Raw genomic sequence first — 47,398 nt, 5'->3', positions numbered from 1 at the left:
GCCTTCGACCCGCGGTCGAACAGCATCAACGCCCTGCGGCTCGGGCTGGCGGTCCTCGTCATCGTGTCGCACTCCTTCCCCCTCGGCGGCTCCGGGGGCGCGACCGGGCGTGGACGGCTGCGGGCGGGCGGATGTGCGAGGACGGCTCCGGGCTCGCGGCTCCGTGCTCTCGGCTCCGGGCTCTCAGCGCAGGACGTGGCCCTCGACGTCGACGGGAGCCCGGGCGGTGAGGCGCTTCAGCCGCATCGCGGGGCGCTCGACCAGCAGCCAGCTCGCCCACGCGAGGGGGACCGTCGCTGCGACCGAGAGCGCGATGTAGGCCCAGAGCGGCACGTCGGCTCCGGCTCCGACGATCGCCAGCGAGAGCAGCTGCTGCACGGGGAACGCGTAGATGTACATCCCGTAGGAGACGTCGTGGGTCGCGCCCACTCGACGCAGGGGGAGCCGGGCGCCGAGCGCGACCATCAGATAGGCGAGGGGGAGGCCGGCGAGCACGCGGTAGAGGCCGGTCGCGATCACGAGGACGAGCAGCACGGCCGCGACGGCGGTGAGTGCGCCCGTCAGGGGGAGGCGGTCGCGGTACAGGTGCACGAGCGCGCCGGCGAGGAAGTACCCGACGAGCGTCACCGTCTGGTTGAGGGGTGCCGGGAACGGGACGAGGTCCGTCGCGAGCACCGCCGCGACGAGGGTGAGGCCCGCGAATCCCGCGACCACGAGGGGGCGCACCCAGCGCGCGGGCGCCAGGGAGACGAGCAGGCCGATCACGACGTAGCTGACGAACTCGTAGAACAGGCTCCAGAGCGAGCCGTTCCACGCGCCCGGGTAGGGGATGGAGCCGAGCATCCCCGCGATGCCGTACTCCCGGATGTAGAGGGCCGCATTGGCGACCACGAAGCGCACCGCCCCGGCCGCGCTGTACTCGCCGGCTCCGAGGAGGAGCGACGCGAGCGGTGCGGCGACGAAGGCCACGACCAGGAGCGAGACGAGGAAGGCGGGATAGATGCGGAGGAAGCGCCGCCAGAGGAAGTCGACCAGCGATCGCGAGCGCAGCCGGCTCGCGGTGATCAGGAAGCCGGAGGTGGCGAAGAACCCGCCGACCGCCCAGGCGCCGAGGGTGGAGCCGCCGAGCCCGGGGTCGTCGCCGTAGCCGCCGAGGGGGAAGGAGTGCGACACGATGACGAGGACCGCCAGCCCGAGCCGCAGGGCGTTGATGCTGTTCGACCGCGGGTCGAAGGCGGAGCCGACGGTCGGGCGCGTGCGTGGCGCGCGGGCGGGCGCGGCGGTGCGCCGGACGTTCTCCTGGCGGGTCATGCGCACATCCTGCTGACCCCGGCCGCCGCCGTCGATCGGGCGTGGGACGCGCCGCGCTCCTCCCGGAGGGCCCGCGCGCCAGCAACGACGCGCGCTCCACCCCTGCGGACCCGCCGCGGAGCTGACGCGGACTGACGTGCGGCCTGCGGCTGACCCCTCTCCGCCCGGTCGTTCCTCCGTCGCCCTCTCCGCGAGACGCCGCTCCGGTACGCGACACGCCTTAGCGGGCGCACCGGAGCGGGATCTCGCGGCGGCCGGTCTGATCACGCCGGTCTGATCACGCCGGTCGGATCGCGCCGGTCAGAGCAGCCCGTCCGTGAGATGGTCCGGCGTGCCGAAGCGGTGGGCCGTGATCGACACGGCCTGCTCGCGGAGGAACGGCAGCAGCTCCAGCCGGCCCGCCTCGGTCGCCGCGCCCGCGTAGACCGCGAGGTCGGGGCGCCCGCCCGTCACGGCCGTCACCGTCGCGGCGGACGCGCCCAGCAGACGCACCCGTCCGGCGCCGTGCGCGCGCACCCGCGCAGCCGCCCGCCTTGGACGCGCCGCGTCAGCCGTCCCAGCCGCCGGGGAGGTCGCGGACCACCCGCCAGCGCGGGTCGAGCTGCGTCGCTGCCCCTCCGTTCCACGCGCGGCTGTGGAACCACGGCGCGATCACGTCGGCGCCGCCGTGCACGTGGTCGCCGAGATGCGCGCCCCAGTACGAGAAGGTCGAGTTCGTCAGCACCAGGCGGCGGGACGCGGCCAGCAGGGCGAGCTGCTGCGGCACCGGCGTCCCCGCCCCCGGGAAGCGCACCTCGACGCCCTCGAGGACGCGGGCCAGCTTCACCCGGCACCAGTCGAGGTCGTCCGACACGATCAGGACGCTGCGCACGGGCTCCCGCTCGCGGGCCAGGGCGAGCGCCGCGTCGACGTACTCGACCACGTCGAAGGAGTAGCGGCCGCGGAAGGCCGGGACGCTGTAGTAGTCGCCGCGCCGGATGTTCAGGGTGAGGTCCGCCTCCGGTCGCGCCGCCGCCACCAGAGCGGTGAAGGGGCCGCCGGGCGGGAGCAGCATCGTCGCGACGAAGTCCGCCAGCTCGTCCGCTGTGAACTCCACGCCGAGCTCCTGGTGGACGCTCCCGAGCTCGCGGGGGCTGAAGAACGACATCTCCGCCGGGGGCACCACGAGCTCCTCGAGGACCCGCGGGAAGACCTCCGCCCACTCCGCGGTCCTCCGCGTCGCGCGCACCGCGGTCGGCACCCCGCGGCTCCGGCGGGCGTGGGCCTGCAGCCAGAAGTAGGCGAGGTTCCCGACCCCGAACGACTCGCCGGGCAGCAGCACCGTCGTGCCCCGTCGGCGGAGGGGCGCCAGCAGCGCCGAGCGGACGTCGCCGCGCGTCACCACCGGGGGCCTCCCCCGCTCACGAGAGCTCTCCGAGCGCCACGAGCTGGGCGAAGCCGGGGTGCGCGGCCCGCACCTCCTCGAAGGTGCCGGCCCCCTCGATCCGGCCGCCGTCGAGGAAGAGCAGCCGGTCGGCGCCGCGCACGGTCGAGAGCCGGTGGGCGACCACGAGGACGGTCATGCTGCCGTGCAGCTCGGCGACGGCCCGCGAGATCTCGTGCTCCGTGCGGTTGTCGAGCGCCGACGTCGCCTCGTCGAGGACGAGGACGGAGGGGCGCCGGTACAGCGCCCGGGCGAGGCCGAGCCGCTGGCGCTGGCCGCCGGAGAGGCGGACGCCGCGCTCGCCCACGCGGGTGTCCAGACCCTGCGGCAGCCCGCTGACGAACTCCTCGAGCTGCGCCGTCCGCAGCACCTCGCGCACGCGCTCGTGGTCGACCTCGGCCGCCGGCACCCCGAAGGCGACGTTCGCGGCGACGGTCGCGTCCAGGAGGAACACGTCCTGCGGCACCACGCCGAGCCCCGCGTACCAGGCCGCCGGGTCCTCGTCGATCGGCCGCCCGCCGCAGAGGATCCGGCCGCTCGTGGGCGGGAGCAGGCCGAGGACCAGGTCGAGGAGGGTGCTCTTGCCGGCGCCGCTGGATCCGACGAAGGCGGTCGTGGCGTTCCGCTGGATCACCAGGGAGACGTCCCGCACCACGTCCACGTCGGAGTCGGCGTAGCGGTACGTGACGTGCTCGAGCGCGATGTCGCCGGAGTAGCGGCCGCCCGGCCCGGGCCTCTCGTCGTGCGCCCCCTCGGAGGCGAGCTCCTCGGCCGCCTCGGAGACGATCCGCAGGCCCGCCTGGCCGCTGCGCACGATCGCGAAGGTGGCCGAGACGCGGTTGAGGGTCGGCAGGGCGCGGAGGGAGGCGGCCGCGAAGACGCCCAGGACGGAGAGCGCCTCGGCGCCGGAGCCGGTGGCGACCAGGATCCCCGAGACGCCCACGACGGCGACGACGAAGCCGATCTCGAGCAGGTACTTCGGCAGCTCCGAGACGAGCGAGAGGGAGCGCAGAGCCTGGGCGCTGCGGCGCTTGGCCCCGCTGAAGCCGGCGACCAGGCTCGCCGCGCTCGAGGTGAGGCGCGCCTCGCGGAACCCGTCGAGCGAGGGGAGCAGGAACTGCCACGACTCCAGCGCCGCCTCCGCCATCTCCTCGCCGATCCGGCCCTGCCGCCGCCGCAGGAGGGCCTGGACGCCGCCGAGCAGCACCGCGAAGAAGACGGCCGCGAACAGGGTCGCGACCGGCGAGGCGACCAGCAGGATCGCCACGATCGCGACGAGCACCAGCAGATCGGAGGCGATGCCGATCACGCCGAGCAGCACGCCGGCCGCCTGCGCGCTGGCGTCGTTGATGGTCCGGTACACCTCGGCGAGGCGCCGGGAGCGGTGGACGGCGTAGGGCGCGAGGACGTACCGCCGCAGCAGCTCCGTCGCAGCGTCGGCCGAGATCCGCGTGGTGCGGCCGAGCAGCCACCACCGGAAGACGATCGTCCCGGCGCTCTTGAGCACGAAGACGACCGCGACGAAGCCGGCGATGATCGGGAGGAGGGTCTGGACGTCCGTCGAGCCGAGGACGCCGGAGAGGACGCCGAGCGCGCCCGTGGTGGTGTCGGTCCCGGTGAGCAGCGCCATGAGCGGCACCATCGCGGCGACGCCCAGGGTGTCGAGGACCGCGAGCGCGAGGGAGCCCGCGACGGCGGCGGTGATCCAGCCCGGAGAGGCGGCGCCGGCCAGCGAGAGGAGGGTGCGCAGCCCCGGTCGCAGGGACCCGCCGCTCACGCCGCCACCCCCTCGTACACGGCGGCGATCCCGCCGCACATGGCGGCGACGTCCCGCACGGCGCGAGGAGCCGCGGCCCTCGACGCCTGCCGCTCCAGCGCCGCGGCCACCGCCTCCGGGTCGTCGGCGTCGACCAGCGAGTCCCGCTCGACGATCTCGGGGTTCCCGCCCACCGCGGAGGCGACCACGCCGATCCCGCGGGCGGCCGCGTCGAGCAGCGTGTAGGAGCAGTTCTCCCAGACCGAGAGCTGGGCGACGACGTCCGCCGCGGCGAGCGCCGCCTCCGGATCGGCGAAGCCGGGGAACGACACGGCGTCGCCGAGGCCGAGCCGCTCGGCCCGGGCGCGCAGGGTGCCGTCGAGCGGCCCCTCGCCGGCGACGGTCAGCGTGGCGCCGGGGACGCGCCGGCGCAGCACCGCGAAGGCCTCGAGCAGCGCGTCGAGGCGCTTCTCCGGCGCCAGGCGCGCGAGCGAGAGGACCCGGAGCGACCCGGGCTCCCCCGGCTCGCGGTCGCGGGGCGCGGCGTCGACTCCGTTGAGCACGACCTGCACCGGCAGGCTCGGCCGCCACTTCTCGATCATGGTGCGGCGGGTGGCCTCCGAGACGGCGATCGCGCCGTCGAAGGACCGCAGCCGCGCGTGGTGCGCCGCCGCGGTCGTCCGCGCCCGCAGGGCGGTGCGGTGGTAGACGTCGGGCCCGGCGATGCCGTGCTCCGTCGTGACGCGGCGGACCCCGCGGGGCAGCGGGGTCGCCGCGGCCACGAGGTCGGCGTGGGCGAGGTGGGAGTGGACGATCGCCGGGCGGAGAGCCGCCGCGGTCGCGCGCAGGGTCGCCACGGAGGCGGCGGCACCGGCGGACACTCCGAAGCGCCCGGTCGTCACGGCCGAGCCCTGCTCCCGCAGCCGCTCGGCGAGCGCTCCCTCCGGGCAGAGCACGACGAGCCGGTGGCCGGGGATCCCGTGCCGGGCGGCGTCGAGGACGTGGCGGGCCACCCCGCCGAACTCGCCGACCGGCACCGCCCAGAGCGCGAGCGGGGTCACAGCCACTCCTCCAGCCGCTCGAGCGCGGTCCAGAAGCCCTCGCCGCTGTTGACGTGCCCCTGCCAGATCTCGGGGATGAACGGCACCCCGGGCGCCAGCTCGTCGAGCGACGCCGCGAAGTCCGGCCAGTCGATCTCGCCCTCGCCGATCTGCACCCCCTCGCCGTCGACACCCGTCGCATCGACGAGGTGCAGGTGCGCGCTGAGCGGAGCGAGCAGCGCCACCGCCTCCGAGAAGGCGAGCCCGAGGTGGTTCGCCGCGAGCTTGGTGTGCGAGGCGTCGAGGCAGAGCGGCGTGCCGGTCGCGGCCGCGAACTCGGCGGTGTCGCGCGGGTCCACGAAGAGGTTGTGGAACTGCTGCCCGCCCATGAGCCACGGGTAGGGCGGGAGGGTCTGCGCCAGCACGCGGACGCCGCTCGCGTCGATCCGCTCGAGGGCGTCGGCGACGCGCTCGTAGAGGGGAGCGCGCTGATCCGGAGCCACGTGCGCGTGCCGGGTGAAGCCGCCCATCGTGACGACCATCATCGGGTCCTCCTCCTGGCGGAACCAGCGCGCGAGGCTCCGGGTGGTCTCGACGGTGCGCTGCACCTCCGCGATCGAGCGCTCCCACACGTCGTCGTCGAAGGAGGCGAGGTCGACGAGGAAGTCGCCCGCGAACAGGTCCGGCAGGTGGGTGGTGAAGCCGGAGTCGAGGCGGCGGGTGAACACGTCGTCCGGCTCGATCTCCAGGTCGCGGTACGAGAAGTGGAACTCGAGGAAGTCGGCGTTCGACTCCGCGGCGAGCGCCGCGTGGTCGTGGTACCGCACCGGCAGGCCCCAGGGGCGGCGGAACCGGAACGGCCGGCCGGACGGCGTGCTCTCGCGCAGGTCGCCGGCGAAGAAGAACCCGCCCTCCTCGACGTCGCGGTGGAGCGCGCGGCCGAGCAGCTGCGGCAGCTCGTTGGGCTGGAGGCCCCGGCCGGGGCTGCGGACGACGACGTCGGCGGCGCGCACCACGTCCCCGATCGAGAGGTCGCGGGAGGCGACCAGCGACTTCGCGAGCGAGACGCGGTTCATCGACTCCCCCGTCGAGACCGATCGGGCCTCGCGCGTGCCGAGCGAGTCCTCGATGTCGCGGATCTCGCCGACCATGCGGCGGAACTCGTCCGGGAGCAGGGACACCGTGTGGTCGTTGCCCTCCATCCCCCGGTCGACCGTGAAGTGCTTCTCGACGATGCGGGCCCCGCGGGCGACGGCGGCGACGGGGACGTGCCAGCCCCGCTCGTGGCCGGAGTAGCCGACGACGCCGCCGCCGATCTCGGCGAGCCGGTCGAGGTAGGCGAGGTTGAGGTCGCGGTAGGGCGCCGGGTACGTCGACTGGGTGTGCAGCAGGGCGAAGGAGGTGCCGAGCGAGCGCAGCAGCGCGACCGACTCGAGGATCTCGGACTCGCGGGACATCCCGGTGCTGAGCAGCAGGGGCAGGCCCCGGGTGCCGGCGTCCTCGATCAGGCCGTGGTTGGTGAGGTCCGCCGAGGCGATCTTGAGGCCCGGGATCCCGTAGTCGACGAGCGCCTGCACGCTCGGGGCGTCCCACGGGGTGCAGAGGACGTCGATCCCGGCCTCGGCCGCGTGGTCGAAGACCCGGAGGAGCGGCTCGGCGGGCAGCGAGAAGCGGCGCAGGAGGTCGATCGTGTACTGGGCGCCGAGGTCCTCCCCCGCGGTGGCCCCGCCGGCGCGCCGGTAGAGGGAGTCGAGGTCGCGCAGCTGGAACTTCACCGCGTCGGCGCCCGCCTCGACCGCGAGGTCGACCAGCCGCCGCGCCAGATCGACCGAGCCGTTGTGGTTGTTGCCGATCTCCGCGATCAGGAAGGCCGGGTGGCCGTCGCCCACCTCGTGGCGGCCGATCCGCAGCGCCCGGTCGCCCTCGACCGCGATCGCGACGAGGTGCCCGCGATCGTCGACGAGCGGGAGGTGGCTGATCCCGTCGCGGCCGAGCCGGGCGACGATCGCGGTGGCCGGCTCGTCCGCTCCCGCCGTGCGGACGGCGGTGTTCGCGACGGCGAGGGCCGGGACGTCGAGGGAGGCCGTCGGGTTCGCGATGATCCAGCGGCGGAAGTCGCCGTCGGACACCGACCCGCGGAGGATCCCGTGCCCGTCGACGCAGAAGACGATCCGCTGCTTGTTCGCGTTGATCTTGGCCAGCGCGGTGAGCACCGGGTCCTCGGCGAAGACGATGAACGGGGCGAGGTGCCGGTCGATGATCATGCGCCGCCTCCCGCCGACAGGCCGAGGAGGGTCTGCTCGACCACCGCGAGATCCGCCTCGGTGTCGATGTCCCCGCCCTCCGCCTCGTCCATGACGAACAGGCCGACCCGGCCGCCGATCCGGTTGCGCTCGCGCTCGTAGACCTCGGTGCGGGTGAGGTAGAGGGACCCGGTCTCGCGGTAGAAGAAGTCGGCCTCGGCGAGGTCCTGGCGCCGCGGCCGGGCCGTGACGTCGTACTGCGGCACGGCGGCCCCCTCCTGCAGCCGCCAGAGGAACGGCGTCTGCGGGACGACGCCCACCAGCGAGTCGACCCCCGTCGAGGCGAACTGCTCGAGCGCGCGGGCGAGGGTGCCCGGGAGCCGGATCGGCGAGGTCGCCTGGAGGAGCATCACCGCGTCCGGGCGGCGCCCCAGCGCGGCCCGGTGCTCGATCGCGTGGAGCACGACGGGCTCGGTCGCCGTCTCGTCGCGCGCCAGCTCGGCGGGCCGGAGGAACGGCACGTCCGCTCCCGCCCCCTCCGCGATCGCGGCCAGCTCGGGGTCGTCGGTCGACACGAGCACGTCGAGACCGGCAGCGAGCGCCTGCTCGATGCTCCAGACCACCAGCGGGCGGCCCGCGACGGGGCGGGCGTTCTTGCGCGGGACGCCCTTCGAGCCCCCGCGCACGGGGATGACGCAGAGAACGGTCACGGGGTGCCTCCTTCGGCGATGGCGAGTGCCCGGCGGGCGACGGCGACGGCCGGCTCGACGGACGGGACGGGCGGAGCCGCGGTCGGCGTCTCCCCGCCCCAGCGCGCGAGCCGGTACCGGCTCCAGAACTCGAGCACCCAGGCGGGCGGGTCCTCGCAGACGACCCACGCGGGGATCCCGGCGGCCGCGGCCTCCAGGACCCCGGTCGAGAAGATCGAGGCGACCGGCCGGGCCTGCGCGGCGAGGTCGCCGCCGCGGAGCACCCGGATGCCGCGGCGCTCCCACCGCGCGTGCTGCCAGCGCGAGCGGCGGTCGACCTCGGCGGGGTGGGGGCGGTAGTCGGCGCCCGCCTCGCGGCAGAAGCGGGAGGCGGTGGCCGCGGCCGTCCGCCGGGGCAGCTCCGCGCCGTGCAGCTGGCCGAGGAACAGGGGCCGCTCCTCGAGCCGCTCGGGGCGCGGGCGGCGCGACGCGGTCCAGAGCAGCTGGCTGCCGACGACCTCGGTCTCCACGTCGCTGCGGCCGGAGGTCCAGAAGGCCGCGTCCTCCTCCGAGAACGCCAGCAGCGTCGCTCCGGGCGGGAGCGGCGGGGCGGAGGGGGTGAGCAGGCCGTGCTGCACGACCAGGAAGCGGGCGCCGAGGATTCCGGACCAGCGGTGGGCGGCCGCTCCCGCCGCGAGGAAGTGGCCGGTGGCGATCACGGCGCGGAGGCCCCGCATCTCGGCGGGCGGGTCCGCCTCCGGGTCGACCGGGTGCGCACTCCAGCGGCCCGGCAGCAGCCCGGACAGCGCGTCGCCGGCTCCGGAGGGAGCGAGGACCGCCGCCGGAGCCCCGCCGAGAGGAGCGAGCGAGGCCGCGGTCGAGGCGAGGGCGCTCGCCGTCGACGCCTCCACCGCGAGCAGGACCGCGGGCCGGTCGCCGCGCACGTGCAGCACCAGGCGGGTCGGCTCGGAGCCCCGCAGCGCCGCCCGGGCGGTGCGCAGCGGGTCGCGGCCGCGCTGCCAGCGGCGCCAGGCCTCCAGGTCGGTCGGGTGCGTCAGCGCCACAGTGCCCTCACCTCCCGCATCCGGTGCACGAAGGTGTGCTCGGCGCCGGTGCGTCGCGCGCCCGCCTCGCGGATGCGCCGCGCCCAGGAGGGGTCCGCGCCCGCCCGCCGCACGTGCTCGACGAGCTGGTCCCGCTCCTCGAAGACGAGCACCTCGCTGCCCACCTCGTAGAACTCCGCCACCTCGGGGCGGTCGATCAGGGTCAGCGCCCCGACGCCCGGCGCCTCGAAGGCGCGCATCGAGAGCCCGCCGTGGCCCGCGCCGTGCAGCGCCAGGGTCGCGGTCGAGCCGGCCATCACTCCGTAGTAGCCCGCCCGCGGGACGTCGCGGCGGGCGGGGACGCCGGCCGAGCGCCAGCGGCCGGTGCGCGCCACGTCCCAGGGGTGCCGCGACCACTGCCGCCCGTACGCCTCGACCGCGACCCCGCCGGCCGCGAGCTCCCGCAGCACGCGCTCGCGCTCGGGGTAGCGGGCGCCGACGAAGGTCACCGCGGCGGAGGGGCGGGGGCGGAAGGAGAGGAGGGAGTCGAAGGCGTCGGGCAGGTGCCCGGCCGGAACCCCCGCGCGGGCGAGCTCGGCGACGTCGGCGGCGGAGTAGCTGACGATCGACACCGCCTCCCCGGCGAGGGAGCGCAGGCGGTCGACGGGGTGCGCCATGTTGCGGAGCTCGTCGTAGAGCCAGAGCACCACGGGGACGCCGGCGCGGCCGACCTCCTCCCACCAGGCGTCACCGAGGGAGTCACCCTTCACCACGAGGACGGCCCGGGGCCGGACGGCCCGCAGCGCCGCGATCGCGCGGTCGGTCTCGGCGCGCATGGACGAGCGCCGGAGCCGGCCCCCGGGGAGCCGGTGGCCGAGGGCGTCGCGCACGTGGCCCAGCCCGGTCGCGGCGTCGTAGCGGTGGACGACCACGTCGTCGCCCAGGTGGGCCAGCGCCGATTCGAGCGCCTCCCAGTAGCCGTGGAAGACCGGGCTCACCACGAGCACGGGCCCGCTCACCGGGACGCCGCCTCGGCGGCGGCGACGAGCCGGAGCTCGCGCCGGAGGACGGCCAGCGGGCGCACGTCGCTGCCGGCGGCGGCGCGTACCGCGTTGGCGGCGAGGTTCACGGCGGAGGCGGCGCGCAGGGCCGCGGCGAGGGCGGCGGGGCATCCGCCCCACTTGCGGGCGTAGCGCAGGCGCGAGGCGACCAGCCAGACCAGCCGGCGCGCGGGGTCGGAGGAGCCGCCTCCCGTGTGCTCGGCGACGACGGAGCCGGCGAAGACCGAGGGCACGCCGCGCTCGCGCAGCCGGCGCTGGAGGTCGACCTCCTCGCAGTTCATGTGGAAGGACTCGTCGAACCCGCCGACCGCGCGGAACTCGGCCACGGGCAGCAGCATCACGGCGCCCACCACCCAGTCCACCGGCACCGTCGCGCCCGGGGCGCACCGCGGGTCGTGGCCGACGGCCGCGTGCAGCCGCGGGCGCCAGCGCGCGAGCGGAGTGAGCCACTCCACGACGTAGTGGCGCAGCCGCGGGAAGCGCCGGCCGACCCACTGCCGCTCCCCGCCCGCGTCGACGAGGTCCGGAGCGACGACCGCGGGCAGCCACGGCCGTCCCGCCTCGAGCAGGTCGCGGAGGAAGGAGGGTCCGACGACGAGGTCGCTGTTGAGCACCAGGAGCAGCGGGTGGCGCGCCCGGGCGGCGCCCGTGTTCACCGCGGCGCCGAAGCCGCCGTTCCGCTCGCGCCGCACGACCTCCACTCCGTCGATCCCGGCCGGGAACGGGACCGGGGAGGCGTCGTCGACGACGACGATCTCGAGGGCGGGGGGCGACTCCTGGCTGCGGAGCCGCTCGACGAGGGCGAGCGCGGGCGCGGGGTCGCCGTAGTGCGGGATCACAACGCTCACCCCCTCGGCGGTCACCTCGCGACCGTCTCGGCGGCGCGGTCCCGGCGGAGCGAGCGGCGGGTGCTCCGGACGGTGGCGGCCGGGGGCTCCGCGCCGACGGGCAGAGCGCCGAGAGCGGGGAGGATCACCCGGAGCAGGGCGTCGATGTCCTCGACGGCCGCCGCGGCGACGTCCGGTCCGCGCCCGAACGGGTCGGCGAAGTCGTCCTCGGCGCCGTAGGGGGCGGTGTCGTCGGCGAGCAGTCGCAGGAGCGGGACGCCGGGGGCGGCTCCCGCCAGCCGCGCCGCCCGGCGGACCGTGGTGGTGCGGCGCGCGGCGGCCGGGAAGTGGCGGGTGACCCACTCCCGCTGGCCCGCCTCGAACACCAGCACGGGATCGGTGCCGGCGAGCATCCGGCCGTCGGCCTGGCGCGCGCGGTGCCCGGCCGTGGAGAGTCCGCGGGCCCGCAGCGCATCGCTGAGCTCGGGGTCGATCCCGCGGCCGGCCTCCGCGTGCGTTCCCGCGCTCTCGACCCGCCAGTCGGAGCCGGCGCCGAGCAGGCGCGCCGCGATCAGCTCGGCCGAGGGCGACCGGGCCACGTTCGCATGGCAGAGCAGGAGCAGGCGCCCGCTCATCGAGCCGCCCGGCGGGACGTCTGCGGAGGCAGGGCCCGCGACTCCACCGGGGCGAGCTCGGACCGGCGCGGTGCCGCCGCCGCGCGCTTGCGCCCCGTCGCCGGCTGCGGCTCGGCGTAGTACGCGTTCTTGCGGTCGTAGTAGTAGTACCCGGTGTCGCCGTCGCGGGCGGTGACCATGTTGAGCACGGTGCCGAGCACGCGGGCGCGGACCTGCTGGACGATCCGCCGGGCGGCGACCACCTCGGGCCGGTGCGTCTGGTTCGAGGCGACGACGAAGACGACGCCGTCGACGACGGTCGCGACGATGGAGGCGTCGGTGACGGGCAGCACGGGCGGCGCGTCGATGACGACGAAGTAGTCCTTCGAGAGGCGCGCGACCAGGGCGCGCATCGCCTCGGAGCCGAGCATCTCGGACGGGTTCGGCGGGATGTGCCCGGCCGGGAGGGCGTAGAGGCCCGCGGTACCGGTGGGGCGGATCGCGTCGTCCACAGGGATCTGGTGGCTGAGGACCTCGCTGAGGCCGATGGCGCCGTCGATGTCCAGCATCCGCGCCACGGAGGGCCGGCGGAGGTCCGCGTCGACCAGGAGGGTGCGCTGCCCGGACTCCGCGGTGACGCGGGCCAGTCCGGCGGCGATCGTGGACTTGCCCTCGGCCTGGTTGGCGCTGGTGATCACGACGCTGCGCGTCTCCTCGTCGACGCTGGAGAAGCGCAGGCCCGTCCGGAGCGAGCGGAACGCCTCCGCGGTGAGCGCGTCGGTGCCGCGGCGGCCGCCGGTCCGGCCCGGGCGTCCGGCCTTGGGGATGCGCCCGAGGACGCCGACGCCGAAGAGCTCGGTGAGGTCGTCGACGGTCCGCACGCGGATGTCGAGGGCCCGGCGGAGGAAGGCGAGACCGAAGCCGAGCACCAGGCCGCCCAGGGCGCCGAGCAGGATGTTCCGCACCCAGTCGGGGCTCGTCGGGGCGGCGGGCGGCTCCGCGTTCTCGAGCGGGACGACGGTGATCTGCGGTGTGCGGTCGGCGGTGGACTGCGTCTCGATGTCGGTGATGACGGCCGCCAGCGCCGCGAGCGCCCCGTTGGCCAGGGCTGCGGCGTTCTGCGCGGTCCCGGCCGCGGCGGTGACCTCGATCAGGGTGCTGCCCGGAGCGACCCTCGCGGTGAGGCGGCCGCTCAGGGCATCTCCGCCGGGGTTCGCCTCCGGGTCGGCCTCGATCCGCTCGGAGACGGCGCTGCTCGAGATCAGCGGCAGGTAGGCGTTCGCCCGGGTCACCGCGGTCTGCGACCCGCTGATCGCATCGGCCGAGCTGCCGTCGCTCGCGGCGATCACGAATCCGGCCGAGCTCGACTCGTAGACCTTCGGAGTGAGGAACGAGAAGGCGGCCATCGCCAGAGCTCCGACGAGCACGGCGACCACGAGGGTCCGCCAGTTCCGCCGGATGAATGCGATGAGATCGACGACAGTCACTGCGCACCTTTCTGCGTGCCGCGCATGCGCCGCACGACGATGCTGAGGTGTCGGTCACGCTAGCAATGCGGAGCGCCTTTCCCTAGGCGGTCCCCGACCCCTCGGGAGGCCCTTTCTGCGAGGATGACGACATGTCCGCGCCAGGGGGAGAGATCGTCGTCGAGAGGCGTTCCCCGCTCGTTCACGAGGCCTTTCCGATAGCACATTCCGCTCGGATACTCGATGCCGTCCTGATGGGCCTCCTGGTCTACCGGCTCCCCACCCCCTTCCTCCCGGGGAGCGTCCCGCTGGCGCAGACGGCCCTGGCCGCCCTGGTCCTCGTCAGCCTCTTCCGGCGGCCCACCCGCCGTCTCGGACGGGCCGCGTGGTACCCGTGGCTGTGCCTCGCCCTGCTCGCCTTCGTCCTCGCGGGCTCGTCCTTCGACGGCCTCGACGCCCTGCGCCGGGCGGCGAACATCGCGCTCGTCATGCTCGCCGCGGGCTTCCTCGCGAGCGGGCGGATCGACGTGGTCTCGGGGCTCAAAGGACTCGCCGCGGCGCTGTCGCTGAACGCCGTGCTGTTCGTCGCGGGACTCGCCCCGGACAGCTACCAGGGCGCCCTGACCGGCTACCTGCAGGACAAGAACGTGGCCGGTCTCGTCTACGGAGCGGCGGCGCTGCTGGTCTCGGCGCTCAGCTCGCGGCTGTGGCTGCGGGTCGGCGTGCTCGCGCTCGGGGCCGCCGCGGTCGTCGCCACCGACTCCCGCACGTCGATGGCGGCCTACGCCTGCGCGCTCGTGTGGCTCGTCGCGGCGCCGTACCTGCGCCTGCTCTTCCGCGCGCTCCTCGGCGGCGGCCTCGTCCTGCTGTTCCTCTGGGCCGAGCGGAACCTGGCGACGGCCGGCGGCTACGGGGTGGAGCGGGCCGGCTCCGACGCCCTGCGCGCCCGCATCCTCGACGCCTCGGTCGACAAGGTGGCGCTCTCGCTGTGGACCGGCTCCGGGCTCGGAGAGGCGACCGCGCGGGTCGACGGGATCGACTGGTTCTTCCACAACTCCTACCTGGCGCTGATGGCCGAGGGCGGCGTCGTGCTGCTCGTCGGCGTCGTCGGCACCGTGCTCGTGGCCGGCTTCGCGACCACGGCCGCCGGGGCCGGGAGCCGCCCGGGGCACGCGGTCGGCGCGGCGAGCATCCTGGTGCTGCTGTGCGCGACGCAGCTGGGCGAGGTGTTCTTCGCCCCGATCTCGTTCGTCGTGATCGGCGCGGGTCTCGCTCTGCTCGCGGAGCAGTCCGCCCGCGCCCGCGCTCTGCCGCCGGAGTAGCGCCTCCCGCGTCCACCCGATCCGGCGCGGATCCACGGATCCGGGGCGCGGAGGTCCCGGTCGGCGGGCCCTTCCCGGTGGGGCGGAGGTCGCCCGGTGCGGCCCCGGCCGACCGCCGCTCAGGCGCGGCCGCGCTCGCGGACCGCGTCGCGGAGTACCGCGCGGACGCCCGCCCACATGCGCCGCGCGTTCAGCCCGGCCAGCACCCGCTCCCGGCCCGCGCGGGCGACCTCGGCCCGCTTCCCGTCGTCGCTCAGCACCGCCTCCAGCACCGCCGCGATCCCCGCCGGGTCGTGCAGGGGCAGCGCGAAGGACGTCTCGCCGTCGCGGATGTAGCCGGTCATCGCGGCGCTCGCGGTGACCGCCGTGCAGGTCCCGCAGCCGGAGGCCTCCAGCAGGACGCTCTGGCCCGTCGGGTAGGCGAGGTCGTGGCTGGTGACGACGACGAGCTCGGCGTCGCGCAGGTTGTCGCGGTGCCGATCGACCGGGACGGGGTCGTGCAGGACGACGTTGGCCGGCAGCGCCCGGGACGGCCGCCGCGCAGGAGTGGTCACGATGTCGAACCGCCGGTGCGGCAGGCGCTCGGCGGCGGCGACCAGCGAGTCGAAATCGCGCCCGCGGTCGACACCGACGGCGAGCACCTCGAACCGCTTCGGACGCGGCGGAACGGGCCGGTAGTAGTCGGAGTCGACCCCGAAGAGCACCGGTGCGATCCGCCGCTCGTCGACGCCGTGGCGGGCGAAGACCTCGCGCTGGTTCTCGCTGAGCACGACGAGCCGGTCCACGCCCTGGAGCAGCCGGACCACCTGTCGGCGCCGCTCCGGCGAGCCGGTGAGCAGCTCCTCCGCCCACCAGCAGGAGAGGACCACGAGCGGCGTGCGGCCGTACGGCCCGAGCCGCGCGCGCCGGAGCCGGGCGGGGAGGCCCGCCTCCGGCTCGAGCACGCAGAGCACCGCGTCGGCCGAGCGGACCGCCCGGAGTGCGCGCAGCTGCGTGTCCACGTTCAGCCCCGTGCGGTGCTCCACGACGTCGCGGAGCTTCACGTGCGCGGGCCGAGACGCGTGACCGGGGACGAGGAGCCGCGTCGAGTCGTCCCGGAGGAGGTCGGCCCGGTACGGCAGCCTCCCGCGGGCGAAGGGCTCGCCCGGAGCCAGGCGCAGGGTCGGGTGCTTGAGGAACAGTCCGAGCACTCTGAGGACTTCCGGTTCGCGGGTCATCGTCGTCCTTTCCCGAGGGAGGAGGAGAGGCTCCCCGCGGCATTCCTCGGAAAGCGGATCGGTCTCCTGGCGGGAGGATCAGGAATCATCGGAGAGGGCCATCCGCGCCAGAAGTCCGTCGATAGCCGACTTCCCGGAGGACGGGGAGTAGGAATCGTTCCAGCGGGCACGATCCCTCTCCCGCGACTCCGATAGTCCTCTCTTCTTCCGGGCTCTGATCAGCTCGGCCAGAGCCCGCGGATCCCCGGCTCGGAACGTGGCGTCGATCGACGGGCCGACGACCTCGGGGAGCGCACCGGCATCGCTCACCACCACGGGGACGCCGGCCGACATCGCCTCCGTCACGACCAGGCCGAACGACTCCGGCTGCACCGACGGCACCACCAGGAGGTCGATCCGCGAGAAGAGGTCGCCGGGCTCGATCCACCCCGGCCGGTCCACCAGAGCGGCGACCGGAGCGAGGGCCGCCTCCACCTCGCGACGCTCCCGCTCCGCCACGAACCGGGGCTCGCCCGCCAGCACCAGGCGATACGCGCCCGGTTCCCCGGCCTCCAGCAGCGCCAGCGCCTCGGTGAGGACCCGCACCCCCTTCGCGAGCGAGGGACGCCCGAGGAAGCCGAGGACGGTCGTCCCGTCCTCCCGCGGCCGCGCCTCCGGCAGGTCGACGCGGCGGCTCCAGTTCGGCAGCACGGTCGACCCGGGGACGACCCCCGCCAGGTAGCGGGAGGGGACGAGGGTCGCCAGCGCGCCGCGGCGGGCCACGGGCGCGAGCAGCCGCTGCAGGCCGGACGGGCGCTGGTGCAGATGCACGATCCGCCGCGGACGCCCTGCGGTCGCGACGGCCGGCACCAGCCCGTTGCACCACAGCACGCCCTCGCGGGAGGAGGCGTCCCAGCGCCGCAGCGCGCGCATCCAGGCGGGTCTGCCCGTGGCCTCGAGCTCGACGACCCGGTGGCCGGCGGCGAGGGCGGCGACGACGAGCGCACGCGGCTCCGAGGGGCCGACGACCACGACCGGGACCTCGAGCGCCTCGAGCGCCTCCGCGATGCTCAGCAGCATCACCTCGCCGCCGCCGATGTCGCCGTTGTTGGTCGCGAGCGCCACCGGAGGCCGCCCGGCGCCGCCCGCTCCCCCGTGGATCATCCGCCGCCCCGCCCGCCTCCGCGCGGCGCCCCCGCGGCCCGCGCGCCCATCCTCACCGAGACGAGCGCCCGGCTCCACCGAGCCCGGCCGGGCTCCGCGGGCCGCGGGAGCGCTGGAATACTGACCGGATGGAGCTCGTGGGCGTTCTCTGGGCCGACGAGGCCGTGCCGCTCGTGTCGGCGTTCGTCCACCGGCGGGCCGACGCGGCGGGCCTGCGCGCACTCGTGCTCAAGGGACCGACCGCCGCCGCCGACCGGCTCCGGCCGCCCCGCGCCTCCGGCGACGTCGACCTGCTGGTCGCCCCCGACGACCTGCCCCGGATCCTGGCCCTCCTGGCCGCCGACGGCTGGACCGAGCGGCCCTGGCCGGACGGACCGACGCTCGCGGCCAAGCACTCGCGCTCCTACCGGCACGCCGCGTGGCCGGTCGACATCGACGTGCACTGGCGGTGGCCGGGATTCCTCGTGCCGCCGCGCGACGCCTTCGAGGCGCTGTGGAGCCGGCACCGGATCGTGGAGCTGGCCGGCCGTCCGGTCGCGACCGCCAGCGTCGCCGACTCGGCGCTCGTGCTGGCGCTGCACGCGCTCCGCGACGCCTGGCAGATCACCGACCCGCGCCTCACGCGGCCCTCCGACTACGACCTGCTCGTCGAGGCGGTGGCCGCCCGCGCGGAGCTGCACGCTCCGCTCCGGGCGGCGGCGGAGGAGCTCGGCGCCGTCCAGACCGCGCAGCCCTTCCTCGACGCGCTCGGCATCCGCGCGCGCGCCGGGGAGGTGCCCGCGGCCGAGCTGCGGACGTGGCGGATCAACGCGAGCTCGCCCCACGCCTCCGCGGGGTGGGTGCAGGCCGTGCGCGCGGCCGGCTGGCGGCAGCGGCCGCTGCTCCTCGCCCGCGCCGTCTTCCCCGCTCCCCACGCACTGCGTGCCGCGGACCCCGCCATCGGCCCGCGCCGGATCGACGTGGCGGCCGGCTGGTGGCGGCGGCTGCGCCGCGGCGCCCGCACGGCTCCGCTCGCGTGGGACCACCTCCGACGGACGGACAGGACCTGACATGACCCGCCGGCTGATCCGCGCCCCCTTCGGGCTCGGCGTGCGCTTCACCTTCGACGACACCGTCCCCGACCGCTTCGTGGCGGAGGTGGAGGAGTCGTGGACCGACGTGGACGACGACGCCGATCGCCCGGGCTCCGAGTACCGGGTGTCGCTGACCGAGCCGGTCGGGGAGCCCGGAGTGATCGCGCAGCCGACCGAGGACGCCCTCGCCGAGCACATCGGCGCCGCGCTCACCCTCGCGGCGGCCGACGCCTGCGAGGGCCGGCTGCTCAGCGTGCACGCCGCCGCGGTCGCCCTGCCCGACGGCCGCGTCGTCGCGTTCGCCGGCCGGCCCGGTGCCGGGAAGTCGACGCTCGTGAGCCTCGCCGCGCGCCGGTACGGGTACGTGACCGACGAGACGCTCGCCGTCCGCCGCGACGGGCGGGTGCTGCCGTTCCGGAAGCCCGTCGCCCTCCTCGACGGCGGCGACTGGAAGCGGCACCGCTCCCCCGCCGCGATGGGCCTGCAGCCGCTGCCGGACGCTCCGCTGCGCCTGGCCGCCCTGCTCCTGATCGCCCGCGACCCGTCCGGCCCGGCGGAGCCCCGGCTCGAGCCGATCGCCTTCGACGAGGCGCTCTCGGTGCTGCTGCCCGAGCTGAGCCACTTCGCACGGCTGCCCGCGGCGCTGCACCACCTCGCCGGGCTGCTCGATTCCGTCGGCGGGGCGCGGGTGCTCCGCTACCGCGAGGCGGAGACGGTGCTGCCCCTCCTCGAGCGGATCGGGGAGCCGTCACCGGTCGTCGCCGATGCACCCGAGGCCGATCCGGCGGCGCCCGGCCCGGGCCTGCTCGCGCGCGCCGCCGGCGTCGAGTGGGTCGAGCGCGACGGAGTGGTCAGCTGCCTCCTCGACGAGCGGGTCGAGACGCTGACCGGGATCGGCCCGGTGCTGTGGCGCGTTCTCGGGACGCCCGCGACGGTCGACGCGCTGACCGGGGCCGTCGTCGCCGAGCACGGCGCCCCGCCCGCGGGCGCCCCCCGGGCGCACGTCGAGGCCGTGCTCGACGCGATGGTCGAGCACGGCCTCGTGGTCCGCGGCGCCTGACGGCGCCGAGCGCGCGGCTAGCCCGTGCGGACGTTCGGCCCGACGGAGCCGCGGGCGATGAACAGGTCGAGCAGGTTCACGAGCCCCACCGCGCGGATGTAGAGCGCCGCGACGTCGTAGCGGCCGACGGGGAGCGCCTCGAGGGCGGCGGGCCCGGTCGGGTTGGTCGAGCGGTTCTGCGCGTTGACGTCGATCTGGATGACGTCCCGCAGGGCGGTGAAGACCGGGGTGATCGCGGTGGTGACAACGGCTCCGACAAGAGCCGGCAGGGCCGCGAGCAACGGGTTCAGCACGTTCAGGACCAGGGTCAAGACGTTGGCGAGCACGTCAGGGCCGTTCAGCGGGATCCCGAGGATCCTGATGTTCTCGCGCAGCCTCTGCGTGAGAACAGTGACCAGAGTCGTCGTGAAAGCGGTCAGGGCTGCTGCCGGAACGCCGAGACCGCTGTCCACGAGGAGAGTCGAGTTCGGCGGCAGGTTGTTGAGGAAGGCGGAGTAGGAGCCGAACTGCGTGCTCCCGGGCTGCCCGGGAGCAGGACCGAGAAGCGAGGCGAGATCGATCGTCAGCGTCGCCGGAGTCGTCCCGAGGCTCGCCTGGATCGGCTGACCTCCGCCGGGCAGGTTTCCCGCCAGGATGGCGGCGACGTCGACCGTGACAACAGCGACCGTGGCAACACGAATGTCTTCGATCAGAGCAAGGGCGTTCCTCACCGCGGTGACGAGAGCTGTCAGCGCAGTCGACGTGAGCACCAGGTTCAGCCTGGTGATCTGGTAGTCGCGCTGCAGGTTGTCCGACCCGGGCACGCAGGCCGACTGAAGAGCAGCGCGTCCGGTGACGGCGCCGATCTGCAGGGTGAGCCCGGCAACGTTGGTCAGGAGGTCAGACAGATCCGGCCTGCCGACGGCGGCGAGGATCGCCTGCAGGTTGACGGTGCCGAAGTCGGGGTAGCTCCCCGAGGTCGGGGTCAGCGCCAGCTGGCCGGCATTGGTGATCGCACCGGAGGCTCCGCGGACGGTGCCGGTGGTGCTCGCCTCCGCGTACTGGTTGAGGGTGCCGACGCCGGCGGGAGCCGCCAGCGTGAGGAGGGAGGAGAGCGTGCCGGTCAGCCCGGTCGCGTTCACGGCGATGCCGTTCAGTACCGTGGCGTTGACGCCGCCCGTCACGACGACCGGGTCGGGCGGATTCGGTCCCGACGCCGGCGCAGTCGCCGTCACGCCCGAGACACCGGCGACATTGTCGAGGTTCACGCCGCCGAGGAAGCCGCTGAGGAGGCGTCCGCGGGCGACCGCCTGGAAGACCGTGCCCACCGGGAAGCAGCTGATCGAGACGGCGGAGGCGGACTGCGCCAGCATCACCGCGGGCACCGACCAGACCGCTCCGGCCACGACCGTCCGCCGTGCGAAGACGCCCGCGGAATTCGCGCTCTTCTTCTCACTCTTATCGCTGATATCGCTGGATGCGAGCGGATTAGACTCCGACATTGGCGGCCCTCCGGTGCTGTCGCTCGACGTACACCCCTTGGCGCGTCGGCGGCAAACATAGCGAGAGAGGCGTCGCCATAAGAGGCGCTGGCGGATTTCTACTCGCACTGGCGGTGATCAGCGGAGAGGACGCGGAGAAGATGGCAGAGGACCCCCGGCTCCTTCTCTGGCGGCGCCGCCCGGACACGGCCTCCGTCGATCTGAACGGGCGCGTCCTGGTGCTCCCGCTGGACGTCTCCCCGATGGGCAGCCCCTACGCGCTGCGCGAGAGCGTGGCCGCGACCTGGCGGGCGCTCGACGACGAGCCGCAGGACTTCTCCGGCCTGGCCGACCGGCTCGCCCGCCTCCACTCCACCGATCCCGGCGCCATCGCCGACGACCTGGCGCGCGTGCTGAGCGGGCTGGAGGAGCTGCTCCTGGTCGAGAGCAGCCCGCGCGGCGAGGAGCCACGATGAGCGTCGCGAGCGTCGTCGTCCCCAGCTACGCGGGTGCGGCCCGCCTGCCCCGCCTCCTCGCCGCCCTCGCGGCTCAGACCCACCGCGACCTCGACGTGGTCGTGGTCCTCGACGGCGTCGTCGATGCCAGCGAGCGCGCCCTCGACGCCTCCCCCGTGCCCGTGCGCCGCGTCGTGCTCCCCGAGAACCGGGGGCGCTCCGCCGCGCTCACCGCCGGCTTCGACGCCGCGCGGGGCGACGTGCTGATCCGCTGCGACGACGACCTCGAGCCCGGCCCGGGCTGGGCCGCCGCGCACGTCGGGGCCCACCGGGACGCGGTCGTCGGCGTCGTCGGCCTCTGCCCCGACGTCGACCCGGGCACCGCCTACTCGCGCGCCTACGGCCGACCCGCCGGCGAGCGCTTCCGCCGCGGCGCCTACGCGGCGGGTTCCGACGCCTCCTGGCGCTACTGGGGCGGCAACGTCTCGGTGACGCGGGCGACGTACGACCGGGTCGGCGGCTACAGCACCGACTACCGCGAGTACGGCTGGGAGGATGTCGACTGGGGCTACCGGCTGCACCGCCTGGGAGTGCCGGTGCGGATCGAGCCCGGCGCCGAGGCCCTGCACCACGGCGCCTCCGTCTCGGCGGCGGTCCGCAGCCGGCGCGCGTTCCTCTCGGGGGCGGCCCGCCGCACCTTCGAGCGGCTGCACCCCGAGCAGGTGCGGGAGGCGGTGCCCGCGGCCGGCGCGTGGGACGCGGCCGTGCGCCTCCTGGCCCGCGGCGGGAGCGAGCGGCGGACGGCACTGGTCGCGGGAGTCGCGGACGCCGCGCTCGGAGTGGTGCCCCGCCCGGTCGGCGAGAAGCTGGTCGCGCTCGCCGTCGAGTCCGCGGCGATCGCGGGCTACGACCGCGGCAGAGGGCGTCCCGCGCACGGGTGACGGCGGCGCGGATCGACGGACCCGCGGGCCCGGCAGCGGCGCCGACGCCGCGCGAGAGCCGATCTAGGCTCCCCCGCATGCGAGTCCTTCTGGTGGGCGGAGCGGGCTACATCGGGAGCCACACCGCCGTCGCGCTCCTCGAGAGCGGCCACGAGGCGCTGGTCGTGGACGACCTCTCGCACGCGAGCGAGCGGACCCTCGACGCGGTGGAGGAGCTGACCGGCTCGGTGGTCCCCCGCCTGATCGCCGATGCGCGCGACACGGCCGCGCTGACCCGCTTCCTCGCCGCCCACGGACCGGTCGACGCCCTGGTCCTGCTCGCCGGGCTCAAGTCGGTCGGCGACTCGGTGCGGCGGCCCCTCGAGTACTGGACGGTCAACGTCGGGCTCGCCACCGCGGCGTTCTCGGTCGCGGCGGAATCGGGGATCCGCACCGTCGTGTTCTCGAGCTCGGCGGCCGTCTACAGCCCGGGCGGCGTGATGCCGGTCGGGGAGGACTCCCCCGCCGGGCTGAGCGCGGCGAGCCCCTACGGCGCGACCAAGCGCGTCATCGAGGAGATCCTCGGCGACGCCGCGCGCGCCGATCCCCTCCTGCGCGCGGTCAGCCTCCGCTACTTCAATCCCATCGGCGCGCACCCGTCGGGGCGCATCGGCGAGGATCCGGCTACGGCGCCGGGGAGCCTCCTGCCCGTGCTGACGCGGGCCGCGGGCGACCCCTCCCGGTGCGTCGACGTCCTCGGCGACGACTACCCGACCCCCGACGGCACGGGGCTGCGCGACTACATCCACGTCTGCGATCTCGCGGCCGGGCATGTCGCGGCGCTCGAGCGCGCGCGGCCCGGGCACCGGGTCTACAACCTCGGCACGGGCTCGCCGACGAGCGTCCTCGAGCTGATCGACGAGGTCGAGCGCGCGAGCGGGGAGACGGTCCGGTGGCGGGCCGTGGGGCGCCGGCCGGGCGACCTTGCGGCGAGCTGGGCCGACCCGGCACGCGCCGAGCGGGAGCTGGGCTGGCGGGCGGTGCGCACCGTCCGCGAGGGCGTCCGCGACCAGTGGCGGTGGCAGACCCTGCAGCGCATCGGCGTCTCCTGATCCTTCCGGCACGGCGTCACTGAAAGAGTGATTTCTTCTTCTCCGCGACTCTCCTCCATCGTTGTGATCTCCGAGGGAAGAGCGCCTCCGCGACGCACTCCAGACGATCCTCGCCATTCCACTCGCGGCTTATCCGGATTATCGGACTCTCCTTTCCCCGTCGTTCTGCGACGACTCGTACTCGCCTTTCGATTCCTTCTCCACGAGCCGGTTAGCTTCTACTGCACTGCTGATCGGTCACCGACGACGGATAAGCATTCGGAGCCGCTCCCGTCTCCGGATGGCCGCCCGATCCTCACCGCACGCCCGGGGGAAGGGGCCCATCATCACTGCCGTCATCGACGCGACCACCCGTTCCCGATCCGTCCCGCCGGTCGGTCCCGGCCTGATCGTGCACGAGTGGGTCGAGCGTCGCGGAGGCGCCGAGCGCGTGCTCGAGGCGATGACCGAGGCCTTCGCCGACGCCGACGTCCGCGTCCTCTGGAGCGACTGCGCCGAGGTCGTCGGCAGGCCCGTCTCGGAGTCCTGGCTGGCGCGCACGCCGCTGCGCCGCCACAAGGTCCTCGCCCTGCCGGCGATGCTGCCCACGTGGCGGCTCCCGGTCGGCGCCTCCCGCGAGTGGGTGCTGGTCAGCTCGCACCTCTTCGCCCACCACGTCCGCACCAGCGGACCGACCCGCAAGCTCGTCTACGCGCACACCCCGGCCCGCTACATCTGGGAGCCCGACCGCGACGGCCGCGGCAGCAGCCTCGCCGCCCGCACCGCGAGCCTGCTCCTCAAGCCGATCGACCGCCTCCGCGCCGCCGAGGCCTCCTCCATCGCCGTGAACAGCCTCTTCACCGGGCAGCGGGTGCGCGACGCGTGGCACCAGCCGTCGCGGGTCATCTACCCGCCCGTGAACACCGAGCTGCTCTCGACGATCACCGACTGGCGCTCCCCGCTCGACGACGACGAGCTGCGCCTCCTCGACTCGCTCGCGCGGCCGTTCATCCTGGGCGCCTCGCGTTTCGTCCCCTACAAGCGCCTCGAGAAGGTCATGGACGCCGGAGCCCGCACCGGGCTCCCGGTCGTCATCGCCGGGCACGGCCCCTGGGAGGCGCGGCTCCGCGCCTACGCCGAGGAGATCCGGGCCGACGTGACCTTCGTCATCTCGCCCTCCGACCAGCTGATCCGCGCGCTCTACGCGCAGGCGCTCGTGTACGTCTTCCCCGCCGTCGAGGACTTCGGGATCATGCCCGTCGAGGCGATGGCCTGCGGGACGCCGGTCATCGGGACCGACATCGGCGGAGTGCGCGAGAGCGTGTCCCTCGCCGGCGGGGGCGTCATCGCCGACCTCGAGGGCGATCCCGACTGGAGCGACCTGGTGCGCCGTGCGCTCGCGCTCGACGTCGACTCCTTCCGGGCTCGCACCCGGGTCTTCTCGCGCCGGCGCTTCATCGCCGAGATCCAGGACTGGGTCGCCGAGCAGACCGCCTGACGACGGCGCTCCCCGCCGCGGGAGGCCGTCCGTGCGCGCGTCACCGTGCGTGCGGACGACGCTCCCGCGGAGGGATCAGAACAGGCCGCGCGGGGGCTCGATCGAGGCGAGGACGCCGGGGGCGGCGATCACGCTGAGGCGGCCGACCTCCTCCGGGGTCAGCTCGGGCAGGCGCTGCGCGAGGTCGAGGAAGCGCTCGATCTCGGACTCCTCGAGCACGTCGGCGGCGAGCGTGCGGAACTTCGACACGTACTGCTCTCGGCTGAACGGGTGCGCGCCCAGCGGGTGCGCGTCCGCCACCGCGATCTCGTCGACGATCGTCGTGCCGTCCGTCATCAGGATCTCGACGCGGGCGCCGAACGCCTTCTCGCCCGGATCGGTGGAGTGGTAGCGGCGCGTCCACTCCGCGTCCTCCTGCGTCGTGACCCGGTGCCAGAGCGCGATGGTGTCGGCGCGGGCGGCCCGCTCGGGGGCGTAGCTGTGCACGTGGTGCCAGGCGCCGTCCTGCAGCGCCACCGTGAAGATGTACGGCACGGAGTGGTCCAGCGTCTCGCGGGACGCGGCCGGGTCGTACTTCTGCGGGTCGTTCGCGCCCGAGCCGATCACGAAGTGCGTGTGGTGCGAGGTGTGCAGGACGATCCGCTCGACGCGCTCGGGATCGGCGGCCTCGGGGTGCGTGCGGTGCAGGTGGCGGGCGAGGTCGATCAGCGCCTGCGCCTGGTACTCGGCCGAGTGCTCCTTCGTGTACGTGTCGAGGATCGCGCGCTTGGCCTCGCCGCGGTCGGGCAGCGGGACGTCGTAGCTCGCGTCGGCGCCGTCGAGCATCCAGGCGATGACGCCGTCCTCGCCCTCGTAGATCGGCGACGGGCTGGTCTCACCGCGCATCGCCCGGTCGACCGCCTCGATCGCCATCTTGCCCGCGAAGGCCGGCGCGTACGCCTTCCAGCTCGAGATCTCGCCCTTGCGCGACTGCCGCGTGGCGGTCGTCGTGTGCAGGGCCTGCGCGACGGCCTGCTCGATCGTCGCGACGTCGAGGCCGAGCAGCGTGCCGATCCCGGCGGCGGCCGAGGGGCCGAGGTGCGCGACGTGGTCGATCTTGTGCCGGTGCAGGCTGATCGCGCGCACCAGGTCGACCTGGACCTCGTATCCGGTGACGATGCCGCGGACGAGCTGCGCCCCGCCGATGCCCGCGTGCTGGGCGACGGCGATCAGCGGAGGGATGTTGTCGCCCGGGTGCGAGTACTCGGCCGCCAGGAACGTGTCGTGGTAGTCGAGCTCGCGCACGGCGACCCCGTTGGCCCAGGCCGCCCACTCGGGCGAGACCCGGCGGGCCGGGTCGACGCCGAGGACGACCGAGCCCTGGCCGCCGATGGAGGCGGGGTGCGCGAGAGCCTGCGCGCGGGCGGCGACGACCGGGCGGCGCAGGAGCGACGCGGTGGCGACGGCGGCGTTGTCGATGACCCGGTTGACCACCATCTCGGCGACCTCGTCGTCGATCTCGACCGGATCGGCGGCGACCTCGGCGATCGCGTGGGCGAGCTGCCCGTGTCGCGGGAGCTCCTCGTCGCTGCGGTGGACGCGGACGTGGTGTTGGTGCACGGGCGGCTCCTTCGTCTCTCCCCCAGGCTATCGCCCGCCTCCGGCCCCGGCCGCGCGGGCAGAATGGGCGGATGTCCTCCCCCACGCGCGTCGCGGCGCTCGACTGCGGCACCAACTCCCTCCGCCTGCTGATCGCCGACGTGGAGGGCGGCCGCCTCCGGGACGTCCAGCGCCGCACCGAGCTCGTGCGGCTGGGCCGCGGGGTCGACCGCACCGGCCGCTTCGACCCGGCCGCGCTCGAGCGGACCCTCGCCGTCACCCGCGAGTACGCGGCCGCCGCGCAGGAGGCCGGCGCCGAGCGCCTCCGCTTCGTCGCCACCTCGGCCACCCGCGACGCCGCCGACCGCGAGGACTTCCTCGCCGCCGTCGAGCGGATCCTCGGCGTCACCCCGGAGACGATCTCCGGCGAGGAGGAGGCGCGGCTCTCCTTCCGCGGCGCGGTCTCGGCCGTCGACTCCGCCCGGCCCGTGCTGGTCGTCGACCTCGGCGGCGGCTCGACCGAGCTCGTGCTCGGCGGAGCGGAGCCGGAGCAGGCGCACTCGATGGACGTCGGCAGCGTCCGCCTGACCGAGCGCCACCGCCGGGCCGCCGAACCGACGGAGGGCGAGCGCGCGGCGATGCGGGCGGACGTGGGCGCCGCGCTGGCCGCCTCCTCCGTCGACCTCTCGCAGGCCCGGAGCGTCGTCGGCGTCGCCGCGACCGTGCTCACGATCACCGCGCACGTCCTCCGCACCACCGACCGCGCCGCGCTCGAGACGTCCCTCCCCCTCTCCGACGTCCTCGCCGCCTGCGACGAGCTCGCCGCACTGTCTCCGGAGGGGACGGCGGCCCTCCCCTGGGTCCGCCCGGGGCGCGAGGACGTGCTGGCGGCCGGCGCGCTGGTCTGGGGCGAGGTCCTCCGCGCGGTCCACGAGGCGTCGCCGGGCGTCGACCGGGTCCGCTCGACCGCGCACGACATCCTCGACGGCATCGCGCTCGGCCTCGCCTGACGCCCGCGCGGGTCAGGCGGTGAGGGCGCTCCCGGAGTCGCGCGGGAGCCGGGCGGCGGCGGCGAGCGGCACGAGGGTCAGCACCGCGAGGGCGAGGAAGGCGACGCGGTACGGGACGAGGCCGGGCCCGATCGCGGTGCCGACGGCGAGCGCCACCGCGCCCACCGCGACTCCGAGTCCGGCCGCGATCTGCTGCGTGGTGGCGTTGAGGGTGTTCGCGCCCGACATCCCCTCCTGCGGGACCTCGGCGAACGTGACGGTGTTGTAGGCCGTGAAGCCCGCCGAGCGGGCCACTCCGCTCAGCACCAGCAGCGCCACCACGAGCGCCACCGGAGTCGCCGGCTCGAGGAACGCCATCGCCGCCATGCACGCCGCCCCGACCGCGCTCGCCGCGACCAGCACCCCGCGGAAGCCGAGGCGCCGCAACAGCGGAGTCGTGGCCGGCTTGATCGCCAGGTTGCCGGCGAAGAGCGCCAGCACCACGGAGCCGGCCTGCACCGGGCTCCAGCCGAACGCGTCCTGGAACAGCAGCGGGAGCAGGAACGGCACCGCGTTCACGGTCGCCCGGTAGAGCGATCCGCTCGCGTTGGCGACCCGGAAGGTGCGGAAGCGGAAGGCGTCGAGCCGCACGAGCGGATGCTCGGCGCGGCGCAGGTGCCGCACGGCGAGCGCCGTCACGACCGCGCCGACGAGCAGCGGCGCCACCGGCCGCCCGTCGAGCTCGGAGCCGGTGAGGAGCCCCGCCGCTCCGACCAGCGCGCCGAGCCCGACCGCGACGAGCACCAGCCCCGTGACGTCGAGCGGGGGCGGCGCGCTCTCGGAGGTGGCGGGGACGATCCGGCGCGCGATCGCGAACGCGACGACCCCGAGGGGCAGGTTGATCAGGAAGATCCAGTGCCAGGAGGCGACGGTCGTGAGCAGCCCGCCGAGGAACGGCGCGATCACGGGGGCGACCAGTCCCGGCCAGACCAGGATCGCGATGGCGTGGATGATCCCCTCCCGCGGAGTCGCCCGCAGCACCGCGAGCCGGCCGACCGGCACCATCAGCGCGCCGCCGACGCCCTGCAGGACCCGGGCGCCGACCAGAAGCGGCAGCGTGGGGCTGAGCGCGCAGAGCAGGGAGGCGAGGGTGAAGACGGCGATCGCGCTGGTGAAGACGCGGCGCACGCCGAAGCGCTCGCTGAGCCAGCCCGAGGCCGGGATGAGGACGGCGACGGTGAGGAGGAACGCGGTGACGGTGATCGAGACCGCGGCGGAGTCGACGCCCAGGTCGGCGGCGATCGCGGGCGCGGCGGTCGTCACGATCGTGGCGTCGAGGTTCTCCATGAAGAAGCAGCCGGCGACGAGCAGCGCGAGGGAGCGGTGGCGGGGGTCCGTGCTGTCCTCCTCGGCGTGGGGCTGTCGGCGGCGAGCGTAGCGCGGCGACGGCGTGGCCGCCGGGCGGGTACCGTCGCAGCATGAGCGCTGCAGCCGAGACCAGGACGATCCAACTCCGACGCTACGAGCTGATGGACGCGGTGATGGACGACTTCCTCGCCTGGTTCCCCGAGCGGATCGTGCCGGCGCGCGAGGCCCACGGCTTCCGGATCGAGTTCGCCTACGCCGACCGCGAGGTGAACGAGTTCGTCTGGGCGGTCAGCACGGCCGGCGACGCCGACGCGTTCGCCGAGGTCGAGCGGGCGTACCTGGCCTCGCCCGAGCGCGACGCCGCCTTCGCGGGCGAGCCGAAGCGCGTCGCGGTGCAGCACGTGCGGCTGGTCGAGCGGATCGTCTGACCCGGGCGGCGTCCTGCCGGGGCGCCGCCGACTCCGGGCGCCGTCGGGTCCGGGCCCGTCAGCTCCGGGCGCGCCGCACGGCCGCGAGGACGCCGCGGACCACGAGCGTCCCGACCGCGATCGACCCGATCGCTCCGGTCAGGCGCGCCCAGACGTGCTTCGGCCGGTCGATCCCGGCGCGGTCGGCGGGCGAGGGGAGCGAGGCGGGCGCGAGCGTGCGGCCCGCGGCTCCCGCCTCGGCCATGTGGGCGAGCCGGCGCACGGCCTCGCGGTTGCGGATCCAGAGGAACGAGTGCATCAGCGGCTTCGGGACGAGCGTGCCCGGGCCCTTCACGGGCGCCTCGTGCATCCGCACCTTCGCGCCGCGCGCGTGCGGCTCGACCTCGACGCGCACCCGGGCCTCGCCGAGCGGCCAGCCGGCGGCCTGGATGACCATCCGGCGCGGCGGGTCCCACTCGAGGACCGTGGTGCGGTCGTCGATCACGAGCGGCCAGAGGCCGAAGGAGTGGTGCAGCTGCGAGCCCACGTGCGGGAAGTCGGCGTCGACCTTCCGCATCCGCGACGCGCCGACGACCCAGCTCGGGAACAGCCAGCCGGAGGCGAGCACCGCGAAGACGGACTCGGGCGGGCAGTGGACGACGCGGGTGGTGCGGGACATCGCGGACTCCTTCGAGTGGTGGTGGGGCGCGTGGCGGCGCCGTCCCTCAGCCTGGCAGGCCGGGGGCGGCGACGGGCGCAGCGCAACGGCGGCGGCTCAGGCCGGGTGCGCCTCCGGCGACAGGTCGGGGGACTCGCGCACCCCGAACTCGTGCCGCAGCGCGCTGCGGGCGGCGTGCCAGCCGGCCATGCCGTGCACGCCCGGCCCGGGTGGGGTGGACGAGGAGCAGAGGTAGAGCCCCTTCGCGGGCGTCCGCCACGGGTCGGTCGTGAGGACCGGGCGCGAGAGCAGCTGCGCGACGCTCGCGGCTCCGGCGGCGATGTCCCCGCCCAGGTAGTTCGGGTTGTAGGCCTGCATGTCGCGGGCGGTCATCGAGGAGGCGCCGATCACGCGGTCGCGGAACCCGGGGGCGAAGCGCTCGATCTGGGCGGTGATCGCCTCCTGCTGGTCGGCGGGCGAGTACCGGGGGACGTGCGTGTACGCCCAGAGGACGTGCTTGCCCTCGGGCGCCCGGGTCGGATCGACGATCGAGGGCTGCGCCACCAGCACGTAGGGGCTGCGGCTGTGCCGGCCGCGCTTCACGTCGCGCTCGGCGGCCGCGATCTCGGCGCGGCTGCCTCCCACGTGCAGCGTGCCTGCGCTGGCGAGCTCCGGGTTCGTCCACGGCACCGGTCCGTCGAGGGCGAAGTCGACCTTGGCCACGCCGTTGCCGTAGCGGAAGCGCTGGAGGGCCGCGGCGTACGCCGGGGGCAGCCGGTCCCCCGCCATCGCGAGCAGCGCCGTCGGCGTGCCGTCGACGAGCACGGCGCGGGCCGGGGGCAGCTCCGAGAGCGAGGTCACCTCGACGCCGGTCTCGATGGTGCCGCCGTGCGCCCGGAGGTCGTCGGCGAGCGCGTCGACGATCGACTGGCTGCCTCCGATCGGCACCGGCCAGCCGCGCGCGTGGGCGTAGGCGCCGAGCGCCAGGGCGGCCGCGGCCGTCGACGGGCTCGGCATCGGGCGGATCGAGTGCGCGGCGACCCCGGAGAACATCGCCGGGGCGACGTCCTCGCGGAAGCGCAGATTCCACACCGGGGTGCCCTGCTCGAGCACCCGCAGTCCGAAGCGGATCAGCACGCTCGGGTCGGTCGGGATCCGCAGCAGCGCGTCGTTGGTGAAGCCCGCGACGCGGTCGGCCCGCTCGGAGAGAGGTCCCATCAGGGCGCGCCACGCCGCTCCATCGCGCCCCAGCGCCTCGACCGTGCGGTCGAGGTCGCGGTAGGCGATGCCCGCGCGGCCGCCGTCGAGCGGATGCGCGTACGAGACCGCGGGGACGACCAGCTCGATGCGCCGGTCGAGCCCGAAGGCGCGGAAGAAGCCGGACGCGAGGGCCATCGGGTGCACCGCCGAGCAGACGTCGTGGTGGAAGCCGGGCAGCGTCAGCTCCGCCGTGCGCGCGCCGCCGCCGATCGTCTCGTTGCGCTCGAGCACGGTGACCGAGAGCCCGGCCCGCGCGAGCGTGACCGCGGCGGCGAGGCCGTTGGGGCCCGCCCCGATGACGACGGCGTCGACCACGGTCACTTCCTCCGCAGGGCCGAGACGACGCCCGCGGCGCCGGCGGCGAGGGCCGCGGCGGCCCCCGCGTAGCTCAGGGCGCGGTGGCGGATCATCCAGATCTGGGGCGTCATGGTGTGCGCGCGGTCGCTGAAGAGGCCGCGGGCGCCGTGATCGCCGGGGACCGGCTCGTAGACGTTGTTCGGCAGCATCGGCTCCGTCTTGTCGGGGGCCTGCTGACCGTCGAAGGCGCTGCGGGCGAGGTACCAGTCCATGAAGCGCCCGGCGAAGCGGTCGCCGAGGATGGTGCCCGCGGTCGGCTCGCCGACCCAGGTGCGGCGGCGCGGCTTGTCGGCCACGTCGGCGATCGCGATCGCGCCCACCTCGGGCTCGTAGATCGGCGGCACGGGCTGCGGGTGGTGCGGCAGCTGCGACTTCACCCAGTTGAACTGGATGGTGTTGAGCGCCGGCATGTCGACCTCGGACAGGCGCACGCGGCTCTTCGCGTGCAGCAGCTCCGCGGTGACGGCCTCGGTGAAGCCTCGGGCGCCGAACTTGGAGGCGCAGTACGCGGCCTGCAGCGGGATGCCCCGGTGCGCGAGGGCGGAGCCGACCTGGATGACGTGCCCGCGGTCGCGCGGGGTCATCCGGGAGAGGGCTGCGCGGGTGCCGTTGACGAAGCCGAAGAAGTTGACGCCCACGGCGCGCTCGAAGTCGGCGGGCTCGGTCGACAGGAACTCGCCGAAGACGCCGACCATCGCGTCGTTGACCCACAGCTCGATCGGGCCGAGCTCGGCCTCGACCCGGTCGGCCGCCGACTCGACGGCCTCGCGGTCGGCCACGTCGGTCGGGATGCCCAGCCCGCGCCGGCCCTTCTGCTCGATCTCGGCCACCGTGGCCGCCAGTCCGTCCTCGCCGCGCGCCAGCACGGCGACGTCCCAGCCGCGGGAGGCGAGCTCGCGGACCGTGGCGCGTCCGAGCCCGGCCGTGCCGCCCGTGACGACGGCGACTCCGCGGCTCATGCGCGGGCCTCGCGGGAGGAGGTCTCGAGGCGGGGGTGCTGCGTCATGGTGCGGGCTCCTTCGTGAGGGCGCGGTGTGCGTCGGGAGTCCCACGCTAGGCGGGAGCGGCGGCGCGGCGCGCGGGGTTGCGCCCGATCGGTGGAGAGCTCGGTGGATCCGCGCCCGGGGAGGAGAATCGCTCCCGACAGCTCCCGGCTCTCCTCCAGAGACCGCCGCCAGACTGACGCCCGCCCGAGCACCCTCCGACCGGATCGACGCATGACCTCTCTCCTCGACCTGAGCCTCGTCTCCGGCCCCCTCGTCGTCGCCGTCTACGTGCTCGCGATCGGAGCGCTCCTCCTCCTGCTCGCCGCCCACGTCCGCGCTCCCCGCCGCGGGCGCTCCCGACGCGGCGGGATCGCCGTCGCGGTCCTCCTCCTGGGCCTGATCGGCGGCGCCGCCCTGGCCGCCCTCGTCGACGGGCCCGACGGCCCGTTCGGCGTCGACTTCACGCCGGTCACCCGGGTCGCGATCGGCCTCGGGATCGGCGGGCTGGGCGTCGCCCTGGTCGTCCTCGGGCACGCGATCGCCCGCCGCCGCGCGCGGGGGGTTCTCGCATCGCTCGCGGCCGGAGTGCTCATCGTCGCGGCGGCCGCGATGACCGTCAACATCGACTTCGGCCAGTACCCCACCGTGCGCAGCGCGCTCGGGATCAGCGCGTACTCCGACTCCTCCGTGCCGGTCGCCGCCGCGGACGGACCGCACTCGGACCTCGCGACCTGGACGGCCCCGGCCGGGATGCCCGCCGTCGGCTCGGTCTCGACGGTCGCCATCCCCGCCACCGCGTCGGGCTTCCCGGCCCGCGACGCCGTGGTCTACCTCCCGCCCGCGGCCCTCACCGCGACCCCGCCGCTGCTGCCGGTGATGATCATGCTCTCGGGGCAGCCGGGGTCGCCCTCCGATCCGCTCTCGACCGAGAAGTTCCAGCAGACCCTCGACGCCTACGCCGCCGCGCACGCCGGCCTCGCGCCGATCGTCGTGTCGCCCGACCAGCTGGGCGATCCGGACAGGAACCCGATGTGCGTCGACTCGCCGCTCGGGAAGTCGGCCACCTACCTCACCGTCGACGTCCCGAACTGGATCCGCGCCAACCTGCCGGTGCTCGGCGACGCGCAGCACTGGGCGATCGGCGGCCTCTCGCAGGGCGGGACCTGCTCGATCCAGCTCGGCGCCGGCCACCCGTCGCTCTTCGGCAACATCGTCGACGCCTCGGGCGAGCTCGCGCCGACCCTCGGCAGCGAGGCGGCGACGGTCGCGCAGGGGTTCGGCGGCGACCAGGCCGCCTACGAGGCCGCGAAGCCGGTGAACGTCCTCGCGGCGAACGCCCCCTACACCGGCACCGTCGCGATCTTCGGAGTCGGCGCCGAGGACACCTCGTTCCTCCCCGGAGCGAAGACCGTCTACGCCGCGGCCGTCGCCGCCGGCATGAGCGCCACCTACCTCGAGGTGCCGGACAGCGCCCACGACGTCACGGCGTGGTCGGCGACCTTCGACAAGGGCCTCGAGATCCTCGCCGACCGCTGGAAGCTCGTCCCTGCCTCCTGAGCGGCTCCGGGCCTCAGGCGCTCTCGACCAGCCGGACCGCCGCCTCGATCCCGCCGCTCCACGGCGCTCCGTGGCCCGGGAGCACCCAGCGCGCCCCGGTGGCCAGGAGCGCCCGGAGCGACGCGAGCGCCTGCTCCGGCTCGTCGGTGAAGGGCGCGGGCTGCGGACCCGTGCGACCGGTGAGCACGTGGCGGGTGGTCAGCCCGTCGCCGACGAAGACCGCGTCGGCCAGCGGCACGTGCACGGCGATGCTCCCCGGGGAGTGGCCCGGGAGCGCGATCACGCGGGGAGCGCCCGGCAGGTCGAGCGTCTGCCCGTCGTGCACCTCGACGACCTCGGTGAGCGGCGGGACCGTCGCGATGCCCTTCCGCAGCGCGTAGGCCGCGAAGCCGAGGAGCGGCAGGACACGCAGCCGCGGTGTCGCGGTCCTCGGCTTCGCCCCGCTTTTCGCCCGCTCGGCGTCGGCGGCGTGCACGTGGACCGGCACGCCGTGGTCGCGGCGCAGGCGCTCGGCGAAGCCCACGTGGTCGGAGTCGCCGTGGGTCAGCACGACGCCGCGCACGTCGTCGAGGGTGCGGCCCATTGCGCGCAGCTCGGCCAGGAGCTCCGGCCGGCCGCGTTCCTCCTCGTGACGGCCCCCGCTCCCGGCACGCCCGTCACCGCCCAGGAGTACCGCGACGCGGCGAGCGCCCGCCTGCTGGACCTCACCGCGCAGCTGGCGGGCGAGGAGGACGCCCTCGAGGCGGCGCGCACGCTGACCGCCTGGGCGACGGGGTTCATCGGGATGGAGATCACCGGCGCCTTCACCCTCGGCGGCGATGTGGAGAGCGCCTGGCGCTTCGGGCTGGGGCGGATCGTCTCCGCGCTCGCTCCGGCCGCGTCGCGCTGAGCGCCGCCGCTCAGGCCCGGCGGAGCGCCGCCTCGTCCTCGAGGAACCGCGGACGGCACGCGACGATCCCGCTGACCAGCAGCACCGCCACTCCGGCGAACAGCAGCGCGTACGCGCCGCCCCAGTCCCCCTGCGCCTCGTAGAGCACGCCGATCAGCAGCGGACCGAGGCAGGCGAGCCCGTAGCCGAGCCCCTGCGTGGCGCCGGAGAGGGTCGAGGAGCCGGTGGTCGTCCGCGTCCGCGCGTTCACGAGCGTCAGCGTCATCGGGAACGTGCTGACGCCGAGCCCGAGGCAGACCACCCACGCCACGGCACCCTCCAGCGGAGCGACGACGAGGCCCGCGTAGCCGACGGCGAGCAGCACGCAGCACACCACCACGACCACGACCGGGTTGCGCATCCCCAGAGTCAGCGGCGGCACCACGAAGGCGGCGGCGAGGCCGAACACCGAGAACAGCGCCAGCAGCGCCCCGCCCTGCGCCGGATCCGCGCCCGCGTCGACGAGGATCGTCGGCAGCCAGGTGATGATCCCGTAGGTGTGCAGACCGGTCATCCCGAGCATCAGCACCATCGCCCAGAGCAGCGGCGTGCGCCACGCCCCGTCCACACGGCCGCCGGCGGCGGCCGGAGCCGCCCCGCCTCCTCCGCGGGCCGCGAGCGCCGCCCAGAGCAGGCAGGCCGCGGCCGTCATCACGGCCCAGATCCCGATCGCCCAGCGCCACCCCGCCGTCGAGGCCAGCGGCACCGCGACCAGCGGAGCGACGAACTGGCCCACCTGCAGCAGCGCCAGGTAGAGCGAGCTGACCGTCTTGATCCGCTCGGCGAAGTACCGCTTCACGATCGGCACGATGAGCACGTTCGTGGTGCCCACGCCCGCGAAGGCGACGACGGTCGAGAGCACCAGAGCGACCGGGCTCGGGCTCAGCGCGCGGAGGGCGATGCCCAGCGTGGTCACCAGCGTCGCGATCGCGAGCGTGCGCTCCAGGCCGATCCGGCGCGAGACGGCCGCGGCGACGAAGCCGAAGACGGCGAAGGAGGCGGTGACGATCGTCCCCAGCGCCCCGTAGAGCGAGGGCCCGAAGCCGAGATCGGTGCCGATCGTGTCGAGCAGCGGGCTGAAGCCGGTGACGGCGGTGCGGAGGTTCAGCGCGGTGATCGCGATGGCGGCGAGGGCCAGGAGGGCGGTGGCGCGGAGCGTCGGTGCTGCGGTCATGGAGTCCCCGAGAGATAGGATGATGGGATGAATCCTGGCGAGTCTAGCCCCGCGGCGCCGTTCCAGCGCGAGAGCGTGATCGACCACGTCACGGCGCTGTTCCACGAGGAGATCCGCTCGGGCCGCTGGGCCGTCGGCGAGCGGATCCCGGTGGAGGCCGAGCTCGCCCGCTGGACCGGCGCCGGACGCAACTCCGTCCGCGAGGCCGTCCAGGCCCTCGTGCAGGCGGGCCTCGTGCGGCGGGAGCAGGGGCGCGGCACGTTCGTCACCGCGCGCTCGCAGCTCGCCGAGTCGCTGCGCCGCCGCATCCCGAGCGCCGCCCGCCGGGAGGGCCTCGAGCTGCGGTTCGCGATCGACGGGGCGACGGCCGCGCTGGCGGCCGAGCGCCGCACCGGGGAGGACGTCGCCGCCCTCCGCTCCCTGCTGGCCCGCCGGGCCCGCTCGTGGGAGGCGCCGGAGCTCGCCGAGCGGATCGCCGCCGACACCGCGCTGCACCGGGCCGTCGTCGTCGCGACTCACAACGACCTGTTCGTCGAGCTCTACGACGGCCTCACCGGCATGTTCGAGTCGGTGCTGGAGGAGGACGTCGTCGGCGAGGAGGACGTGCACGCCCGCCAGCACGCCGAGCTGGTCGAGGCGATCGCCGCGGGCGACGCCGAGGGGGCGCGCCGCCGGATCGAGGAGCTGCTCGCGCCGCTGCTGGCCGAGGCGCAGCACGGCGACGGCTGAGGGGGATCCTCTGCGGCGGGCGGCGGGCGGCACGCGCTCACGGCCGGCGTCGTGCCGCCCGGCGAGCGGGATCCGATGAGAGGGATCAGCCCCGCGGACGACGGGTCGACCAGAGCGCCCACGCCACCAGCAGCGGCTGGAACGCGAGGCGCACGGCGCGCTTGCGGTCGGTGTCGAGGCCGAAGGCGCTCGTCCGCGTCACCCACTGCGAGACGTTGCCCGGGAAGATCGCGGTGAAGAAGGCGGCGGCCGCGGCTCCGACCAGCGGCGCCCGGCGGCGCGCGAGCACCAGGGAGGCGCCCAGGCCGATCTCCACCACGCCCGAGGCGAGCACGACCGCGTCCTTGTCCAGCGGCACCCACTCGGGCACCTGCGCCTGGAACTCCTCCCGCTTGCGGGTGAGGTGGCTCACCCCCGCGAAGAGGAGGGCGGAGCCGAGGAGCACCTTGGCGCCGGTGCGGAGGAGGGACGGGGAGGAGGATGTCATGCCCTCCATCGTTCCCGATGCGGGCCGCCGTCGCCGCCGTGGCGCGGCCACTGCGCACGAACGTGCCGGTGTCGGAGGCGGCGCCTAGTCTGATCGCGTGACTGACCGCATCCTCGTCCTCACCACCGGTGGCACCGTCGACAAGGAGTACTCGCTCGCGGGCGAGCTCGAGATCGGCGCCCCGATGGTGCCGCGCCTGCTCGCCCCGGTGCTCACCACGCTCGAGTTCCGCGTCGAGGAGGTCCTCGCCAAGGACAGCCTCGAGCTCGACGACGCCGATCGGGCCCTCATCCGCGAGCGGGTGCTCGCCGCCGAGGAGGACCGGATCGTCCTCACCCACGGCACCGACACGATGACCGCGACGGCCGAGGCCCTCGGCGTCGTCCGCGATCGGGTGGTCGTCCTCACCGGCGCGATGCAGCCCGCACGGATGCTCGACAGCGACGCCGCGTTCAACCTCGGCACCGCGGTGGCCGCCGTACAGCTGCTGCCGCCGGGCGTCTACCTCGCGATGAGCGGACGGGTGCTGCCCGCCGGCTCCGTGGTGAAGGACCGGTCGATCGGGGTGTTCCTCCCGGCCTGAGCCGGACCAGGATCGAGGGGCGCCCGCGGACGGGCTCCCGGCCGGACCACCCTCAGGCCTCGGCGAGCCCCGCGGTGCAGGCCGCGCAGAGCCCGAAGACGTCCACGACGTGGTGCGCGTCCGTGAAGCCGTTCTGCGACGCGACCGAGCGCGCCCACTCCTCGACCTCGTCGGCCGCGATCTCGACCGTCAGCCCGCAGCGGCGGCAGATCAGGTGGTGGTGGTGCGTGCCCGGCGTGCAGGCGCGGTAGAGGCTCTCGCCCTCGGGCGACTGCAGCGAGTCGGCCTCGCCCTCCACGGCCAGGTCCGAGAGCGCGCGGTAGACCGTCGCGAGCCCGATCGGCGAGCCGGAGGCGTGCAGCGCACTGTGCAGGCCCTGGGCGCTGACGAAGTCCTCGCGACGCCCGAGAGCCTCGCGCACCGCCTCGCGCTGCCACGTGTTGCGCTTGACCACTGGACCACCTCCACTCCGCACGACCCGGGCCACGCTACCGCCCCCCGCCGACGGCGAGCCGGGAGCGCCGGACGCCCTTCCGGCCGATGATCCGGCAGACCGCGTAGATCGCGAACGAGATCGTCGTCACGTAGGGGCTGATCGGGATCGATCCGCCCAGCGCGAGCAGGATGCCGCCCACCAGCGCGCCGACGGCGAAGAGCACGCTCAGCAGCGGCACGACCACCGGCGAGGCGGAGAGGCGCAGCGCCGCGGCCGCCGGCGTCACCAGGATCGCGAGCACGAGCAGCGAGCCGACGATCTGCACCGAGACGGCGACCGCGAGGCCGAGCAGGAGCATGAACGCGATCGAGAGCGCCCGGGTGGGGATGCCGCGCGCGGCCGCCACGTCGGCGTCGACGCTCGCGAAGGTGAGGGGGCGCCAGATCAGCGCGAGACCGACGAGGACGACCACCGAGATGCCGATCAGCCACCCGAGCTGCGGGTCGTCGACCGCGACGATCTGACCCGTGAGCAGGCCGAACTTGTTCGCGCTGCGGCCCGGGTAGAGGGCCAGGCAGAGGATGCCGATGCCGAGTCCGAACGGCATCAGCACCGCGATGATCGAGTTGCGGTCGCGGGCGCGCGAGCCGAGCACGCCGATCAGGACCGCCGCGATCAGCGAGCCGACGATCGATCCCTCGACGACGCCGACGCCCAGCAGCAGCCCCGCGGAGGCCCCCGCGAACGAGAGCTCGCTGATGCCGTGGACCGCGAAGGCCATGTCGCGCGACATCACGAAGACGCCGATGAGCCCGCCGACCACTCCGAGGACCGCGCCGGCGATCACCGAGTTCATCAGGAGCGACAGCAGCGCTCCGTAGTCCGAGAAGTCGAAGATCTGCGACCAGACGTCCGTCACGACTGCCCCTCCTCGTGCTCGTGCACGTGCGAGTGGTCGGGGGCGCCGACCACGATGACCCGGCCCCGGGCGCGGATCACGTCGACGGGTGCGTCGTAGAGCTCGCTGAGCACCTCCGAGCGCAGGACCTCGTCGGGGGTGCCGATCCGGAACCGGCCGCCGGCGAGGTAGAGCACGCGGTCCACCATGCCGAGCACCGGATTCACGTCGTGCGTGACGAAGAGGACGCCGAGGTTCCGCTCGCGGCGGTGCCGGTCGATCAGCTCGCTGACCGCCCGCTGGTGGGCGAGGTCGAGCGCGATCAGCGGCTCGTCGCAGAGCAGGAGCGCCGGGTCGCCCGCGAGCGCCTGGCCGACGCGGACGCGCTGCTGCTCGCCGCCGGACAGGCTGCCGATGGGGGCGTCGGCGAAGGCGGTGGCGCCGACGGCCTCGAGCAGCGCGTCGACGGCCGCGCGCCGGGAGCGGGAGGGCAGGGGCAGGCCGAACCGGTGGCCGTCGATCCCGAGCCCGAGCAGATCGCGCGCGCGCAGCGGAGTGCCCTCGTCGGCGAGCCTCTGCTGCGGGATGTAGCCGATGCGCCGGTTGCCGCGGTGCACGGGCTCGCCGAGCACCTGCAGCTCCCCCGCGCTCAGCTGCTGCTGACCGAGCACCGCGCGCAGGAGGCTCGTCTTGCCGGAGCCGTTCGCCCCGAGCACCGCGACGAACTCGCCGGCGCGCACGTCGAGGTCGACGCCGCTCCACAGCTCGCGGTCGCCGAAGCGGAGCCCGGCGCCGCGCAGCCGCAGCACGGACGCCGAAGGGCCCGCCTCCGGGGAGACGGGCCTGGTCGGGGAGTCGTGGCTCACTGGGAGAGGGCTCCCTCGATCGCGTCGAGGTTGGCGGTCATCCAGCCGGTGTAGTCGTCGCCCTCGGGCAGCGTCTCGGTGACGGGGACGGCCGGGATCCCGGCGGCCTTCGCGGCGTCGAGCACCGCGTCCGTCTGCGCGCCCTCGGTCTGCTCGTTGTAGATCAGCGCGTCGACGGCCTCGCCGGAGAACAGCGCCAGCGTCTCCTGGAGCGTGGTCGCGGGGACGTCGGTGCCCTCCTCGACCGCCTCGCTGAAGGCCTCGGGAGTCGCGTCGGTCAGGCCGAGCGCATCGGTCATGTACAGCGGGACGGGCTCGGTGATCGCGATGGAGCGGCCGGAGAGCGTGCCCTTCAGCTCGCCCTCGCGGGCGATCAGGGCGTCGAGCCCCTCGTCGAGTGTGGCGAGATTGGCGGAGTAGGCGGAGGCGTTGTCGGGGTCGAGCGCGGCGAGCTCGTCGCCGATCCGCCCCGCGACCTCCTTCATCACCGAGAGGTCGTACCAGACGTGCTCGTTGAACTCCGCGTGCTCGTGCCCGCCCTCCGACTCCTCCTCCTCCGCGTGGTCGTGGACGTCCTCCAGGCCGGCGATCACGGTGGCCGTGATGACGGGGGCCTCGGTGCCGGCCGCGCTGATCATGGTGTCGAGGAAGTGGTCGTAGCCGCCGCCGTTCTCGATCACGAGGGTCGCGCCGGACACGGCGAGCTGGTCGCGGGCGGTGGCCTCGTACTCGTGCGGGTCCTTGTCCGGGCTGTCGATGATGCTGGTCACCTCGACCAGGTCGCCGCCGATGCTCGAGACGAGGTCGCCGTAGACGTTCGTCGACGCGACGACCTTCACGCGCCCGCCCGCGGCGGCGGCGGAGGAGCTGTCGGAGGCGCTGCCCGCTCCGGAGCAGCCGCTCAGGGCGAGCGCGGTGCCGCCGAGGAGGGCGGTGAGGGCGAGGAGGCGGGTCTTCACGGTGAGCCGATCTGGGTCAGGGGCCGGGCGGGTGCCCCCACGCTAACGGCTATTGATAACGATTGTCAAAATCGTGCGGAGGCGCCCGCCGGTCATCCGCCGACACACGCGGACACGGGGCGACACGCGCCTCGCTCCGGGCACCTCGCCCCTGGCACAGTCGCTGCACACCGCCCCCGACGAGACGAGGACACCGTGACCACCACCGCACCGACGACCATCGGCACCGACGCCGCGACGACGATCGGCGCCGCCGCCGAGCACTGGTCGGCCGCCCCCCGGCCCGACTCCCCCGACGCCTGGCTCGTCCGCGCCGAGGAGGTCGCCGCCGTGCTCGCGACCGACGCCCTCGAGCGCGACCGCGCCGGCGCCGCCCCCTTCGCCGAGGTCGCCCTGCTCAAGGCGGCCGGCCTCGTCACGCTGCTCGGGCCCGCCGAGCACGGCGGCGGCGCCCAGGAGTGGACCACCGCCCTCCGCGTCGTCCGCACCGTCGCGCGCGGCGACGGCTCGATCGGCCAGCTGCTCGGCTACCACTACCTTTGGGCCTGGGCGGCCCGCCTCGTGGGGACCCCTGAGCAGATCATCGCGGTCGAGCAGCTCGCGACCGAGGGGGACCTCCTCTACGGAGGCGCGGTGAACCCGCGCGACTCCGACCTCACCGTGCGGGAGGAGGGCGACGAGCTGGTCTTCACCGGCCGCAAGTCGTTCTCGACCGGCGGCGTGGTCAGCGACCTGACCGTGCTCGAGGGGGTGCTCGAGGGGACGGACACCCACCTCTTCGCGATCGTGCCCACCGATCAGGAGGGGATCGTCTTCGGCCGCGACTGGGACAGCCTCGGCCAGCGGCTCACCGAGTCCGGCTCCGTCGAGATCCGCGGCGTCCGCGTGCCGTGGGCGGCCGCGGCCGGCTTCGTCGACAAGGTCTACCGTCCGCTCGTCTACAACACCCTCAACGTGCCCGTCATCCAGCAGGTCTTCGCCGAGTTCTACCTCGGCATCGCGCAGGGAGCTCTCGAGCGCGCGGCGCAGTACACCCGCGAGCGCACCCGGGCCTGGCCGTACGGCGGCGACGACAAGGAGCGCGCCGGCGACGAGTGGTACGTGCTCGAGGGATACGGCGACCTGCAGTCCCGGCTCTGGGCCGACGAGGCGCTGATCGACGCGACGGGGGCCGCGCTCTCGGCCGCGCTGCACGCTCCGCGCGAGGAGCTGACGCCTCGGCGCCGCGGCGAGATCGCCGTGCGGATCGCCGCCGCCAAGGCGCGGATCGTGGAGGACGGCCTCGCGACGGCGACCCGCGTCTTCGAGCTGACCGGCGCCCGCGCCTCCGCCAGCTCGGTCGGACTCGACCTCTACTGGCGGAACCTCCGCACCCACTCCCTGCACGATCCGCTGCCCTACAAGCGCCGCGAGGTCGGCGTCTTCGCCCTGCTCGACACCGTCCCCGAGCCCAGCTGGTACACCTGATCGGCCGCGGGGCGCGTCCTGCTCCGGCGGCGCGCCCCGCCCGCACGCCGCCCCGGCGTCGATCCGCGACAGGCCGGAGCGGAGCCCCGGGGTAGCGTGAGGGCCGAGCGGAGGGAGGACCGTGGCCGTCACGCTGCACGACGTCGCCCGCGCCGCCGACGTCTCGATCAAGACCGTCTCGAACGTGATCAACGACTATCCGCATGTGCGCCCGGCCACCCGCTCCCGGGTGCAGGCGGCCATCGCGCAGCTGGGCTACCGGCCCAACCTCTCCGCGCGGAGCCTGCGCCGCGGCCGCACCGGCGTGATCGGCCTCGCCCTGCCGGAGCTGAGCCTCCCCTACTTCGCCGAGCTCGCCGACAGCGTGATGCGCGCCGCCGACGAGCGCGGCCTGACGGTGCTGATCGAGCAGACCGGCGGCGACCCCGAGCGCGAGCGGAGCGTGCTGGCGAGCGAGCGCCGGCAGCTCACCGACGGCCTGCTCTTCAGCCCGCTGGGCCTCGCCGACGAGGACGCGCTCGCGGTCGGCTTCCCCCTGGTGCTGCTCGGCGAGCGGATCTTCACCGGGCTGGTCGACCACGTCACCATGCAGAACACCGCGGCGGCGCACGCGGCCACCGCGCACCTGCTCGCCTCCGGAAGGCGCCGGATCGTGGCGCTCGGGACGCACCCCGACGCCGCGGTCAGCTCGGCGTCGCTCCGCCTCGAGGGCTACCGCGCCGCGCTCGCCGAGGCCGGCATCGCCTACGACGAGCGGATGATCGGCGTCTCGGGCCCGTGGCGGCGCTCCGGCGGCGCCGAGGCGATGCGCCGCGTGCTCGCCTCCGGGCTCGACTTCGACGCCGTGTTCGCACTCAACGACACCCTCGCGCTCGGCGCGGTCCGTGCGCTCCAGGAGGCGGGGGTCCGCGTGCCCGAGGAGGTGGCGGTGATCGGCTTCGACGACATCGACGAGGCGGGCTACTCCTCCCCCAGCCTCTCCAGCGTGGACTCGGGGCGCGACGAGATCGCGCGCACTGCGGTCGAGGTGCTGCAGGCCCGGATCGAGGGCACCCGCACCGGCCCCGGGACGCTCCACGAGGCGGCGTTCACCGTGGTCGCCCGGGAGTCGACCGCGGGCCGGCCGATCGCGGAGGACCCGCCGGTCGGCCGGGCGTCGGCCGGGGCCTAGGCGCAGGTCCCGCTGCCGCAGATCTCACGGCGGATCCACGCTCCCGCGTCCGCGACGGCCAGCTCGCCGCGGCGGAGGAGCCGACTCCACTCCACGGCCCGCGTCGTCAGCCGGTCGTCGGCCGAGCCGCGGACGTCGCCGCCGACGGTCCGGAGGAACAGGTGCGCGAGCGGGCCGCCGAGGTACAGCGTGGCGCCCGCGACGCCGGCGAAGTGGCGGGCCTGGCCGCGGGTGCCGTCGTCGTAGGCGCGGCGGAAGCCCTTCCCCCGGACCCGGTTGCGGCCGCCGTGCGCCAGGTCGAGGGCGCCGAGCGGGGCGCTGCGGATGCCGGCGACGTCCTTCGCGACGGCCGCGAGGAACGCGCGCGGGCGGGGATGCGATGCCGCGAGGGCGTCGGCGCGGTCGGCGAGCTCGGAGCAGGCGTCGGTGGCGGCATCGGAGGAGGGCACCCGCCCAGTCGAGCACAGGTGCGCTGAGCGGCGGCGGGGAGACGCGACGCCCGAAGAGGTCTGCCGCCGTCGGCAGCGGCGAGCAGCGAGGCAGGAGGGGGCCGGTGCCGCTCTTGACAGCGGCCGAGCCGGGGCGGACCATCGTGTACAACGTTAGAAAGACCGCTCGCCGCCGAGCCCGCTGCGGGAGCCCGAAGCCCGAAAGGCCCTCATGACCGACGCCCCCACCGCCACCGCGCGCATCAGCCTCGACCCAGCCGCGGTCGTCGCCCCCGTCACTCCGCGCCTCTTCGGCTCGTTCGTCGAGCACCTCGGCCGCTGCGTGTACGACGGCATCTACGAGCCCGGCCACCCCGCCTCGAACGAGGACGGGTTCCGCCTCGACGTGGTCGAGCTGGTCAAGGAGCTGGGCACCACGACGATCCGCTACCCCGGCGGCAACTTCGTCTCGGGCTACCGCTGGGAGGACGGCGTCGGCCCGCGCTCCGAGCGCCCCCGCCGCCGCGACCTGGCCTGGCACTCGCTCGAGACCAACGAGGTCGGGCTGGACGACTTCGCGAAGTGGGCGGAGCTGACCGGCAGCGAGATCATGTACGCCGTCAACCTCGGCACCCGCGGCGTCCTCGAGGCGCTCGACGTCCTCGAGTACGCCAACGGACCGGCCGGCACCGCTCTCGCCGACCAGCGCATCGCCAACGGCGGGACCGAGCCCTACGACATCCGCATGTGGTGCCTCGGGAACGAGATGGACGGCCCCTGGCAGGTCGGCCACATGAGCGCCGACGACTACGGCAAGCTCGCCTCCCGCACCGCCAAGGCCCTCAAGATCGCCGACCCCTCGCTCGAGCTGGTCGTCTGCGGCTCGTCGAGCTCGTCGATGCCGACCTTCGGCGAGTGGGAGCGCGTGGTCCTCGAGCACGCGTACGACGACGTCGAGTACGTCTCGTGCCACGCCTACTACCAGGAGTACGACGGCGACCTCGGCTCCTTCCTCGCCTCCTCCCTCGACATGGAGTACTTCATCGCCACCGTCGCGGCGACCGTGGACCACGTGAAGTTCAAGCTCAAGAAGACGAAGGACATCAAGCTCTCCTTCGACGAGTGGAACGTCTGGTACCTCGAGGAGTGGCAGGCCAAGGAGAAGGCCGACGCCGAGGGCGACCAGAGCGCCCGCGAGTGGGCCTACGCCCCGCGCCTGCTCGAGGACGTCTACTCCGTGGCCGACGCCGTCGTCCTCGGCAACCTGATGATCACGCTGCTGAAGAACTCCGACCGGGTCACCTCCGCCTCCCTCGCGCAGCTCGTCAACGTGATCGCGCCGATCATGACCGAGCCGGGCGGAGCCGCGTGGCGCCAGACCACGTTCTTCCCGTTCTCGACCACCGCGCGCCTGGCCTCCGGCTCGGTGCTGCGCCCCCGGATCGACGCGGGGACCTACTCGACCGCCCGCCACGGCGACGCTCCGCTCATCGACTCCGTCGCCACCGTCGACGAGGGCCGCGCGGCCGTCTTCCTGGTGAACCGCTCGCAGACGGAGCCGATCGAGGTCACCGTCGACGTCAGCGGCCTCGGAGTCTCGAGCATCGCGGAGGCGGTGGCCCTGTTCGACGAGGACCCCTACGCGAAGAACACCCGCGACGACCAGGACCGCGTGCGCCTGCGCGAGGCCCCGGCGACGCTCGAGGACGGCGTGCTGACGCTGACCCTCCCGCCCGTCTCGTGGACGGCGGTCGCCCTCACGGCGTAGCGGCGCCCCACCCGCGGGACCGCGTCCGGCCTCCCGGAGCCGCGCGGACCCGCGGGCCCCGTCGGGAACCGTCCCGGCTCAGGCCCCGGGCCACAGCGGGGAGGAGGCGCTCGAGCTGGTCCGCGAGGTCGTCCGCCACCCCCACGAGTACGTGGCGGGGATCGGGCTCGACAACCTCGAGACGGCGGGTCCGCCCGAGCGCTTCGCCGACGCCTACCGCCTCTCCGGGGAGGCCGGCCTGAGCCGGACCGCCCACTCCTCCGAGCACGCCCCGACCGCGACCAACACGACGACCTGCCTCGATCTGCTGGGCTGCGACCGGATCGACCACGGCTACTTCGTCCTCGAGGACCCCGCCGTCGTCGAGCGCGTCCGCGAGCAGGGCGTCGTGTTCACCGTCGCCTCGACGACCTCGCGCCGCTCCTGGCGGCCCTGGCGGCGCGCGTCCATCCGGGCGATGCTCGACGCGGGACTGCGGGTCGTGCCCTGCTCCGACGATCCCGGGGTGTTCCCGACCACCCTCGCCGACGAGTACCGCCTCGCCGCCGGCCCGATCGGTGCGAGCGCCGCGCAGCTGCGCGCGATGGCGCTCACCGGAGCGGAGGCCTCCTGGCTGCCCGCCGATGAGAAGGAGAGTCTGCGCGCGTCGTTCGCCGCGGAGCTGGACGCGCTGGACGCGGAGTTCGGGCTCGTCTGAGGCCCGGGACGCGACGGGCTCCCCGCCCTGACAGAGTGGACGGATGAGCCCCCTCCCCGATCCCCTGGCCTTCGACCTCGAGGCGCTGCGCCGGGAGGTGCTGCCGGACGACGGGGGCGAGGTCGACGACAGCATCCCCGCGCTCAAGGACGCCGACCCGGGTCTCTGCGCGATCGCGCTCGTCCTGCCCGACGGGTCCGTCCGCGCGAGCGCCGACGCGGAGGCGCGGTTCAGCATCCAGTCGGCCGTGAAGCCGTTCCTGTTCGCGCTCGCGCTCCTCGACACCGGCGGCGACGCGCTCGACCGCGTCGGCATCGAGCCCACCGGCGAGGCCTTCGACGCCCTCAAGCTCGAGAGCGGCACCGGGCGTCCGCCGAACCCGATGGTCAACGCGGGAGCGCTGCTGACCGCCGCCCTGGTCGACGGGGGCGACGCCGACGGCCGGAGCGAGCGGATCCTCCGCGGCCTCTCCGCCTTCGCCGGCCGCCCGCTCTCCGTCGACGAGAGCGTCGCCGCCGACGAGCACCTCCTCGGCGACCGGAACCACGCCCTCGCGCACCTGATGCGCGCGGAGGGCACCCTGCACCGCAGCGCCGACGACGCCGTCTCCGCGTACGCCCGGGCGTGCGCTGTGCTGGTCGACGTCCGCGACCTGGCCGCGATGGGCGCGACGCTCGCGTTCGGCGGCGTGCACCCGGGGACCGGCGAGCGGGTCGTGCCGGCGTCGGTCGCGCGCGACGTGGTCGCGGTCATGGCGACGTGCGGCGTCTACGACGGCTCGGGCCGCTGGATGCGCGCGGTCGGCGTCCCCGCCAAGTCGAGCGTCTCGGGCGCCCTCGTCCTCTCCGCTCCCGGCCGCCTCGGCGCCGCCGTCGTCAGCCCGCCGCTGGACCCCCAGGGCACCAGCGTCCGCGGCGCCCGCGTCGCCGCCCGCC

At 74.9% G+C, this 47,398-nt stretch carries 45 protein-coding genes and 1 pseudogene; 18 read left to right on the top strand and 28 right to left on the bottom strand.

The annotated features are described in order from the left end of the window. Positions 1-183: 183 nt before the first annotated feature. The 12 genes and pseudogenes from C5C33_RS13140 to C5C33_RS13085 all read right to left on the bottom strand — a co-directional run bounded on the left by C5C33_RS13140 (position 184) and on the right by C5C33_RS13085 (position 13,494). Entirely contained in the window at positions 184-1,311 is a 1,128-nt protein-coding gene (locus C5C33_RS13140) for an acyltransferase (RefSeq protein WP_104261321.1), read from the bottom strand. Between the two features lie 300 nt (positions 1,312-1,611). Further along, positions 1,612-1,815 (bottom strand): annotated as a pseudogene (locus C5C33_RS13135) (hypothetical protein); the annotation flags it as partial. 43 nt (positions 1,816-1,858) lie between these two features. Next, a complete protein-coding gene (locus C5C33_RS13130; RefSeq protein WP_146085784.1) occupies positions 1,859-2,692 on the bottom strand; it encodes an alpha-1,2-fucosyltransferase in 834 nt (277 codons plus the stop codon). A 19-nt stretch (positions 2,693-2,711) separates the two neighbouring features. Next, positions 2,712-4,511 carry an ABC transporter ATP-binding protein gene (locus tag C5C33_RS13125; RefSeq protein WP_104227195.1) on the bottom strand — a complete coding sequence of 600 codons (1,800 nt, stop codon included), beginning with the start codon at positions 4,509-4,511 and terminating at the stop codon, positions 2,712-2,714. Then, positions 4,508-5,551 carry a glycosyltransferase family 4 protein gene (locus C5C33_RS13120; RefSeq protein ID WP_104261319.1) on the bottom strand — a complete coding sequence of 348 codons (1,044 nt, stop codon included), beginning with the start codon at positions 5,549-5,551 and terminating at the stop codon, positions 4,508-4,510. Before C5C33_RS13120 ends, C5C33_RS13125 begins: the two co-directional genes overlap by 4 nt. Next, positions 5,548-7,794: an N-acetylneuraminate synthase family protein gene (locus C5C33_RS13115; RefSeq protein ID WP_104261318.1), complete on the bottom strand. Its 2,247-nt coding sequence runs from the start codon at positions 7,792-7,794 to the stop codon at positions 5,548-5,550. The genes C5C33_RS13120 and C5C33_RS13115 overlap by 4 nt, the downstream gene beginning before the upstream one ends. Beyond that, positions 7,791-8,483 carry a cytidylyltransferase domain-containing protein gene (locus tag C5C33_RS13110; RefSeq protein WP_104238355.1) on the bottom strand — a complete coding sequence of 231 codons (693 nt, stop codon included), beginning with the start codon at positions 8,481-8,483 and terminating at the stop codon, positions 7,791-7,793. Before C5C33_RS13110 ends, C5C33_RS13115 begins: the two co-directional genes overlap by 4 nt. Then, entirely contained in the window at positions 8,480-9,526 is a 1,047-nt protein-coding gene (locus C5C33_RS13105; RefSeq protein ID WP_104261317.1) for a hypothetical protein, read from the bottom strand. The genes C5C33_RS13110 and C5C33_RS13105 overlap by 4 nt, the downstream gene beginning before the upstream one ends. Then, the gene (locus C5C33_RS13100) at positions 9,517-10,524 is read right to left on the bottom strand and encodes a glycosyltransferase (protein ID WP_104247949.1); all 1,008 of its coding nucleotides are present in this window, start codon (positions 10,522-10,524) and stop codon (positions 9,517-9,519) included. Before C5C33_RS13100 ends, C5C33_RS13105 begins: the two co-directional genes overlap by 10 nt. After that, positions 10,521-11,429, bottom strand: coding sequence for a glycosyltransferase family 2 protein (locus C5C33_RS13095; protein ID WP_104261316.1), 909 nt, complete (start codon positions 11,427-11,429; stop codon positions 10,521-10,523). Before C5C33_RS13095 ends, C5C33_RS13100 begins: the two co-directional genes overlap by 4 nt. After that, a complete protein-coding gene (locus C5C33_RS13090) occupies positions 11,426-12,028 on the bottom strand; it encodes a hypothetical protein (protein WP_104224517.1) in 603 nt (200 codons plus the stop codon). Before C5C33_RS13090 ends, C5C33_RS13095 begins: the two co-directional genes overlap by 4 nt. Then, positions 12,025-13,494, bottom strand: coding sequence for a polysaccharide biosynthesis tyrosine autokinase (locus C5C33_RS13085; protein ID WP_104261315.1), 1,470 nt, complete (start codon positions 13,492-13,494; stop codon positions 12,025-12,027). The genes C5C33_RS13090 and C5C33_RS13085 overlap by 4 nt, the downstream gene beginning before the upstream one ends. 233 nt (positions 13,495-13,727) lie before the next feature. Here C5C33_RS13085 and C5C33_RS13080 point away from each other — a divergent pair, with 233 nt between their 5' ends. Then, positions 13,728-14,795, top strand: coding sequence for an O-antigen ligase family protein (locus C5C33_RS13080; RefSeq protein WP_104261314.1), 1,068 nt, complete (start codon positions 13,728-13,730; stop codon positions 14,793-14,795). A 119-nt stretch (positions 14,796-14,914) separates the two neighbouring features. On the opposite strand, the gene C5C33_RS13075 is transcribed toward C5C33_RS13080, so the two are convergent. Then, a complete protein-coding gene (locus tag C5C33_RS13075; RefSeq protein ID WP_104261313.1) occupies positions 14,915-16,012 on the bottom strand; it encodes a glycosyltransferase family 4 protein in 1,098 nt (365 codons plus the stop codon). 78 nt (positions 16,013-16,090) lie between these two features. Further along, positions 16,091-17,155 (bottom strand): glycosyltransferase family 4 protein, encoded by a 1,065-nt coding sequence (locus tag C5C33_RS13070; RefSeq protein ID WP_104261312.1) that lies wholly within the window; start codon positions 17,153-17,155, stop codon positions 16,091-16,093. Positions 17,156-17,283: 128 nt separating this feature from the next. Between C5C33_RS13070 and C5C33_RS13065 the strand changes: the two genes are divergently transcribed. Beyond that, positions 17,284-18,204 carry a nucleotidyltransferase family protein gene (locus C5C33_RS13065; protein WP_104261311.1) on the top strand — a complete coding sequence of 307 codons (921 nt, stop codon included), beginning with the start codon at positions 17,284-17,286 and terminating at the stop codon, positions 18,202-18,204. A 1-nt stretch (position 18,205) separates the two neighbouring features. Continuing rightward, positions 18,206-19,288 carry a PqqD family protein gene (locus C5C33_RS13060; RefSeq protein WP_104261310.1) on the top strand — a complete coding sequence of 361 codons (1,083 nt, stop codon included), beginning with the start codon at positions 18,206-18,208 and terminating at the stop codon, positions 19,286-19,288. Positions 19,289-19,305: 17 nt separating this feature from the next. Here C5C33_RS13060 and C5C33_RS13055 read toward each other — a convergent pair whose 3' ends face one another. Continuing rightward, positions 19,306-20,673, bottom strand: a complete 1,368-nt coding sequence (locus tag C5C33_RS13055) for a choice-of-anchor G family protein (RefSeq protein ID WP_104261309.1) — start codon at positions 20,671-20,673, stop codon at positions 19,306-19,308. A gap of 236 nt (positions 20,674-20,909) precedes the next feature. On the opposite strand from C5C33_RS13055, the gene C5C33_RS13050 reads away from it, so the two are divergent. From C5C33_RS13050 to C5C33_RS13035, 4 genes are all read left to right on the top strand, one after another. Next, positions 20,910-21,224: a hypothetical protein gene (locus C5C33_RS13050; protein WP_146076975.1), complete on the top strand. Its 315-nt coding sequence runs from the start codon at positions 20,910-20,912 to the stop codon at positions 21,222-21,224. Further along, positions 21,221-22,144, top strand: coding sequence for a glycosyltransferase family 2 protein (locus C5C33_RS13045; RefSeq protein WP_104261308.1), 924 nt, complete (start codon positions 21,221-21,223; stop codon positions 22,142-22,144). Before C5C33_RS13050 ends, C5C33_RS13045 begins: the two co-directional genes overlap by 4 nt. Before the next feature lie 77 nt (positions 22,145-22,221). Then, positions 22,222-23,235: a UDP-glucose 4-epimerase GalE gene (gene galE, locus C5C33_RS13040; protein ID WP_104248008.1), complete on the top strand. Its 1,014-nt coding sequence runs from the start codon at positions 22,222-22,224 to the stop codon at positions 23,233-23,235. Between the two features lie 280 nt (positions 23,236-23,515). Further along, entirely contained in the window at positions 23,516-24,712 is a 1,197-nt protein-coding gene (locus tag C5C33_RS13035; RefSeq protein ID WP_104261307.1) for a glycosyltransferase, read from the top strand. Positions 24,713-24,787: 75 nt separating this feature from the next. Here C5C33_RS13035 and C5C33_RS13030 read toward each other — a convergent pair whose 3' ends face one another. Continuing rightward, positions 24,788-26,311, bottom strand: coding sequence for an MmgE/PrpD family protein (locus C5C33_RS13030; RefSeq protein WP_104261306.1), 1,524 nt, complete (start codon positions 26,309-26,311; stop codon positions 24,788-24,790). A gap of 71 nt (positions 26,312-26,382) precedes the next feature. Between C5C33_RS13030 and C5C33_RS13025 the strand changes: the two genes are divergently transcribed. Beyond that, positions 26,383-27,300: an exopolyphosphatase gene (locus C5C33_RS13025; protein ID WP_104248006.1), complete on the top strand. Its 918-nt coding sequence runs from the start codon at positions 26,383-26,385 to the stop codon at positions 27,298-27,300. 12 nt (positions 27,301-27,312) lie between these two features. On the opposite strand, the gene C5C33_RS13020 is transcribed toward C5C33_RS13025, so the two are convergent. Continuing rightward, entirely contained in the window at positions 27,313-28,626 is a 1,314-nt protein-coding gene (locus C5C33_RS13020; protein ID WP_104261305.1) for an MFS transporter, read from the bottom strand. Between the two features lie 131 nt (positions 28,627-28,757). On the opposite strand from C5C33_RS13020, the gene C5C33_RS13015 reads away from it, so the two are divergent. After that, positions 28,758-29,075 (top strand): NIPSNAP family protein, encoded by a 318-nt coding sequence (locus C5C33_RS13015; protein WP_104248004.1) that lies wholly within the window; start codon positions 28,758-28,760, stop codon positions 29,073-29,075. Between the two features lie 58 nt (positions 29,076-29,133). Here C5C33_RS13015 and C5C33_RS13010 read toward each other — a convergent pair whose 3' ends face one another. From C5C33_RS13010 to C5C33_RS13000, 3 genes are all read right to left on the bottom strand, one after another. Further along, entirely contained in the window at positions 29,134-29,733 is a 600-nt protein-coding gene (locus tag C5C33_RS13010; RefSeq protein WP_104233566.1) for an SRPBCC domain-containing protein, read from the bottom strand. Between the two features lie 96 nt (positions 29,734-29,829). Next, a complete protein-coding gene (locus C5C33_RS13005; protein ID WP_374953827.1) occupies positions 29,830-31,287 on the bottom strand; it encodes a phytoene desaturase family protein in 1,458 nt (485 codons plus the stop codon). A 2-nt stretch (positions 31,288-31,289) separates the two neighbouring features. Then, positions 31,290-32,288: an SDR family oxidoreductase gene (locus tag C5C33_RS13000; protein ID WP_104233564.1), complete on the bottom strand. Its 999-nt coding sequence runs from the start codon at positions 32,286-32,288 to the stop codon at positions 31,290-31,292. A 258-nt stretch (positions 32,289-32,546) separates the two neighbouring features. On the opposite strand from C5C33_RS13000, the gene C5C33_RS12995 reads away from it, so the two are divergent. Continuing rightward, complete coding sequence (locus C5C33_RS12995; RefSeq protein ID WP_104261303.1) at positions 32,547-33,872, top strand: esterase family protein; 1,326 nt, start codon at positions 32,547-32,549, stop codon at positions 33,870-33,872. Positions 33,873-33,885: 13 nt separating this feature from the next. Here the strand turns inward: C5C33_RS12995 and C5C33_RS12990 are convergent, their stop codons facing one another. After that, positions 33,886-34,434 (bottom strand): MBL fold metallo-hydrolase, encoded by a 549-nt coding sequence (locus C5C33_RS12990; protein ID WP_258069239.1) that lies wholly within the window; start codon positions 34,432-34,434, stop codon positions 33,886-33,888. On the opposite strand from C5C33_RS12990, the gene C5C33_RS12985 reads away from it, so the two are divergent. Beyond that, the gene (locus C5C33_RS12985) at positions 34,411-34,761 is read left to right on the top strand and encodes a TetR-like C-terminal domain-containing protein (RefSeq protein WP_146085782.1); all 351 of its coding nucleotides are present in this window, start codon (positions 34,411-34,413) and stop codon (positions 34,759-34,761) included. The genes C5C33_RS12990 and C5C33_RS12985 overlap by 24 nt on opposite strands. A 10-nt stretch (positions 34,762-34,771) precedes the next feature. On the opposite strand, the gene C5C33_RS12980 is transcribed toward C5C33_RS12985, so the two are convergent. Then, positions 34,772-35,974: an MFS transporter gene (locus tag C5C33_RS12980; protein ID WP_104261300.1), complete on the bottom strand. Its 1,203-nt coding sequence runs from the start codon at positions 35,972-35,974 to the stop codon at positions 34,772-34,774. A gap of 27 nt (positions 35,975-36,001) precedes the next feature. On the opposite strand from C5C33_RS12980, the gene C5C33_RS12975 reads away from it, so the two are divergent. Beyond that, on the top strand, positions 36,002-36,703 hold the full coding sequence (locus tag C5C33_RS12975) for a FadR/GntR family transcriptional regulator (protein ID WP_104261299.1): 702 nt from the start codon (positions 36,002-36,004) through the stop codon (positions 36,701-36,703). Positions 36,704-36,788: 85 nt separating this feature from the next. Here the strand turns inward: C5C33_RS12975 and C5C33_RS12970 are convergent, their stop codons facing one another. Continuing rightward, positions 36,789-37,190 carry a hypothetical protein gene (locus C5C33_RS12970; protein WP_104224540.1) on the bottom strand — a complete coding sequence of 134 codons (402 nt, stop codon included), beginning with the start codon at positions 37,188-37,190 and terminating at the stop codon, positions 36,789-36,791. 97 nt (positions 37,191-37,287) lie between these two features. On the opposite strand from C5C33_RS12970, the gene C5C33_RS12965 reads away from it, so the two are divergent. After that, entirely contained in the window at positions 37,288-37,773 is a 486-nt protein-coding gene (locus C5C33_RS12965) for an asparaginase domain-containing protein (RefSeq protein ID WP_104224541.1), read from the top strand. 52 nt (positions 37,774-37,825) lie between these two features. Here C5C33_RS12965 and C5C33_RS12960 read toward each other — a convergent pair whose 3' ends face one another. Genes C5C33_RS12960 through C5C33_RS12945 form a run of 4 tightly spaced genes read right to left on the bottom strand, consistent with a single transcriptional unit; the run spans position 37,826 to position 40,932 of the window. Continuing rightward, on the bottom strand, positions 37,826-38,227 hold the full coding sequence (locus C5C33_RS12960) for a Fur family transcriptional regulator (protein WP_104224542.1): 402 nt from the start codon (positions 38,225-38,227) through the stop codon (positions 37,826-37,828). A gap of 34 nt (positions 38,228-38,261) precedes the next feature. Next, entirely contained in the window at positions 38,262-39,065 is an 804-nt protein-coding gene (locus tag C5C33_RS12955) for a metal ABC transporter permease (RefSeq protein WP_104224551.1), read from the bottom strand. Positions 39,066-39,124: 59 nt separating this feature from the next. Continuing rightward, complete coding sequence (locus tag C5C33_RS12950; RefSeq protein WP_104224543.1) at positions 39,125-39,973, bottom strand: metal ABC transporter ATP-binding protein; 849 nt, start codon at positions 39,971-39,973, stop codon at positions 39,125-39,127. Beyond that, positions 39,970-40,932: a metal ABC transporter solute-binding protein, Zn/Mn family gene (locus C5C33_RS12945; protein ID WP_104261298.1), complete on the bottom strand. Its 963-nt coding sequence runs from the start codon at positions 40,930-40,932 to the stop codon at positions 39,970-39,972. The genes C5C33_RS12950 and C5C33_RS12945 overlap by 4 nt, the downstream gene beginning before the upstream one ends. A 195-nt stretch (positions 40,933-41,127) precedes the next feature. Here C5C33_RS12945 and C5C33_RS12940 point away from each other — a divergent pair, with 195 nt between their 5' ends. Beyond that, on the top strand, positions 41,128-42,399 hold the full coding sequence (locus tag C5C33_RS12940) for an acyl-CoA dehydrogenase family protein (protein ID WP_258069238.1): 1,272 nt from the start codon (positions 41,128-41,130) through the stop codon (positions 42,397-42,399). Between the two features lie 121 nt (positions 42,400-42,520). After that, on the top strand, positions 42,521-43,570 hold the full coding sequence (locus C5C33_RS12935; protein ID WP_104224545.1) for a LacI family DNA-binding transcriptional regulator: 1,050 nt from the start codon (positions 42,521-42,523) through the stop codon (positions 43,568-43,570). Here C5C33_RS12935 and C5C33_RS12930 read toward each other — a convergent pair. Then, the gene (locus C5C33_RS12930; protein WP_104261297.1) at positions 43,567-44,019 is read right to left on the bottom strand and encodes a hypothetical protein; all 453 of its coding nucleotides are present in this window, start codon (positions 44,017-44,019) and stop codon (positions 43,567-43,569) included. The two genes, C5C33_RS12935 and C5C33_RS12930, sit on opposite strands and share 4 nt — an antisense overlap. A 211-nt stretch (positions 44,020-44,230) precedes the next feature. Here C5C33_RS12930 and C5C33_RS12925 point away from each other — a divergent pair, with 211 nt between their 5' ends. The 3 genes from C5C33_RS12925 to glsA all read left to right on the top strand — a co-directional run. Then, positions 44,231-45,766 (top strand): alpha-N-arabinofuranosidase, encoded by a 1,536-nt coding sequence (locus C5C33_RS12925; RefSeq protein WP_104261296.1) that lies wholly within the window; start codon positions 44,231-44,233, stop codon positions 45,764-45,766. A 115-nt stretch (positions 45,767-45,881) separates the two neighbouring features. After that, complete coding sequence (locus C5C33_RS12920; RefSeq protein WP_104261295.1) at positions 45,882-46,463, top strand: hypothetical protein; 582 nt, start codon at positions 45,882-45,884, stop codon at positions 46,461-46,463. A gap of 43 nt (positions 46,464-46,506) precedes the next feature. Beyond that, on the top strand, positions 46,507-47,398 hold an 892-nt coding region (gene glsA, locus C5C33_RS12915; RefSeq protein ID WP_104261294.1), incomplete at its 3' end, for a glutaminase A.

It is taken from the genome of Rathayibacter sp. AY1H3, assembly GCF_002932015.1.
Note: the sequence above shows the minus strand (reverse complement) of the source record. Positions and strands in the feature narration are given on the sequence as shown.

Excerpts from the sequence above, each read along its gene's own strand:
- C5C33_RS13075 (WP_104261313.1), bottom strand. The coding sequence starts at position 16,012 with ATGACCCGCGAACCGGAAGTCCTCAGAGTGCTCGGACTGTTCCTCAAG.
- C5C33_RS13035 (WP_104261307.1), top strand. The coding sequence starts at position 23,516 with ATGGCCGCCCGATCCTCACCGCACGCCCGGGGGAAGGGGCCCATCATC.
- C5C33_RS12970 (WP_104224540.1), bottom strand. The coding sequence starts at position 37,190 with ATGACATCCTCCTCCCCGTCCCTCCTCCGCACCGGCGCCAAGGTGCTC.
- C5C33_RS12925 (WP_104261296.1), top strand. The coding sequence starts at position 44,231 with ATGACCGACGCCCCCACCGCCACCGCGCGCATCAGCCTCGACCCAGCC.
- C5C33_RS13090 (WP_104224517.1), bottom strand. The coding sequence starts at position 12,028 with ATGAGCGGGCGCCTGCTCCTGCTCTGCCATGCGAACGTGGCCCGGTCG.
- C5C33_RS13010 (WP_104233566.1), bottom strand. The coding sequence starts at position 29,733 with ATGTCCCGCACCACCCGCGTCGTCCACTGCCCGCCCGAGTCCGTCTTC.
- C5C33_RS12955 (WP_104224551.1), bottom strand. The coding sequence starts at position 39,065 with ATGAACTCGGTGATCGCCGGCGCGGTCCTCGGAGTGGTCGGCGGGCTC.
- C5C33_RS12980 (WP_104261300.1), bottom strand. The coding sequence starts at position 35,974 with ATGACCGCAGCACCGACGCTCCGCGCCACCGCCCTCCTGGCCCTCGCC.
- C5C33_RS13070 (WP_104261312.1), bottom strand. The coding sequence starts at position 17,155 with ATGATCCACGGGGGAGCGGGCGGCGCCGGGCGGCCTCCGGTGGCGCTC.
- C5C33_RS12975 (WP_104261299.1), top strand. The coding sequence starts at position 36,002 with ATGAATCCTGGCGAGTCTAGCCCCGCGGCGCCGTTCCAGCGCGAGAGC.
- C5C33_RS13020 (WP_104261305.1), bottom strand. The coding sequence starts at position 28,626 with ATGGAGAACCTCGACGCCACGATCGTGACGACCGCCGCGCCCGCGATC.
- galE (WP_104248008.1), top strand. The coding sequence starts at position 22,222 with ATGCGAGTCCTTCTGGTGGGCGGAGCGGGCTACATCGGGAGCCACACC.
- C5C33_RS13050 (WP_146076975.1), top strand. The coding sequence starts at position 20,910 with ATGGCAGAGGACCCCCGGCTCCTTCTCTGGCGGCGCCGCCCGGACACG.
- C5C33_RS13025 (WP_104248006.1), top strand. The coding sequence starts at position 26,383 with ATGTCCTCCCCCACGCGCGTCGCGGCGCTCGACTGCGGCACCAACTCC.
- C5C33_RS13000 (WP_104233564.1), bottom strand. The coding sequence starts at position 32,288 with ATGAGCCGCGGAGTCGCCGTCGTCACGGGCGGCACGGCCGGGCTCGGA.
- C5C33_RS13115 (WP_104261318.1), bottom strand. The coding sequence starts at position 7,794 with ATGATCATCGACCGGCACCTCGCCCCGTTCATCGTCTTCGCCGAGGAC.
- C5C33_RS13080 (WP_104261314.1), top strand. The coding sequence starts at position 13,728 with ATGGGCCTCCTGGTCTACCGGCTCCCCACCCCCTTCCTCCCGGGGAGC.
- C5C33_RS12995 (WP_104261303.1), top strand. The coding sequence starts at position 32,547 with ATGACCTCTCTCCTCGACCTGAGCCTCGTCTCCGGCCCCCTCGTCGTC.
- C5C33_RS13060 (WP_104261310.1), top strand. The coding sequence starts at position 18,206 with ATGACCCGCCGGCTGATCCGCGCCCCCTTCGGGCTCGGCGTGCGCTTC.
- C5C33_RS13140 (WP_104261321.1), bottom strand. The coding sequence starts at position 1,311 with ATGACCCGCCAGGAGAACGTCCGGCGCACCGCCGCGCCCGCCCGCGCG.
- C5C33_RS13045 (WP_104261308.1), top strand. The coding sequence starts at position 21,221 with ATGAGCGTCGCGAGCGTCGTCGTCCCCAGCTACGCGGGTGCGGCCCGC.
- C5C33_RS13065 (WP_104261311.1), top strand. The coding sequence starts at position 17,284 with ATGGAGCTCGTGGGCGTTCTCTGGGCCGACGAGGCCGTGCCGCTCGTG.
- C5C33_RS13015 (WP_104248004.1), top strand. The coding sequence starts at position 28,758 with ATGAGCGCTGCAGCCGAGACCAGGACGATCCAACTCCGACGCTACGAG.